The following is a 46,850-nucleotide window of genomic DNA, read 5'->3' as shown; positions in this document are numbered from 1 at the left end:
TTCGTACAAGTTTGTTTTTTCAATGGTCTCATGCCTGTCCCGAACTTGCTTCGGGAGAACCTCGCTATGTACCTGCCTCACCGGCAGGCAGGCATTCCCCTCCCGAAGCTGGTTCGGGACAGGTTGTGTGAGAATAATTATCATGCTCGGTTTCATTGTTATCTGTTACTAATCCGGTAAATGACAGAATGCTTCAATTGCGTTATGATTTTTTCAATCAGGCAAACGCCCAACAAAACTGCCTGGTATCAGGAAAGCCACTTCAATATTTCCCTGCCCCTGCTTTTAAAAGCAGCAGTTTCGTTATTGAAACCAGTTTCAATAACCAGCTTTAATTCGTTTTTAATTTCGGGATAATGTTTGGAAAGATTATATAAAGTAGTTAGCGAAAATGCTTTTATAGCAACAGGTGTTGAAGGCGATTCAATTAATTCAAAACAGTTATTCATTAATTTGCCATGCAGCGTTTCAGGTATTTCAATCTGCTGAAGAATGCGCACACTGTTTCTTATAACAGCATCATGCACATCTTTGCGCTGCAATACTTCAACGAGGTTTTGTACATAAGGCTGAATAAGCGCAGGGTTTTGTGTCGCTGCCCAGCTTACGCTCCATGCGGCGCGTTGCGCAAGCCTGTATTCCTCTGATAAAAAGCATTGCATCAATTCTTTAAAATATTCAGGTGAGGAGCATGCATAGGCTGTAATCTTTAAAGCCTGCTCTTTATTATGATTTTTTTCTTTTAATAATTCTTCGCGAATGTTCATCCCAATTCCAAGTTACTACTTCCCAGTTCCTTCTTCATCCTCCGCACTTCATCTTCATCAACAGAAATGTTATATAATGTTTCCTGCATGCCAGCATTCACAAACTCCATTTCGGAAGGCATATTTTTTCTTGCTGATGAATGTAATTCAACAGCGCCGGTATAATCTGCAAGCTGTTTAATGTTAGCGCTTCGTACACCGCTTCCGGGCATAATGATGATCCTGCCATCTGCTTGCTCAATTAATTTTTTAATAAGCGCTTTCCCGTTAAAAGCATTGGGTACCTGGCCGCTGGTAAGTATGCGCTGGCAGCCACAGTCAATAACCTCTTCCAGCGATTGCAGCGGGTCTTTTACCCTGTCGAATGCACGATGAAAAGTAACGTCAAGCGGGTAAGCCAATTCAACCAAACGTTTTGTTCTCTCCTTATCTATGCCTGCATCTTTATGCAGCATGCCAATTACAAGGCCTTCAAATCCCAGATCTTTGCATAGCAATACATCTTTCCGCATCACTTCAAACTCATCATCTGTATAAAAAAAATCGCCGCCTCTTGAACGGATAATAGGAAAAACAGGAATTGATATTTTTTCCCTTACCCTTTTTAAGGTTCCGTAAGACGGCGTGGTGCCGCCATCGTAAGGGTTCTCGCATAATTCAATTCTGTCAGCGCCAGCATTTTCGGCAAGCAAAGCTGATTGAATATTAAATACAGCGATCTCAAGTGTGAAGCCCACGGCCCCTGAACCCCCGTCCCCTGAAGGGGAGTAATAAGTGTATATAAAGTTTAGCTTCATAAAAAATACGCAATCTTTTTCTCTCTTTAGGGCTGGGGCAATAAATATTTTGAATCAATGAGCGCATTATGATCATCCGCGTAGCAAACGGCATAATTAAATCCTTTCTGAATGGCGTAACCGCCATAATTTCCCTGCTTGTTAATAGCGATAAATGCAACCTGTATGTTCTTCAGTTCCTCCGTGGTATGCCTTTTCATAATTCTTTCAGCAGCAAATTTGCAGGCGTCTTCCGGCGCCATGCCATGCCGCATAGCTTCCACAACGATATGCGTGCCGCAAACTTTCATTACTTCTTCGCCCAGGCCTGATGAAACGGCAGCGCCCACCTCATTATCCACAAATAAACCGGCGCCAATTATTGGCGAATCGCCCACCCTGCCATGCACCTTAAACGCCATGCCGCTGGTTGTGCAACTGCCGCTTACATTTCCCTGCGCATCTATAGCTATCATGCCGATGGTATCGTGATTAAAAGCGCCATTGCTTAAACGCATGGGCGGCGCTGCAAAGGCACTCTGCCCTCTTGTATGTTCTATATTGATCACAGGTTTATATTCAGATTTTTTAAGCCATTCTTCATACGCTTTTTTAGCATCATCACTAAGCTTGTCCGGTTCAAGCGCAAAACCCTGTTCTACCGCAAACTGTTGTGCGCCGCTGCCGGACAGCATTACGTGTGGCGTTTTTTCCATAACCCGCCGGGCAACAGAAATAGGATGTTTAATTCTTTCCAAAAAACAAACACTGCCGGCATTGCCCTGTTCATCCATAATAGAAGCATCCAGGGTTACATGGCCATCCCGGTCAGGATAAGCATTTAACCCCACACAGCAGTTATGCAATTCCGCCTCGGTTACCATAACGCCCGCTTCCACCGCATCCAACGCCCGGCCATTCTTTTTTAATATTTCCCAGGCTGCTTTATTGGCGCTGATGCCTGCATCCCAGGTAGATATCACCAACGGCTTTTTGCCATTAACATTTTTTACAAAAGCCATGCTTTTATTTGCCGCAAACAGTTTTGGGGCCATTGAAACGCTTAAACCCATTGCGCCCATTTGCAGCAGGCGCCTTCTCTTTATCATAACTTGTTTTTTGCGCGAAAGATACAAAGCGATCATATCTTAAAATAAATTCAAGCATGGAAATTGACATAAAAGAAGCAATAAAAAAATAATGCATTTATACTTTCGGTTAAAGCATTGCTTTTTAAACGAATATTTGTAAAACAACAATTACTATGCGTGTAATTATTATTGGCTGCGGCTTTGCCGGCTTAAAGCTTGCCCGCAACCTCGTAAATAAAGAAAACATAGAAGTATTGATAATTGATAAGAATAATTATCACCAGTTTCAGCCGCTTTTTTACCAGGTGGCAACGTCGGGACTTGATGCAAGCAATATATCTTTTCCCTTGCGTAAAATTTTTCAGAAAGCCAGAAATGTGCGCTTCCGGCTTACGTCATTGCTTGAAATAAAACAGGCTGAAAATAAAATAGTGACCACGATAGGCGCGTTTGATTATGATGTGCTGGTACTGGCTACAGGCGCCACAACCAATTTCTTTGGCAATGAAAAACTGCAGGAAAATGCACTGCCCATGAAGTCAACGGTGGAAGCATTGCAGTTGCGCAACCATATCATCAAAAACTTTGAAAACGCATTGCTTGCAACCAGCAAACAGGAACGCGAACTATACATGACCTTCGTTATTGTGGGCGGCGGCCCTACAGGCGTTGAGCTGAGCGGCGCCATTGCTGAAATGCGCAAGTATATTTTGCCGAAAGATTATCCCGAGCTTGATTTTTCGGAAATGAAGATCATACTGGTTGAAGGCAGTCCCAAAACACTGGCCGTGATGAGTGAACAAAGCAGCGAAAAAAGCCGGAAGTATTTAACAGGACTGGGCGTAACCGTAGAAACAAAAACCACGGTAAAAGAATATGATGGCACGACAGCCGTTTTATCAACGGGCGAAACCATACAAACCACAACCTTGTTATGGGCGGCCGGCATAAAAGGCAATGTTCCGGCGGGCATTGAGGCCTCACTTATTGTAAAAGGCAACCGCATACAGGTAGACCGCTATAATAAAGTGGAAGGCACAGAAAATATGTATGCCATTGGCGATATAGCCTGCATGGAAACGCCGCAATATCCGCATGGCCATCCGCAACTGGCAAACGTGGCTATTAACCAGGGAAAAAACCTTGCGGCTAATTTAATACACCAGGTTAATGGCAATAAACATTTGCAGGCGGAATTTGAATACCACGATAAAGGCACTATGGCTACAGTGGGCAGAAATCTTGCCGTGGTGGATATACCCATACCCAAACCCAAACTGCATTTTGGCGGATGGTTTGCCTGGCTTATATGGATGAGCCTTCACCTGATGCTGATATTAGGCGTAAAGAACAGGGTGCAGATATTTATAAACTGGCTGTATAAATACTTTACTTATGACCAGAACTTACGGCTGCTGATACGAACCGCTTTCAGGGAAGAAGACGAGGTTAAATAAGGCTGATTATACGAATTTTTAAATATCAATCTTCGCGTATTGGCATGCGTTTCTACCCTTTTTTGTTAAGTAACTCAGCAGCTCTTTTTAAACGTTCGGCATCCTTTTCACCCTTAGCCTTGATTTGTTCTGCAGAAAACGCGATAACTTTTTCCTTTATCTGCCCAAAAGCTTTTTCAGGAGACATATCAATCAGCATAACAGGTTCAACAGAATTTTCCCAACCATCAATGTCCAATATTTGAGAGAGAACAATTCTTTTATCGTTCATAGGGAATTTTTCTTTGTAGAAATCAAGCATCTGTCCAAATGAAAATTTTCCTGATAAAATGGCAATATCCACATAATCTTTTTTCTCTTTCCTGTGGCAGATCGCATCCAGCTTAAAGGCGGCTATATCTTCCAGGCTTGCTAAACGCACTCCGCCTTCCTGTTTTACAGGGCGAATAAATTTTACAGCCCAGTTATACAAGTCGAGCTTTCGCATATCGGCAGGGTTGCCGTGTAATGGCAAACTGCAACTGAAGCCATGCTTCTTTTCATCCAGTAATATTATCCCTGGGTTATATTGAAGAATAGCGTTTTTTACCTCGAAAATGTCAAAGGAACGATCTGTAAAAAAATCAAGGTCATCTGATTTCCGATGACCAATTTGAAGTGACAGTGAAGTGCCGCCAACCAGAACGAAATTTGATAATTCGTGTAACCGGCAAAGATCCTGAAGAACTTTATATAATGCGGGATCAATTGTGTTTAAGTATAACATACGCCTTAAAGCCTTCTAAAGGGAGACCTAATAAAGCATGTGCTAAAAAAAGTCCCTGACGGTTAAGATATTTATTGCTTTGTAAAATGTTTCCGGTTTCTTCTTTCCCGTATAAAACAATAGTGGAAAGAACGTCATCCAGTTTTCCCCTTTCAAATATCCTTGGCACAATAAACCTTTTATCCCTTGCAATATCCAGGGCTTCGGGATTTACATCCCAAAAGGCGTACCGGGGCAATGGTAATATATCTTCTGTTCTTTTCACGATTTTAAAATTACTGCAATTTCAGGAATAACACTTTTCCGGGCTGATTTAACAAAATAAAGTGTTGCCTCAACTGGCGGGTATGCCAGACACTAATCAAACGCTGCATGCTTTGCGGCAGATGCCGGGGATATTGCTTATAAATATGATAAACCATGCTTTATACAATTTTTTAGAATTCCTAATTAATTAGTTTTATTCCTAATTTATTAGTAGTGACATTGCATAATAATTTGAATTATGGTAAAACTGGCTAAACGCGAAGAGCAGATCATGCAGGCTTTTTGGGAATTGAACAAAGCTTTTATAAAAGAGATTATTCCGCGATTGCCTGACCCCAAACCACATTATAATAGTGTGGCAACCATTGTAAAAATTCTGGAAGATAAGGGATTTTTAGGCCATGAAATAATAGGAAACCTATATCAATACTATCCTGTCATCAGCAGGGAAGATTACCAGAAACATACAATGAAAGATATAGTTGTACAGTACTTTGGCGGTTCCTATCCGCGCATGCTTGCTTTTTTTGCCAAAGAGCAAAACTTAAGCGAAAAAGAACTGAAAGAAATTTTTAAAATGATAAAATCAAACAAATGATACCATATATCATTAATGTAGGATTGATCTTAACAGGATGCCTTGCTTTTTATAAATTTCTATTACAAAAGGAAACGTTTTATAACTTAAACCGGTATATGCTGATAGCTTGTTTAGTGATTTCATTTAGTTTGCCCTTGCTGCATCTGCCCAAGCAATTGTCCTTTAGAAAACCTGCCGTAGCTGCTATTAAAATAAACCAAACTCATGCTGCAAACAACATCCGGTTAAATGCGATGCCGATTGCAAATAATGCAGTGCAACAAGTTACTTCTGTTCAAAAAACAGTCAATAGATTTTCATGGAATCAGTTTATAGAATGGATGTTTTGGCTATACTGGTTTGGTGTAATTATTTTTGGTTTCAATTTTTTGATACAAATTATTGCTCTCTTTTACAGAGCGTATAGTAACTCTGTAGTAAGGGATGGAAAATATCGCATTGTGGAAGTTAAAGGTAATAACGCGCCATGCTCTTTTTTGAACAATATCTTTATAAACCCGGGACAATATGAATGGGATGTATATAGCCAGGTGCTACAGCATGAAAAAATTCATATACACCAACGGCACAGTTTGGATATTCTGCTTGCAGAATTGGTACTCATTTTTTAATGGTTTAATCCTTTTGCATGGCAGTATAGAAAAGAGATAGAAAACAATCTGGAATTTCTTACAGATAGCCAAATGATGATACAACACCACGTCGAAAAAGCAAATTACCAGTTAAGTCTTTTAAAAGTATCAGCACCGCATTTCCCGCTTCGCCTTACCACCAATTATAATCAATCATTATTAAAAAAACGCATTGTTATGATGAACGCCAAAAGATCCAGTGTGCATTCAACATGGAAATATTTTTTCCTTTTTCCTTTATTGATATTGTTCGCAAGTGTATTGAATGAACCTGTTGCCACCGCACGAAATACTGCGATTACCAAAACCGAAAAGCATGCCTCACCTACGGACAGCAATATACAACATGAAGGTTATTGGTTTGCCACTATTAAAGGAGATAAAGTCAATCTGCATTTTGCACAAGATGAAAATGATCATCAAAATGAAAGCAACTCAGAATTTTTATTAAGCGATTTCCCGAATCTTCCAAAAAACGCAAAAGGCGATTTTAAACTTACAAGAGAAGCCGGTACTATGAATTTTAATGGCAAGTTTGATAGCAACCAGGGTATGGGAAAATACCATTTTGCACCTGATGCAACATTTGCAAACTTTATGTTTACGCAAGGCATAAGTAAGATAAACGATGATGACCTTATGGCTTTCTTTTTTTGGAATATTACCAAAGAATATGTGAACATGCTGAAAGATGCAGGTTGTACAAACATTCAGAAAGATAACCTGATAGCGCTAAAAGTATTTGGAATTGATAAGCCGTTCATAACTTCTATAAAAGAAAATGGTGTGAAAGATATTCAAGCAAATAAGCTTATTACTTTAAAAGAGTTCGGTATAACAGGTGCTTACGTAAAAGAAATTAAAGATGCCGGGTATAAAGATATTTCTATGGATCAATTAATCACCTTTAAAGCGCAAGGCATTGATAAAACCTATCTTGCTAAATTGCCAAAATCAAATAAAAGCAACAGTCTATCAGCAGATAATGTGCTAAGCTTAAAAACAATGAATGTGGATGAAGCTTACGCCAATTCTTTTAAAGAGGTAGGGTTGGAAAATATAGAACTGCAAACACTGATTAATATGAAAATAATGGGTGTAACAGCCGAATATGTAAAACAATTTAAAGCGATTGGTTATAAAGATATTACCCCAGATGAATTTGCATCTATGAAAATGTGGGGTGTAACACCTGAAGATGCGAAACAATTTGCAGCAATCGGTTATAAGAATATTGCACCAGATCAGCTTCTATCTATGAAAAGACATGGTGTTAAACCGGAATTTGTTAAGTCGTTCAGAGAAATCGGTTACCCAAATATCGAGGTTAAAAAACTGGTTAAACTAAAAATACTTGGCGTACAGCCTGATTATATAAAGTCTTTGAAAGAAAAAAAGGATTATAAAGATATTTCACTGGATGATGCGATTTTTTTAAAAATGCAGAATGTAATTCCTTAATCTTTTACAGCTATTGATATAAAGATATTTCTGTTGGTGATGCTATTGCTTTGAAAATTCATGATGTAACATCTGACTGGATAAAAGAGATGCAAACAAAAGGTTTTAAGTATAACGACATAAATAAATACATTAATCTGAAAATACTCAAATAATATTGTCGGCTTTAAAGTTAAAATCAACATATACTAAATCACTTATCCCTGCCCTTTGTTGGGTGTTGCCTCCCAACAAAGGGTTCCATAAACGAAGCCATCATCATTCATAATCGAGGCTGTATTAAAGAAATTCATAGATCAGCCTTGTACAAACTTGTTGTTTTATATCAGGCTCATTATTTTTCAATAAAACTGGCCTTTATATTCTAAGTAATAATCCGCAACTGCCGATCTCTATATCTTTTACCTTATCAGCATTATTTTACTTTCATATACATTACTTGAAAGCAGAATTAGCCTATATCTGCAAGCGATTTTAAACGATTGGGGAATGTATGAGCAACCACGTTTTTTGGCCCGTATATCCTTTCCATTTAATTGACGCTAAATATTCAAAACATGCATGACAGTAAATTCCTTCTGCTTTTAACAATAATAAATAATTCCTTCTGCCTGTTAAAATTGGAACTCCTATTGTGTTATGCAGTTTTTTATAATAGTTTGCACCGTAAGCCAAAATTTTTTCATTGTCGAACAATCAATCTATTAACGAAAAAGATCTGCTCACAAGAATCGCGGAAGGCGATGAAAACGCCTTTAATGAATTTTATGTAAACACACTTCCTCATTTCACAGGATATGTTTTAAAATTATTAAAATCTGAAGATGCTGCAAAGGAAGTAATACAGGAGGCTTTAATAAGATTCTGGCTCAACCGTGATAAGCTGGAAAGTGTTGAGAATTTACGTGCGTGGTTTTTCAGGATCCTCTCAAATGAATGTTATCGGTACTTGCGCAATTACATGCTGCAAACAACTAATTATACAGAAATATCAAACACGCTCATTAAAAGCAAGAGTGAAAAAGACGGAGTGCGCCAAACAGAGGCAGACGTTTCCTTCCGGGAAATTCAGCAGGAGGTACAAAATATCATTGTAAAACTTTCCCCAAAGCAGCAATCCATTTACCGCATGAGCAGGGAACAAGGATTAACGCTGCCTGAAATAGCCAGCGATTTAGGGGTATCCAGAGATTACGTGAAAAAAACACTTATAACCGCGCTGCGTATTATCCGGCAGAAGCTTAATGAAAGAGGCTTTATTTTCCTATCGTTTTTTTTATAGATTTTTTTTTAAGCAATGACCCCTGTTCTCAAATTCAGAGGTCTTTAATGATAATATCAGGAATGAGTATAGAAAGATTAAAACATTTGTTGGATCAATATGTAAACAACCGGGCAACAAACCCGGAAAAGGAAGAGCTGCGTAAAATGATAAGTGAACCTGCCAATAAGCCTGTGTTTACAGAAGTGATAGCTGAAAATCTTCAATTTGAAAAAAATGAGGAAACAAATCTGGAATCTTTCACCCGGCTTGCCCAAAAAGCCGTTCAGGTTGATAAAGGTGACACTGATGTTGCAGCAATCCCGGTGCGTACTCTTTTTTCATGGCGTTTGAAATGGGTAGCCGCTGCTTCTGTTGTCTTGATAATTGGAACAATAAGCTATTTTTTCTTTGATGGCAGGGAAAGTAGCGTAGCAATAGTTGAGCCCAGGAAAGCCGGGGATATACTGCCTGGTCGCATGGGGGCTGTTTTAACATTGGCCAACGGAAAACAGATATTGTTAGACACAGCTAAAAAAGATTTTGTTATATCTCAGGGTGCATTGGAAACAAAGGTTGTTGGCAGCAGCCTTGTGTATGAAGGCAAGGGGGCGCAACAGGAATTTAATACAGTTTCTACGCCTAATGGAAGGCAATACCAGTTAAAACTTCCTGATGGCACAAGGGTTTGGCTTAATGCTGCCAGTTCTGTGCACTACCCGCTTGCTTTTTCAGGAAACGAAAGGAAGGTTGACATAACAGGCGAGGTATATTTTGAAGTGGAGAAAAATGCCGGAATGCCTTTTATAGTGAATGTAAATAACAAGGCAACTATTAAAGTTACGGGCACACACTTTAATGTAAATGCTTACGATAATGAACCGAACATAACTGCCACGCTTTTGGAAGGCAAAATAAAAATGACGGCTGGAAACCGTGAAAAAGCCTTAATACCTGGGCAGCAGGCCCTGTCAGGAGAAGGAACCGTGTTTGTAAAACCTGCTAATGAAGAAGAAGTGATGGCATGGAAAAACGGTTTTTTCAATTTTGAAAATGTATCTCTTGAAGAAGTTATGCGGCAATTGGAACGCTGGTATGACATAGAGGTAAAATATAGCGGTGCTATACCCGATATTGAACTGGAAGGAAAAATGACCCGAGATGTAACTTTAAATGGTTTATTGAATGTATTGAAAAAGCTGAATGTAAATGCTGTGCTTCAGGGAAGAACGCTTATTGTAACATCATAAATGCCTATTGCTTTAAGCAAAAAAAATTTATGCTATGGAATAAATAATCAACGAAATATTTATTAGGACGCTGAAGAAAAAAACCCGCTTTGGTTGGCTCCCGCTGCGGGTTATAATAATTCGGTTATCTTAAAAAAGGACATCAAACCATAATTTTTTAACAACCAAATCAATTGCAATTTATGCAAAAAATCTGCATTTGGCTTCCGGCTTGCTTTCAAAAAAGCCAAAGCCTTACTAAAATGTTGAGGGTAATGAAATTGACTGCTTTTTTACTCACCATTTTTTTTGTACAGGCGCATGCTGTAGGCAATACGCAGCGTGTAACCATCACTGGTAAGGACCTTAAATTAAAACAGGTATTTTCGGCAGTTGAGAAACAAACAGGCTACGTGTTTCTTTCAAACAGGAAAACAATGGAAGTTGCAAAGCTTGTAACCGTTAAGGCTAAAGCAATGCCGTTGGAAAAATTTCTGAAAGAAATTTTTGCAGACCAGCCGCTGGATTACATGATTGAGGGAAAGACAATTGTGCTTTCTCAAAAGAAACAAGTCGTTCTTTCAGAAAATAAAACCGGGGATAGTGTGGCTGCAAAAGCGCTGGCCCAGTCTTCTCCTCCAATAAAAATAATTGTACAGGATGCCGCAACTAATAGTCCCTTACAAGGCGCATCGGTAATGAACAGCCGCACAAAAGCGGGAGGTTCAACAGATAATAACGGGATAATCAGCTTAGATGGTGTTGAAGGGGATGTTATTGAAATTTCTTATACAGGGTATGAAAAACAAAAAATAACAATAAAAGGCAATTCCGGAGAAGCATTGGTTATAAAATTAATGCCCTCTAAAAACGAACTTGACGAAACTGTTGTGGTTGCTTATGGAACCCAGAAGAAGGTTAATTTAACAGGTGCGGTTTCAAGCGTAAGTTCAAAAGATCTTGAATGGAAGCCGGTTGGGCAAACATCTCTTGCCTTGCAGGGAGCGGTACCAGGTCTCACCATCACAACAACATCAGGCCAGCCCGGATTCGACCAGGGAACTATTAATATTCGTGGTATTGGTACATTAAACGATAATAGTCCATTGGTTTTAGTGGATGGTGTGAGGTATGATGAAGGTTTAAGCCTGAATGATATTGATGCAAATGATATTGCATCAATATCAGTTCTTAAAGATGCTGCATCTGCCTCAATATATGGTGTTCGGGCTGCCAATGGGGTGATCCTTATTACCACGAAAAGAGGCCAAAGCGGCAAAGCACAAGTTTCATACACAAACTACTTTGGATGGCAGTCGCCTGCACGCCTTGCAAAATATGTAGGGGCTCAGAAGTTTATGGAAATGGCTAACCTTATGTATGAAAATTCCGGCAGCGGCGCTATTTATACGCAAGATCAAATAGATGCTTATAGCGACCCTGACAGAGATGTAAACATTTATCCTGATAATTACTGGTTAAAAGATATATTAACCGGCAACGGTTTTCAGCAGCAGCACAGCCTTTCTGTAAATGGAGGTTCCGACAAGGTAAAATACAGGTTTTCTACCAACTACTTTGACCAGAATGGCCTTGTGCAAAATATGGATTTTAAAAGGCTTACATTGCGTTTAAACACCGATATAAATGTGAGCGGCAAGCTTAGCTTTAATGCAGATATATCCGGTCGTTTTTCAGGTACACAGGAACCGCAAGGCACTGCCATAGGTGTTGACCAGGGATGGTATCAGTTTGGCCAGAGTGCAGTTGTGAATCCGCTTACGGTAAATAAGTATACGGATGGAACATGGGGAATTGTGCGTGGTGGCAATAACCCGATACGCCTGCAAACGGAAGGTGGTCAAAATCGTTATAATGAAAATTTATTTGGCGCTAATTTCAGGGCGGATTTTAAGCCTGTAAACGGATTAACGATCAGCGGAATTGCTTCCGGAAATTATAATGCATCCTATCATGGCTACCATACTGTTGCACTAAGTTATTATACTGACTATCCCAACAACACACAAACCAATACGTTCGGACAAAACCAGGTTGAAAAAATTTATACTGGTTACTCATTTCAAAATTATCAGGGGTTAGTACAATACGAAAAAAACCTGGGTAAGAATTATATAAAACTATTGGGTGGTTTTTCTAACCTGATGGAAAATACGAATTATTTATCCGGTTACCGAACAAGCCTGCCAAACAGTACATTAAACGAAATTAATGCAGGTGCTGCCGACGGGCAGCAAGCTACAGGATATTCAAGCGCCTATTCTCTTGTTTCAGCTTTTGGGCGATTGAATTACAGTTATAACGATAAATATCTTTTAGAAGCAAACATCCGCCGCGATGGCTCTTCCCGCTTTCCTGACGGCAACAAGTGGGGCTGGTTTCCTTCTGTTTCTGCAGGATGGAAAATTTCATCAGAAGATTTCTTCCAGAACGTAAATTTTATACAGGAGTTGAAATTAAGAGGTTCGTGGGGTAAATTAGGTAATGATGCCATTGGTAATTATCCTTACCAGTCAAGCTATACTCTGAACAGTTATCCGTTTGGAGGTTCACTTAACACTACAACCGGTCTTTCCGCTATTCCCAGCACCGGTTTAACATGGGAAACAACGAAGATGATTGACGGCGGCTTAGACATTGCCATGTTTAAAAAGTTCAACTTAACCTTTGATTATTATACCAAAAGCACTGATGATATACTGCTGCAGTTAAGAATACCTGAATCGGTGGGCCTTTCTGCCACCTATCAAAATGCCGGCAAGGTTAAAAATACAGGATGGGAACTAAGTGTAAATTACAATGATAACATTGGTAAAGATTTCAGATACACTGTTGGTGTTAACCTGGCTGATGTTAAGAACAAAATTGTTGATTTAAAGGGAACAGACTATTTAACTACAAATGATAATAACATAACTACTGCATACAAAGTTGGCGAACCCATAGGTGCTTATTACGGATACATAGTGGATGGCATTTTTCAAACACAGGACGAGGTGGATAAACATGCTGTTATATCATCCAATGTAGGCCCCGGAGATTTAATATACAGGGATATTGATGGTGACGGCAGCTTTACCGATGCAGATAAAGTTTATCTCGGCAGCAATATCCCCCGCTATACTTATGGCATCAACCTAAGTGCTTCCTATAAAGGCTTTGATTTAGGTGCCTTTTTACAGGGCGTTGGTAAAGTAACTATTAATACACTGGTGATAGAAAAAGCACCTACAAGCACCGATGGGAATTTTAAAACTGAACATGAGGACAGCTGGACACCAGGCAACACAGATGCTGCTTTTCCAAGGTTAGTAACCAGCCAGCAAAATTATCAGCCTTCTACATTTTGGGTGCAAAGCGGTGCTTACCTGCGCTTAAAAAGCGCCCAGATTGGTTACACTTTGCCTGACGCTTGGATAGGAAAATCCTTCATCACAAAGGCAAGAATATATGCAAGCGGCCAAAACCTGCTTACATTCTCGAAGCTTCCGCATGATATTGACCCGGAAGCACCGAACGACAGCAGATATTATCCGCAGGTTAAAATATTCACATTCGGTTTAAATATTAATTTTTAAATCTCTCAAAATCATGAACAAATTTTTTTCATTTATTATAGTTGGGCTGTGCTTTATTGCAGTAAGCTGTAAAAAAGAGCTGGATAAGCAACCAACAACAACTTTATCAAATACCACCTACTGGCAAACTGAGCAGGATGCGGTAAGTGCAGTAAATAACATTTATAGGTATCTGGGAGATGTAGATTATGAATCTTTTATATCCTGCGCTACAGACGACAGCTATTCTTGGTCGAACTGGCCAAACGACGTGCAGTATGTAGGCAATGGAAGCGCCACATCATCCACCAGTTACTTTGAACATTTCTGGAGCCATTTTTATACCATGATAGCAGCAGCCAATGATGTTACAGATAATATTGATAAAGTAAGCGATATATCAGCAGACATGCTTGCAAGGCTTAAAGGAGAGGCAAGATTTTTAAGGGCTTATGCTTATCAGCAATTAACAGGTATGTATGGTGATGTGCCGTTAATTACACACATTCAATCTACGGAGGAATTTAATGTGGCGAGAACATCAAAAGATTCGGTAGTGCAATTTATTATTAGCGAACTGGATGATATAGCTGATGATTTGCCATCTACCTACAGCTCATCTGACGAAGGCAGAATTACCAAAGGTGCAGCACTGGCCTTGAAGGCAAGAGTAGAGTTATATAATGATTCATGGGCTGATGCGGCAACAGACGCAAAAGCTGTAATGGATATGGGCGTTTACAGTATAGATGATGACTATCTGAGCCTTTTTAATGGCACTAATAAAACCAGCCCGGAGATTATTCTCTCTGCGCAGTATATAAAAAGCACCTATCCATCAGCACTTGCTACATGGATAGGCGGTCCCACACTTGGCGGATGGTCGCAGATTGTTCCTTTACAAAAGCTGGTAGATGCTTATGAATGCACAGATGGTAAAACCATAGGCGAATCACCTTTGTATGATGCCGATAATCCTTTTGATAACAGAGATCCGCGCCTTAAATTAACGATAGTTATACCAGGAACAGAAGTAAACGGTGAAACAATAGATATAACACAATCAACATCAATTGACGCTCTTGGAAACAACAACGCTTCGTTCTCTGGGTATTATTATAAAAAATATGTTCCTGCAGACATTAGCGGCGACTGGTATAACAACTCGTATAACGATATTGTTTTATTGCGCTATGCTGAAGTGCTGCTAACCTATGCAGAGGCTAAAGTGGAAGCAGGGGAAATAGATCAGAGTGTTTATGATGCCATTAATAAAGTAAGGCAGCGGTCAGGTGTTGATATGCCAGCCGTTACACAGATAACTGCCGGCGACCAAAGCAGCTTAAGGTCTTTAATCAGAAGAGAACGGCACGTAGAGTTCGCTGTGGAAGATAACCGCTTTTTCGACATCAGGAGATGGAAGATAGCTGAAGACGTGATGCCGGGGCCAGCTTATGGCATCTTAAATAACTTCAACTCATCAAGAGCCGATTATAACAGCCATGTTTTGGTGGAACAGCGAAACTTTAATACCAACAGAGATTATTTGTTCGCAATTCCAGCCAATGAATTGAGTATAAATACTGCTTTGGTGCAAAACTCAAATTGGTGAGCTCAGGGTTATCATTTCTATCTGTGAGCAATGTAGCCGGTTCAAATCATCTCTTTACGATTTTCAATTATTATGAATAAATGGGTTAATGCATTGAATAAAATGCAGGAGCTGATCAATTATAATTTAAGCTGCAAATGGCCTTAGTTATTTTAAAGTTATCAATAAGTGTAAAAGAAATTATGAATTTTAAAGGCCTGGCAAAGCTGGCTATACTGTTCTGTAAACCTGGCACAGCAGGCCACCTTCAAAGCGAGCAATATAAGAGGCAATAACCATCTTAAATATGGTACAAAGTTCCTGATGGACAATGACCGCTATTCTTACTGGGCAACAGACGACAGTGTTACAAACCCGGAACTGCTGATAGGCCTCCGCCAGCCAAAAACCTTTAATGTAATCCGGTTGAGGGAGAATATAAAACTTGGTCAGCGCATTGATAGTGTTAGGATAGATACTTATAAAGAGGGTAAATGGCAGCAAATAGCTGCAGCAACAAGCGTTGGCGCCATGCGGCTTATTCGCCTTTCCAATAATATAACAGCAGGCAGGTTGAGGCTAAGGGTATTCGTGCCGGTATGTATAGCCCTGAGTGATTTTGGGTTATTCAAAGAACCTGTACACGTTACAGCTCCGCTTATCAGCAGGGATAAAAATGGTTACGTAAGCATCACAACAGAGGCGCCTGTTTCCGGCATTCATTATACGGTTGATAGAATGGAAGTTCACCCGACAGGATACAGATAATAAACTGTCGAAACACTACGTTTCATAACTTAAATTGTCAATACATTAGCAACACACGATATTTCATTACCAGATGAAAGCTCTGCAAAACTTGCCGAAATAATCATAAGCCATTTTAAATCAAATTATGTAGAAGGAAAATTGCCGGAGGTTGTTAAATTCGAGGAAGCCGCAGAAAAATAAAGGATACTGCCGAAGAAGGTGCTGCTGTGATACTTGGTTTATATATTCCTAATGGTAAAAATCTTCTTTATTTAAGCAGAACATTAAGACCTTTTGACAAGCTGAGACTTGTCTATTATCTGTTTGACGAGGGCAAGCAGTGAAGAATATTTGGATGCCTTTAAAAAGAATTTAAAACAAGGAGCTTACGGCAAATACAGCAATTCATTTGTGGAGGTAGAAAGCCTTTGTTGCAATAAAAAATCTAAAGAAACTTCCTGGTTACGAGAAAAGGATTTTCTTCTTGACTGATGAGGATGCGAAAAGAATTTTTTTGATGTTCGAAAAATTACATGATAAAAAATTATAGAGGTTCGGGTACAGGCCTCGCAGTTGCCCGTAAAATAATGCATGCCCATAACGGGTTTATGTCTGCAGAAAGCGAACCGGGCAAATGCGCAGGCTTTCATTGCTGCTTCCCTGTAAATAAAGCAGCTTATAATAGCAAAAAACAATTTGTAAGAAAAATAATTTAATAGATTTTACGCGGGTTCCTTTCGCCTGGCCATCAACACCACAAAGAAGCTATTGGTGTTGCAAACGCAGAATCAACGGAAGGTTTTGCCCGTGATCGGGGGAGACTATGCTGAACAGGGGAGGATTAATATGATCGCCATTTTTTATTTCCGCTCCCGGAAAAGGGAGAATGGCTGCTAACGAAAATTCACCTGATATGGAGCTGGCTTAAGAAACAGCTTATTACTGATTGAACAGCGTGCAGTTAATAATGCGTTTAGCATCGTAGTCAGGTTCATTTATGCACAACTAGTGTTCGAATCCGAACGGTTTCGTAACATCGTAATTATTTAAATCATTGTTATACAATAGCTTTTAACTATGGCATAACCATTGACCCATGTCTGTTCATAAGAAAGATTTACAAGCGTGCTTCATCAAAACAATCAACTTTTATGTTCAAAAACTATTTCAAAACCACCTGGCGGTATCTCTGGAAAGACCGCCTGTTTACGTTGCTTAATTTAACAGGGCTTGCCAGCGGTCTCGCTTGTGCGCTGCTTATTTATTTGTGGACAAGCGATGAACTGCAGGTTGATAAATTCAATCAAAAGGATGACCGGTTGTATCAGGTAATGCAAAATATTCCTGATGATGCGGCGGGTATGCAAACCATTGAGCACACACAGGGCATACTGGCTTCATCACTGCAGCAGGACATGCCGGAAGTGGCTTATGCCGCAAGCGTTGTGCCTGCATCCTGGTTCACATCAAAAGGCATTTTATCCGTGGGCGATACACACATACGTTCTGATGAAGAATATGTGAGCAAGGACTTTTTCAACGTGTTTTCTGTTACATTAATTAATGGAAACAAGAATGAGTTATTGCCCGATGCCAATGCGGTTGTTATATCTGATGCACTGGCTGATAAACTGTTTCACGGCAATAAAGACATCATCGGTAAAACGATTGACTGGACCAACGAAGGCGCCGGCACAGACCTGAGTGGCAACTTCCATATTACCGGCGTTTTTAAATCATTGCCTTCCACCTCTTCCATAAAAAGCGATTTACTGTTTAACTATGAGTTGTTTTTAAAAAGCCGTCCCAATCTTTTAAAGTGGGGCAATAGCGATCCCAATACGTATGTGCTGCTAAAGCCAGGCAATGATGTTTCAAAATTCAACGAAAAGCTGAAAAATTATATCGCTCAAAAGCTCAATATACCAAAAAACAGTAAAGATTATGCAGATGCAAACACCCTGTTCGCCCAGCGCTTTTCAGATCGCTACCTGCACGGCAGTTACGAGAACGGTCAGGCTGCCGGCGGCCGCATGATGTATGTAAAACTCTTTAGCCTGATCGCACTTTTTATAATGCTGATTGCCTGCGTGAATTTTATGAACCTTTCTACGGCAAGGGCATCGCGCAGGCTGAAGGAAGTGGGAGTACGAAAAGTAATTGGCGCAACAAAAAAGAGCCTTGTGCTGCAATACCTCGGCGAGTCGGTTATCATGGCGTTCTTATCGCTTTTGTTCGCCGTTGTGCTCATGCTTATCATTCTTCCGCAGTTCAATCTAATCACGGGCAAGCAACTATCTTTGCATGTTGATGCATCACAAATTCTGGCTGTTCTTTCAGTAACGTTATTAACCGGGTTTATTGCAGGCAGTTATCCCGCGTTATATCTTTCCGGCTTTAATCCCATCACGGTATTGGCAGGTAAGCTGCCTTCGTCATTCAGCGAATTGCTGGTCAGAAAAGGTTTGGTTGTTTTCCAGTTTGCCATCTCTGTTGTTTTTATCATCAGTGTAATAGTGATTTATAACCAGATGAACCTGGTGCATACAAAGAACCTTGGCTACAGCCGTGATAATATCATTACCTTTAAAAAAGAAGGACAGTTAAAAACAAACATGCAGCCTTTTTTGGCTGAGGTAAGAAAGATTCCCGGTGTAGTGAACGCTTCCAGTTCGTTTGGCGATTTGCTGGGAAAGCATGGCACCACTACGGAGGTATTATGGAAGACAAAAAAGCCAGATGAACAGGTTGAATTCAGCGGTATGTATGTGGGTGATAACTGGATTGAAACCGCCGGCCTGCACATTATTGACGGACGTTCATTTGATGCAAAATTCGGTGCCGACAGCACGAACGTCATCTTCAACGAAGCGGCTGTAAAAGCCATGGGCATGACCAATCCGGTTGGTCAGCCGGTGATACTGTTTGGCAAGCGCAAAACCATTATCGGTGTGGTGAAGGATTTTAATTTTGAATCGTTATACCAGGATATCAAGCCTTGTTTTATCACCACTTTCCAGGATGGCTCCAACATACTGGTGAAGATAAAAAGGAACAATGAAGCGGTAACAATTACTAAGCTGCAAGACCTGTACAGGCAATATAATCCCGGTGTTCCGTTTGATTACAGTTTTTTAGATGCTGATTACAATGCGCTCTATGCTTCCGAGCAAAGAGTAGCGGTCTTATCAAAATATTTTGCCGGGCTTGCCATCCTTATTTCCTGTTTAGGCTTGTTTGGCTTAGCCACCTTTACCGCCAAAAGAAAACAAAAGGAAATCGGCATCCGGAAAGTAATGGGCGCTTCGGCGGCGAACATAACCGGTATGCTATCTGTGGAGTTTTTAAAGCTGGTTGCGATAGCCATACTCGTTGCATTTCCGGTATCGTGGTGGATGATGCACAACTGGCTGCAGGGTTTTGCCTACCGTGTAAGCATTTCGCCTCTTGTATTTTTTATTGCCGGGCTTTCTGTGTTGATGATTACATTAATCACTATCAGCTTTCAAAGCCTTCGGGCTGCGATTGCGAATCCTGTAAAAAGTTTGAGAACGGAGTAATGAATTTGAAAATGAGGAAGATTTTTTTTGCTACAAGCTACAGTACATGAAGTGAGCTTCGTTGTGTTACCCGCCTGTACTTCCGGTTCTTTATTTACCTTCAATGAATCCGGGTTTTAGACTGGCTCAGTCTCTGAGACTGAGCCAGTCTTTAAACAATGCTACTATGAAAATGCAGTACGAGTGAATGACACAGGGAACGATGCCATAAACCCCCAAGCCCGTAACATAAAAACGCTGCATTAAATTAATCAGACATCAATAAATCAAACATCAGAAATAAGATTTTATGCTTAAAACAAACCTCAAAATTGCGTGGCGGAATCTTTTAAAAGATAAACAGTTTACGCTGCTGAATATATTGGGTTTATCCGCCGGACTTGCCTGTGCCTTACTTATCTTTTTATGGGTAAGCGATGAGCTGAGCTACGATAAAATATTTGCGAACGACAACCGCCTGTACAAGCTGTTTGAAGAGAGAAGCAACAGCAATGGCGATGTTGCTTACACGGAAGAGTCGTCGGGCAAATTAAGCGATGCTGTGAAAGCTTCTGTGCCGGGTGTTGAATATGCAGCGGCTGTAGCGCCACCCGGTTGGTTTGCTCAAAACACGCTTTCGGCAAACAATAAGAATATCAAAGCCAGCGGACAGTATGCAGAGAAAGATTATTTCAATATTTTTTCTTTTCCGCTGCTTGATGGCAAACGTAATGATGCGCTTGCCCGTAACAGTTCCATCGTGTTGAGTGATGAGCTTGCGATGAAGCTGTTCGGCACTACCCATAATCTTATTGGTAAAGCTGTAAGCTTTGACCACGATACCACCTTCTTTGTATCAGGCGTATTCAAAAAAATGCCGGCAAATTCTTCGCAGCAGTTTGATTTTGTGCTGTCGTTTGATTATTTCAGAACCATAAAAGACTGGGTTACTTACTGGCGTAATACAGGCCCGTTAAACTATATGATGCTGAAGCCCGGGGCCGATATAAATGCTTTCAATAAAAACGTAAGAAACATCATCAATAAAAATTCAAATGATACGGCAACAAAAGTGGTTGCCATGAAGTTCTCTGATGTTTACCTGCACAACAATTACAACGGCAATGTGCAAAGCGGCGAACGAATAGAATATGTAAAGCTTTTTTCGCTGCTGGCTGTATTTATCATAGTAATTGCCTGCATCAATTTCATGAACCTTTCCACAGCCAAAGCAGCACGAAGGTTTAAAGAAGTGGGCATAAAAAAAGTGGTGGGTGCAGAAAGAGGTCAACTGGTATTTCAGTTTCTTACCGAATCATTCTTGCTTGTTATTGCCGCCATGTTGTTTGCCATTTTTACTGCAGCGTTGCTGCTGCCGGCATTTAATCAAATAACAGGGAAAAATATCTCGCTGCATATTACCTGGCAAATGATCGCTGCTATTCTTTGCATTGCCATCATCACAGGCTTTATTGCAGGCAGTTACCCGGCACTGTATATTTCAAAGTTTAATCCTTTATCTATTTTAAAAGGAAAGCTCAATACCTCCGCAGCAGAGCTGTTATCAAGAAAAGGGCTGGTTGTTTTTCAATTCACGTTATCTACTGTTCTGATTGTTGTTGTATCCATCATTTACCAGCAAATACAATTCATTCAGAACGCCGATCCCGGTTATAATAAAAACAATGTGCTGCGCATATCGGCAGAAGGAAATCTTGCCAAAAAACAAAATGCCTTTATTGCGGAGCTAAAGCAGATTCCAGGCGTTGCGGATGCCAGCGCTACCAACCATCGCATGGTGGGCCACAGCTTTGCAACCGGTTTGGATTGGCCGGGCAGGCCCGCAGATGACAACACCTATTTTGAGGGCTTTGAAACCGCTTATGATTTTGTAGAAACGATGGGCATGCATATAAAAGAAGGCAGGAGCTTTTCCAAAAACTTCGGCACAGATTCATCCGCCATTATTTTGAATGAAGCCGCCGCAAATGCAATGCACTTACAAAACCCTGTGGGAAAAATGGTGGTATATGCAGGCAAAAATTTGCAGGTAATAGGCGTGGTAAAAGATTTTCATTTTGAGTCCATGCACGCCGAAATAAAGCCTTCGTTTATAAGACTGGCGCCGCAGCTTAACACCATTGTTGCCAGCATTAAAAGCATTAACCAGCAGGCAACCATTAATGCTATACAACGCTTGTATCAAAGCTATAATCCCGGCTTTCCATTCACCTTTAATTTTTTGGATGAAGCTTATCAGCAGCAATATGAAAGCGAAACAAGAGTATCTGCTTTATCAAAATACTTTGCTGGTCTTGCCATCATCATTTCCTGTTTGGGTTTGTTTGGACTGGCTGCTTTCACTGCCCAAAAAAGAAGAAAGGAAATCGGGATACGGAAAGTCATTGGCGCATCAACTGCAGGTATTACAGCTATGTTGTCGAAAGACTTTGTCATACTTGTAAGCATATCTTTATTGATTGCATTCCCGGTATCGTGGTTGCTGATGCATAACTGGCTGCAAAGCTTTGCATATCGCATCTGTATAACTCCGCTGGTGTTTTTAATTACAGGCCTGGCGGTGTTGCTGATTACCATTTTCACCGTCAGCTTTCAAAGCATTAAAGCAGCGCTGGCAAATCCGGCGAAGAGTTTAAGAACTGAGTGACCTCATCCCCGGCCTTTTCCGTCCCCGTACATACGGGTGTTATTCAATTTGTTGCCCCCGGTTCTTTGTTAAGCTAACGTGAGTTCGATATAATCCCGAAGGGTTTTAATATAAATAGCCGGCGGTGAATCGGTACCAGTTCATTGAACCCCATCGGGGTTCAAGTACAACCCTGCCTTATTTTCCCCCGAATAAAATTCGGGGCTATTAAAATTTAATCCCTTTCAGGATTTTCCTGCCTGCAAATTTCTTCACTAAATCTTATATCGAACTCACGTTAAGCTATTAAAAACGCCGAAACATAAATTGTAAAAGTGTACATTGAATTTAGTACACAATATAAAACCAGCTTTTTAAAGCATAGCCATCAGCAGGGTTTTGCAGGCGTATCATTACGGTATGTTTGCCGGGTTGCAAATTGTATTTCCAAAACAGCTCGTTCCTGCGTGTGGTAAAATCTGTTGGCAGCCAGGCGGTTTCTGTTTTATTGCCATCAATGTATAAGTCTGCAATAAATATATGTTCAGGCAAAGCATCACTATTCTTTAATGCCTCGCCTGCAAGGCAAAAACCTGTTCCTTCAAAACTGAAGCTTATTTCTTTATCTATAGTTTGTTCAAATGGTATTTTATCTTTTGGGTGAATGTTTGCAAAACCCTGCTCAAGTTTTACGGCTTTTGGTTGCTGCACCGCAATTACCACTTTATCGCCGCTTATGCTTCCGCCATTTGCAGCAATGTTTTGCAGTGCCTGTTTTACACCAATATTATATACCTTATTAAGGGAAATATCCGTGTATTTAAAATTGATGTCTTCCGCACCATGCAAGCCGTTTTTCCAGCAGGCAGGAATTTTGTTATAGCCCAGTATTGTACCAAGTATGCCGCCAACAGATGAAGGGTTGCAATCGGCATCCTGCCCGCAACGTGTTGCTATTTCCAGCGACTTTGTAAAGTCGCCGTTGCCATACAGCAAACCTGTTACAACGTAAGCCGAGTTTATTTTTGCATCAATATTAAATGGCTCAAAAACACCCCCCGGGCATGCAACATCTTCTGCCCATTTCACCTGCAATGCATACCAGGTACGCTTCCAGTCGTTGGGAAATTGTTTATGCCATTGTATAACATCGCTTATGCATTTGTAGTAGGTGCTTTGAGCAGGTATCGTTTTCAATGCTTCGGATATAATTGTATCCACATCATCATACACAAAGGCCAGTGTGTACATGGCGCCAATAAAAACACCGCCATACCATCCATCGCCATAGTTCATAATATGGCCGATTTTATCGCTTATGGCTGAAGCGGTGTTGGGCATAGCAGGGCTCATTAATCCTGCATAATCACTTTCAATCTGGTAGTCTATATCGTCTGCATGAACATTGTTTTCCCAATAACCTGACGCCGGCGCCTTAATGCCATTGAGAATATTATAACGCGCAGCCTGATTGGCATGCCATAGTTTATAACCGGCGTGCGCAAAGGCGTTGGCAAATGAATCAACCGGCGCATGCAGGCCATATTTTTCAAACACGTCAACAAAGGTCAGGTCCATATACAGGTCATCGTACAAACCTGCATTGTTCAGCATGTTTTCTTTTATAAAAGATATATCCCAGTGCAAAGGCTGGTAATCCTGTATAAACGTGCCGTTATACCTGAATTCATATAAGCCGCCAAATGTTACGCCAATGGTTTGCCCGGCCCAGCCACCTTTTATCTTATCCTGCAATTGCAGCATGCTTAAAGTAATGGTTTGCTGTGCCATAAGCATATACGCAGCAATGGAAAAAAACAGCAGCAAAAAATACTTCTTCATAAAAACAATTTATGGTTGGTTAACGGTATGTTTACATTTATAAACCTGCAAAGTATCGTTGTTCATTCCAAATAAAACATACAAGTTATTTTTTGCGCTGACGGCCTGCAGGCTTCTCACACTGCCCCGTATATTCAAGCCGCTTTTATATTGTGGGAGATAAGTAAAACTATTCCTGCCATCGCCCAGTAAAGTTATGCCATGGTTAGCGCGATAATTACCAAATTTTATGCGTGTAAAAGAATTGTCGCCTGCCAGTATAAGGTCAGTATTGCCATCATCATTTACATCTGTTGCAGCCATGGCATATACCGGCGCATATTGCACCTGTATGGGTAATTCTTTTTGTGCAAAGGCTTTGCCCGCTTCATTCTGCAGCAAAACGGTTTGCATGGTTTGCGCTTTCAGCACCTGCGCATCTTTTAATTCTTCATTTGAAAATATATCACTGATGGTGGCATCGGCATAACTGCTGTAACTGGTGAAACGTTTTTTTAAATAAGGCAACTGGTCAGTCAGATCATCCCGGAAAGCTGCAGGATACGATTTGCCCTGTATAAAATAACAAAGTATGGGGTCAATGCTGCCGTTGTTATCAAAATCCTTATACATCAGTGTCATCGGTTCATCCGCGCTGACTTTAAACTGCGTGTTCAAACCAACATTGCCAATTACCATATCAGTGTAGCCATCATTATTAAAATCTGCCGTTATTATTTTATTCCACCAGCCGTTTGAAGCAAAATGTATGTATTGCTCTGAAGCATCGGTAAGCTTTCCCTTTTGGTTGATGAAAATTTTTATGGGCATCCATTCGCCTGCAATTACAAGGTCTGGCTGTTTGTCGTTATTAATATCAATGAAAGCCGCATCTGTAACCATGCCGGCATGCTGCAATGAAGAAGCAACGCTGTTTGTTGCATTTATAAAAACGCCCTTGCCATTATTTAAAAGCACAGCGCTTTCCGGCGTTAAAGGATATTTGCCCGGCACAACCCTTCCGCCAACAAAAATATCTGTATCCCCGTCATTGTCTATATCTGCTGCAGCAACCGTTCCTTTGGAAGCATATAATGCCGGCAAGGCTTTTATTGATTTGGTAAAATTCCCTTTACCATCATTCAGATACAACCTGTCCTGCAGCAACCTGTCCTGTTCATTAAATTCATAACCGCCAGACGCTGCATAAAGGTCTTTATCACCGTCTCCATCTGCATCAAAAAATATAGCGGCGGCATCTTCATGCATAGAATCTGCTGCAATGCTTTTTTCTTCTTTATACATAAACTTCCCATCGTTTGTTTGAAGGAAAAGATTTGCTTCATAACCTTTTGCACCGCCAATAAAAATATCTTCAAGCCCATCGCCGTTTACATCTGCTTTCGCTATGCATGGCCCGCTGCGCGAGCGGTAATCCGGCAATAAGCTTTGTACGGCAAAATCATTAAAATCGTTTTCTGTATGCATGTAAGAAAGCAATGCCTCTTTTGTGAAGATAACTGGCGAAACGGGCTTTGCATATAAGCTGTCGGCAACCGCATTTTTATATTGTAAAGAAACTGTTTGGCCGGTCTTTATGGCTGCAAGTTTTTGGCGCCTGCCATCAGCCCAGGTTATATTAATTGAATCAATCACATCATGCCTTCCGGTGCCAAAATTCAAAACATAATCAACCGATGACTGGTAACCACGTACCGGCATTTGCTGCTGGCAATAAACATCTTTATTGCAATACAGTATAACGGTAGCGTCTATGCCATTTATGTTTGTATTGTTGCCCTGCAACTTTATTTTTAAGAAATGGTTGCCTGCGGCTAATTTGTTTGCATTGTTGCGGTAAATGGTTGCAGGCGCATTTATGTTGCTGGTAACAAGGTCCATATCGCCATCGCCATCAAGGTCGGCATAAGCGGCGCCGGTTGCAACATGCGCATCATTTATGCCCCAATCGTTTACCTTGTTAGAAAATGAATCGTTGCCTTCGTTGCGAAAAATATAATCGGGCACAGCAAGCGACGGCATCTTATCCAGTATCTGCTGCAATGATGCTGTTGGCTCGCCATTTCTTTGCTGCATCATAATACCGGCACGGTACATTATCATATCCATGTCAGTATAATCTTTTTGATAACCATTGGTAATGAAAACATCTTTCAACCCGTCATTATCAAAATCGCAAAACAAACCAGCCCAGCTCCAATCCGTATTGGATAAGCCTGCCAACCGGCCTATCTCGCTGAAGGTGCCGTCGCCATTATTTTTATGCAGCATATTTCGGCTATACTGGTAATAAAAACCGTTTTTAAAAAGATCCTGGAACTTATCCCAGTTCTCAGCGCCATTATGTGTTTTTTGGTTATGGTTGTCTTCTGGCTGCATGTCCAGCGTAAGCAGGTCGGTAAAACCATCGTTGTTATAATCAGCCGCATCAGAGCCCATGGAATATAACGATGTTGCATCAAGCCGGTTGCGGGCATCTTCTTTAAAACTGCCATGCTGGTTTATGAACAGGTAATCCGCTTCATTAAAATCATTATCAACATACACATCTTCCCAGCCATCATTATCATAATCTGCCACCATTACATTTAAACCAAATGAAAACACGTTTGATGTAATGCCTGCTTCCTTACTAACATCTTTATAATGCCCTGCATCATTCCTGTATAATCTGCAGGCAAATGCGCTATTATATGCTGAACGGAGCGCAGCATCATTATATCCATCGTACGCATATTCTTTTAAGGAATGATTGGCTATAAAAACATCAAGATCGCCATCTTTGTCATAATCAAAAAAGGAAGCCTGTGTTGAATAACCTTCATCAGCCAGGCCATATTGCCGGGCGCTTTCAGTAAATGTCAGGTCTTTGTTGTTGATGAATAAAAGGTTTCTTCTTTTTGCAGGATTTATATCGCCGGAACGGCAAACATAAATATCAAGCCAGCCATCATTGTTTATATCAACCATTGTTGCGCCGGTGCACCAGCCCTGCATGGAAGCAACATTGCTTTTGGCAGTTATATCTTCAAATGAAAGGCCGCCTTTGTTTATATACAGCCTGTTTGCAACCATATTGCCTGTAAAGAACAGGTCGGGCAATCCATCATTATTTATATCGCCAACAGCAACGCCGCCACCGTTGTAGAAATAAGTATAGTTTAAAACATTGGCTGCTTCATTTTCTGTAAGCAGGTTCTCAAAATCAACGCCGGTGCGGCTTTCAGAAAGTATGGTAAAAAGTTTTTCGTTATTGTTTGTACAGCCGGCAAACAAAAAGCAGCCGGTTAATAAAACAATAATATAAACACCATTGATTTTGAAAATCATGAATGATACTTTGTGCTAAAGCCGTATATAAATTTTCTTTTTGTCCATCCATAAACCTGCAAGCCAGCAAATAAAAGTGAAGCTTACTGCAAACAATAAACAGCCAAAAGGGCCCGGCGCTATTATCTGGAATATGTTTTCGCTCAGCCAGTCAGCCAGTACCACATCTTTTGAAACATACAGCATAAAAAATGCACCAAGCAGGTTTGACAATACATAAATGAACAACGGGTTTTTGCCAAAGACAGTAAAGAAATAAACACCTGCTTTCCATTGTTTACATTCTATCAGGTAAAATAATAAACCCATAACGATTATATCAATACCGCTTGTATAGCATACATAGGAACTTGTCCATAATTTTTTATTGAAGGGAAAAACCGTGTTCCAGCACAAGCCGGTAAATATAAGCACCAGGCCGGCCATCAACAGTTTGGCAATGCATTCATACGTTGCGCCTTTGCGCACAATAAATGCACTTGTAAGATAACCTGTCAATACATTTACAACAGCGGGAATAGTGCTCAATAAACCTTCCGGGTCAAACGCGATCCCCTGCTCTTTATATATATGTTGTTCGCCTATCAATAACAAGTCAAGTTTGCGCACGGCATTGCCTTCAATAGTTAATTGTGCGCCTTTGTCGCCAAACAAAAACAGCAATGCCCAATACAAAAACAGCAATGCTGCTGAAAGGACAACCACCTTTCTCTGCGATGCATATTTAACAACAACCGCAGCAATAAAATAACACAGGGCGATACGCTGCAATACAGCCATGATGCGGGTTTCAGCCAACGGTTTACACCATATTTTCCCTGCGCCGTTCCAGCCAATAAACGGGTACCAGGCAAGCAGGTAACCGATAATAAATATCAGCAACGTGCGCTTTATTATTGTATGCCAAACCGCTTTTGAAGGCATTGTTTCAAATTTCCTGCCGGCAAATACCATTGCGTTGCCAACAGCAAAAAGAAAGGAAGGAAACACCAAATCGGTAAGCGTGCAGCCATTCCATCCGGCATGCATCATTTGCGCGAATGGCGTAGCGCCGCCGCCCTGCGTATTAACGATTATCATTAAGCACACGGTTATTCCCCTGAATACATCCAGCGTAACAAAACGCTGTGTTCTATTTTCTGCCATTGTATTTATTCAATAATATAACGTGAGTTTGATATAAGCCCAAAGGGCTTTAGAATATGAATAGACGCCGGTTTCACCAGTGGTAAATTGGCATCATTTGGTTGAACCCCGCCGGCATTCAAGCGCAAACCTGCTTTATTTTCCCCCGAATGAAATTCGGGGCTATTAAAATTTAATCCCTTCGGGATTCTCTTACCTACAAATTTCTTCACTAAGTCTTATATTGAACTCACGTTAATATATCGCCACCCGCATTGATCATCCCAACCCTTCCCGAATTGCGGGACAAGTTCTCCAAAGAAGAAGGGCAGGAAGAGCCCGCCTGAATTATTTATAAGCATTTATAATACCCGGGAAGGTCAAAATCCTCTCCTTTGAAGAGGGTTTAGGGAAGGCTGCTCTTATTTCACATCCCACCAAACAGGCGTATTGTTTTTATCCGGCCCGTTCAGTAAAGGCAAGGCATTTTGCACAGCCTGGTTGTTCGATTCATATTCCAGGTCAATAAATGTAAACCGTTTAATCATTTCGCTGGCAGGCACATCCGGGTTGTCTGAATTTACCACCGGGTAAAGCACCGGGTAGCCTGTTCTTCGCACTTCTGCCCAGGCCTCAATACCATCAGGGAACAGCGCCAGCCATTTTTGTGTGGCGATCTGCTGTCGTTGCGTTTCTGTGTTATCAGAAAATTTCACCGGGATATCTGACACTGCCGGAGAGCTCAAATAATCACCCGGTGCAGCCGGCAAAGATGTGCTTTGAATATATTTCTCAATCGCTGCACTGCCCACGCCCCATTGCGCCAGGGAAAGCCTTATGCCCTGTTCATACAAATCTTTTGCTGTAGCACCCATATCCCAACCGTTCACTGCGCCTTCAGCCCTTAAGAAATACGCTTCGGCGGCATACATGACCGTTAGTTTATTGGTAGCGGAGAGGTCAGCGCTCCAATCAGGGCCGATATTGGAAAGGTTATCGCCTGCCCCGCCCGGGTCGGCTCCTGTTAGTTGCGAAACCGATAAACCGTTGCGGATGCCATGATACGCACTGTCATCGGGCGCCGGGCTGAAATACACCGGCAGGCGCGGATCGCTGAAGCCTTTTAAATAGCTCTCCATAGAAGCGCTCATGCGAAAGCCGCCCCAGGGCGACATTAAGTTCAGCCCGTTGGGCGATGCGGTGGATACATCCATCATGGCATTATCATCATTGGAGGTCATAACGCCGGCGGCTACCGCTTTTTCGGCTTCTTCTTTCGCTTTGGCTGCATCCACAAAAGAAATACGCAGGGCGAGGCGAAGCCTTAATGTATTGGCGAACTTGATCCATTTGGGTATGTCGCCGTGAAAGATCAGGTCGTTATCTCCATAAGGCTTTGTTGTCTGGTCAGCAGCCTGCAATGCCGCTACTGCCGTATCAAGCACTTTAAACATATCATAATAAATATCTTCCTGCGCATCGTACGGGATGTTGAATTGCCCGTTGCCGGCCTCGAGATAAGGCACAGGCCCATAAAAATCCGTAGTGGAATGAAAGATATACACCTTCCACACTTTGGCAACTGCATTGGCTGGCAGATCGGTATTTTCAGTGGCCTCAATTACCTGCTTTAAAGTGGGGTAAGCGCTGCTGTACATGGATAGCCACTGGTAAAATTCCCAGTCTTTACGCTGCACATACCTGTCTGGTGAAACACCGGGATCAATAGTGGCGTAATACTGGCTCCACAAATCAACAAACAAATTGCGGGCAAGCTGGTAAATGCCCGGGTCACCATAAATGCCCTGGTATTCTGCCTTGGCAAATGCATTGGGAATAGTTGACTGTGTAAGGCTGCTGAAAGTAGTTGGGTCTGTATTTATCTCATCAAACTTTTTGGTGCAGCCTGCTGAAAGCAGGCAAAGCATTATTAATGCTATGCAGCTTGTATATATATTTTGTGAAAGGATTTTGTTCATACTTCAATTTGATTAAGATTAAAAATTGAATTTCAGATACAGGCCAAAGCCGCGCGTACTGGGCAGCGAAGCGTATTCAATGCCCTGGTTGTTGCCTGTGCCCAAAGCGCTTTCCGGGTCAATGCCTTTTGCTTTGTTTTTAAAGAAGAACAGGTTGCGTCCTATCAGGGAAAGCTGTGCGCCTTTAATGAAAGTGTTTGCCAGTTTTGCTGATGCAAATATGTAACTGATACTTGCTTCGCGCAAACGGATGTTAGTGGCGCTGTAAGCAAAGAGCTCGCCGATATTATTTCCGGCCACCTGCATCCAGTAATCCTGCGCTGTGATGGCCTGCGTGTTCTTGCTGCCGTCTTCCGTTACAGAATTGGGGATTACAAAACCGGTTTCGCGGTTGGCTTCGGTGGCCTTTAATGTGCCTGCCGATGCCATTAATGCCTGCGTACCGGAAATGATGGTGCCGCCCTTTCTTTCATCAATTAAAAAATACAAAGACCAGTTTTTGTATTGAAATGTATTGGAAAAACCTGCCGTCCAGTCCGGGTTAAAATTGCCCGCATATTTAGTCTGGTCGGTTACCAGCAGGGGGCTGCCTGTTGCATCCACCACAATATTGCCATCATCATCCCGCTGAAGGCTGGAAGTGTAGAGCTCGCCATATTTGCGGCCTTCTTTCACCACAATAGAGCCCAGGGCCTGCGGTGAGCTAAGCGATACTTCGGGCTGCAGGGAATCGAGCCGGATCACTTTGTTTACATTGGAGCCAAAAACGAGCTGCATCTTCCAGCTGAAGCCTTTCAATTTTACCGGCTGGGCATTTATCAGCAATTCAATGCCCTGGTTCTGTATTTTGCCGGCATTGATAATGCGTGTGGAATAGCCCGATGCTGCAGGCACAGGCACCGTTAATATCTGGTTGATGGTATTGGTGTTGTAATAAGTGGCCTGAAAACCGAAGCGGTCATCAATAAAACCGGCATCTAACCCGGCCTCAAAAGAATGTGTTTCCTCCGGTTTAAGGCTGGCGTTGCGCAGCGTTCTGTCAATCAGCAAAAAACCTCCGTTGCCACCGGCTGTAAGTGTGTAAACGGGTTTTAGTTCATTAAACCCTGTACCATTTCCCACAAAGGCATAAGATGTTCTCAGCTTTAAGGCTGAAATGGCGGCAGGTAATTTAACCATCTCATTCAGCAATGCGCTCAAGCCCGCAGAGGGAAAGAAATAAGAGGCATTTTTTACAGGCAGGGTAGAATTCCAGTCGTTGCGGCCTGTTAAATCAAGAAATAAATAATCATTGTAAGCCAATTGCGCTGATACATACACCGATTGTTTTTCCGTGCGGGCAAGCGGTGAGTAAGGAATATAATTGTTTACACTGTTCGTTAATGAAACGGCATTGGAAGTGGCAAAAATATTCGGCGCATTAAGCCCCTGGTTATTCAGGGTTGTTCTTTCAAAATGATATTGTTCAATGCTGGCCCCGGCATTGGCCGTGAGGCTGAATTCATCAGTAAGATTTTTGGTGTACGACAACAATACATCATTATTAAACTGCCTGTTCGATTCTTTGTTGAGAACATAATTGCCCTGGCCGGGATAGTCGGTTAACCAGTATGTATCATCGTAATCTTTTTCTTCCCCAATGTCTGTATAATAATCAAGGCTTGTTCTTGCCTGTATGCTTAATTCCGGCGTTAACTGGTAGCGCAGGGCGGCCATGCCGATAAAGCGGTCGCGCTTGCGGGTGTATAAATTGCGGTAAGCGCTCCAGTATGGGTTTTGGAAAGCGGTGGTAGCGGCGCCCCAGTAATTCTGCGTTAAAGTGCCATCGTCATTAAATGTTTCAAAATCTTTGATGTCGCTGAGGCGCAGGCTTCTCGGCATGGCATACAATGTGGATGTAATACGGTTGCCGGCGCCTGTAAGCGGCCTGTTGTTCACATCTTCCGCTATATAATTGGCCTTAACATCGAGCGACAAGCCTGTTGCAATCTGCGTGGTTTGCCTTAACAGCACATTGTTTCTTTTGTAACTGTTATTCGGCAAAATGCCATTGCTTAACGTATTGGTATAAGAAAAATAAGTCTGCTCTTTTTCGGTGCCGGCAGAAATGGCAGCCGAATTAATAAACTCCGTTCCGGTACGAAAAAAATCTTTCACATTGTTTGGCTGCGGGGTAAGCGCTTGTGTTTTGCCTGTCCAGTCCGTTACATCCTGCCCGGTCATTGCAGGGCCCCAGCTATTGGCGCTGGCCGGCACAAAAACACCCGCATCGCCCTGGCCATATTTATTCTGAAAGTCTGGCAACACGAGGGGCGTTTCCATAGATGCGGAGCTGGATATTTGTACGCCAATGCCCTTGCCTATCCTACCTTTTTTGGTAGTGATGATGATAGCGCCGTTGGAAGCATCGGAACCATACAACGCTGCTGCCGAAGCGCCGGTTAAAACCGTCATGCTTTCAATATCATCAGGGTTAATGTTGGAAATGCCATCACCATCATCCCTTGCGCCAAACAAAGCCACATCGGCGGAGGCTTTGGCGGAGTTATCAATACGCACACCATCTACCACCACCAACGGCTGATTGGTGCGGCCAATGGAGCGGTTACCGCGGAAGATAATCCTGTTGGAGCCGCCCGGCCCGGAGTTGGTTTTATTAATGGTTAAACCGGCCACCTTACCATTCATGGCGCTGGTTATATTCACTTCGCGGGAGTTGCTCAGTTCTTCTCCTTTCAGGCTTTGGGTGGCATAGGTCAGCGATTTTTTCTGCCTTGTTATGCCCAGCGCGGTTACCACCACTTCGCCCAGTTCTTTTTCATCTGCATGCAATACCACGGCAATAGTGGTTTGGCCGTTCAACGGGTATTCCTGCGAAACATAACCCACATGAGAAATGAGCAGTGTTGCGTTTGGGCTGCTCACCGAAATGGAGAAGTCGCCATTGTCATCGGTGCGCGTGCCATTGCTGGTACCTTTTTCAATTACTGAAACATTTGAAACGGCGCTTAGCGAGCCATTTTTATTTTGAACCTTTATATTGCCCTTTACAGGATCAGCCTGCGGCTTTTGCTGCCTGGGGGTAATAACAATAAGGTTATTATCCAAAATGCGGTAAGTGAGGCCGGTATTGCTTAAAACAGAATCCATTACAATGCGCACATCTGCATCTTTCATGGTAAGCGTAACTGTAATACCGTGCGGCAATATATCATCATTATAAATAAAACGGTAAGAACTGCTTTTTTGAATGGAAAGCAAAGCCTGTTTAATGGGTGCATTCTTTAGCGAGACCGTTATTTTGGTCTGGGCAATGCCTTTTGCATGAACATGCAGGCAGGTTACAAGCATAAAGAAAGCAATTAATCTCATATACAGTAAAAACTTTGGGATTGCCTTGCGGGCAACGGATAAATTGCCCATAAGCACTTTTTTCATACATTTAAAAATTGAAAGTGAAAAAATGGGTACGTAAGTGCCTGATAATACTAACGTTACCCGTAATTAGCTTTGAAGGAGATGTTGCCGCATCTCCTTTTTTGCTGGTTTTATTTTGGCATGTATAGCATTTTAATAGTTAGAAAAACTTTTTGGTTTATTTATGAATCCATACTTCATTGTTTTTTATCTCGTAACCAAACGGCGATGACAGCTTCATAGCATCGAGCGTTTGCTGCAATGTTTCTTTGGTAATGGTGCCGGTAAAATGCGCCTCCTTCATGTTCTCATCCACATGCAGTGTAACGGAAAACCAGCTTTCCAGCTTGGGCGCCAGTTGTTCCAGCGATTCATTATCAAACGCCAGCGAACTGTTCATCCAAACTGTTTCGGGCAACACATCCTTTTCATCTGTATGCAGTTTTGTGATTATAAAAAGCGGCTGTTCCGTTTTATTTTCAGCCTGCTTAACCGGTTCTTTTTCTGCGGAAACAGATATTTTTTCATTGGGCCTGAGCAAAATTTTCCGTTCCGGGTCCTGCCGGGTTGTTATTTCCACCAGGCCACGCACCAGGGAGGTTTCCACATTCTTCTGGCCCGGAAAAGCCTTTACGTTAAAAGCCGTTCCTTTTACCGTAATATTAATGGAAGATGCATGAATAATAAAGGGGTGCGCCGCATCTTTGGTTACATCAAAAAAGGCCTCGCCGGTTAGGTTTACCTCACGGTATCTTTCGCCAAATACCCTGTCATTATAGCTTAATGCGCTGTTGCCATTCAGCCATACATTTGTTCCATCGGGCAAAACGAGGTGCTTTTTAGATGCCGGCTGTGTAGTAATGTTTTGGCTGAAAGCAACACTGTTTTCTTTTTTCGGGCCAAGTAAAAATACCCCGGCAATTACAGCAGTAACAACTGCGGCAGCGGCCAGCCATGTTGATATCCTTCCTGCATCAAATGGCTTTGCCACTGTTTTCCCGGTACTTCTTTCAATTTTGTTCCAAAGGTCTTCCGGTTTTATTTCATTCAAAGGTTGCAACGGCGCGTTCCAAATTTTTTCCACTATTTCGTTTTCGGTGTTTCCCGCTTCCCGGTGCAGCAAATCGTTCAGTTCGGCAAGCTCTTCATCCGTAGCTTCGCCGCTTTTGCGTTTTGCCAGTAACACCCATATTCTTTCTATGTTCATTAATTTCCAATTGGTTGAATAATAAACACAGAAAATGTTTTGATACCCCCAAAAGGATTTTATTTTTTCAGGAAAAAAGGTTTCAGTGCTGTTGTTTCCTGGCATATACCGGCATTAAAGCCTGTATGGTGGTATGCAGTTTTTTGAGCGCAATGCCCATTTGGTTTTCAATAGTTTTAATGCTGAGATTGAGTAACTCAGCCGTTTCTTTATAGGTTAGCCCATCATCTTTCACCAGTTTAAAAATAAGCCTGCACCTGGGGGGTAATTCATTAATGGCCCTGGTTATACTTTGCAAAAAATCTTTGGTAATCAAATGCTGAACAGTCTGCGGTTCTATGGTGTAAGCAGGCAGGCCCAGTACTTCTATCTCAACAAATTTCTGTTTTCGTTCTTTGCGTAAATAATTGAGGCTGATATTTTTTGCCATAATGTATAAATACCAAAGCAGGTTGTCAATGGCTGCAATTTTTTCGCGTTTTTTCCAGGTTTGAATAAAAACATCGGCCACAACTTCTTCGGCCAGTTCCCGGTTATGCACTATTGCGAACGCGAAGTGCAGCAGGCGCCCGCCAAACAAACCATACAATGCTTTCAGCGCAGCTTCATCACCTGCTGCAAGTTGCTGCTGTAATTGTATTGTATCTGTTTTGGTGTGCCGTTTCACGAGCCTAAATTACAAACAGCAATGCATATTGTGCTGATAAGAATTATGGGAGATTTCCTTTTAATAAGTATTTCTTTAATTCAGCTACGGTGAAACCGGCAGCCTGGCTTTCAGCCGTACATTACCTATAACGGCTGTTCAATTTTTGCTTTTATACTTACCTGCTTAAATAGTTCCGGATAATAAAAGCGAAGCCTGCCGGTTATAAAGCCGGCAGGCTTCGCTCAAAAATATTTTCAAATTCAGATGCTGAAAAGTGAAAAGATGCTGGCTTAAAACCTTCTCTTAAAATCGCCCCTGTCATTATCCCTGTCGCGGCTCCTGAAATTATCCCTGCCACCGCTACTTCTGAAATTATCCCTGCCGCCGCCACCGTCAGCACTTCTTTCTTCAGCCTTTTTTACAGAAAGTTTTTTGCCTTTAATGCCGGCGCCATCAAGCGCTTCAATAGTTTGTAATGCTTCAAGACTGTCGGGCATTTCAACAAAGCCAAAGCTCTTGCGCCTACCGGTATTGCGATCCATAACAAATCTTGCGGAGATCACCGTGCCATACAGTTCAAACATTTCTTTTAAATCAGTATCATCAAAATCATTGGGGAATCCCGTAACGAAGAGCTTCATGTAAATTATTGTTTCAGCAAATGTAATCTTTGGCTTGGCAAAACAGACATTTATGCGATAATTTAATCGTTTAAATTACATGATAGGAGAATTTTAACAATAAACGTTGTTTTATATCAGGCCGAAGAGGTTGGGAGATAGTGTTTTCATTTAGTGATACAAACCGCCATGAAATTTTTCAGGCCAAAATTATAAAAGGCAGGCATAAAGAATTTCATCAAAGGCTCCTCCTGGCAAAAACAATAATCATGTACAGGAGAAATTTATATTTTAAGTCGCATGTTTTTCTTTTCAAGAAAAGCTGTGATAAATATGACAATGAAAGCAATGGCAAAAGAGCGCAGCAAACCGCCAATGCCTTCGGCGAGGAATACAGGATATTTCAGATGAAATAAAACCATAAAGGCGTATAAGAAATAGGGTATAAGATAACAGGTTAAAGTGCTGGTGCCGGCAGGTTTTATAATATTAAACCAATCAGCTTTTCCCTTTATATCTATTAAATAAATCAATAAACTGAAAACAAGAATGCTTATGCCTGTACAAATGCCTACCCACGATGGCGTGCCGTGTATTTTTGATATGCCGCCAAATGGCCTTAATAAAAAGCCAAGCATTATCATGAACGTACCTGCAATAAGCATGGATATAAAAAACTGCTGCCTGCTGCTGTTACTGCTTTTCCTGTAAACAACAGAAACGATAATGCCGCTCATTATAAACGAAACCTCAGAACCGCCGTTGAGAAACCAGCAATACCTTAATATACCTGAAACGGGTTTTAATATTTCTGTTTGATTGAGGGTTGTATAAATAAGAAAGAAAACAAATGCAACCAGTAATATTTTCAATTTGCCATTGCCGGAAAGATAAATGAGTGAGCAGGTTAAATATGCCCATCCTATCAATCCTAAAATGCCCCACCAGTGCGGGCGCATCCAGATAGTGCCATTGTGTGAATCGCCCTTATACAGCGCTGCCATTACAATTAAAAGTATAATGCCCGCAACCTGTAAAATATATTGTTTGGTTTTGCCGGCGGGTGGCTTGTAATCAAGCCAGATCAGAAAAAATGCAAGCGTGATCAATATTTCCCATACTGATGCAGGTAGTAAAGCAGCATCCCTGTTATAGTTTTCAAGGTTTACATGAAAAAGGCCCATTATAATTAATGCGATTGAACGCAGAAAGATATGTAAGGCGATTGCGGGTTTGCTTTCGCCGGATTGCATTCGTTTATTTAAAGCAAAAGGAATGGAAAGCCCAACAATAAAAAGGAAAGATGGAAAAATGGTATCGGCAAAGCCCAGACCGTCGGCGTTTTCATTCACATGTTTTATCCATTCGGGAATATTTTTTACACCATCCACATCGTTTACAAAGATCATAAAGAACATGGTGATGGCCCTGAAAACGTCAATGGATTGCCGGCGGCGCGGCTGTTGTTGCATGACCTATAATGGTTTTGATAGCTTGCAATTAAAACAAAGTTTTGTCCCCTGGGAAATTTAGTTATGTGCAAGCCGGATTACACAAGTAACATCACCATACATTAACGAAATCAATATTGAATTTCTACCTTAACGGTGGTGGTATCTGTGGTTAATGCGGGCACAATATAACCGCCGCTGTCAAGTTGTGTTTTTGGGAACGCTTGCTGCAAGCCCGGCCAGTCTTGCTTTGAAACAAGTGTTTTATAAAGATAAACTGACTTTAGTTTAGGTAAGGTTTTCAATTGGTTTATGCCTTGTGCAGAAACCTTTGTGTTTACAAGATTTAAATAGCGAAGATTTTGGAGCGTGACGAGGCTTTTTAAACCTGCATCTGTAATATGCGTATTGTCTAAAAATAATTTGATGAGGTTATGGCATTGCATAATTGTTTTTAAGCCATCATCACTAATATTTGTATTGCTTAATTTTAAAGATACCAGTTGCTTACTGAGTTTTGTTATCAGTTGCAGATATTTATCATCAACAATTGTATCGTTAATAAAACTAACTGAAACATAATTGCTGTTTAAAGCAACCGGCAACACCAGGATATTTTTTTCTTTCAGTTGTTTGATAACATTTGCATCAGCCGGCTCAACAGATGAAGAAGGAAGGTCAGATGTTGGTTTTATTTCGGGGCTTACGTTTTGTAAAGCAGTTAATGCAGGCTTTATTTTATCGTCCTGCGGAAGCTGGCTCACTTTCTTATCAAGCGACGCACCGTTTGCTATCCACCAGTGTATTAATGCGAGCTGATTTTCTGTTGGCTGTGGTTTTTCTTTCGGCGGCATGTGGTCATCATTATCCGCAGGCAGCAACATTCTTTTTATAAGTTCACTGGCATCAGCATTCCCGGGCTCTATTACAACGCCGTCTTTTCCACCTTTCATTAATTTCAGGCTATCATCCATTCTTAATTTGCCCTTTTGTTTATAAGGGCCGTGACAGGAGTAGCATTTTGTTTGAAAGATGGGTTTGATAACATCTGCGTACACCTGCGCTTCCTGCACATTGGCAATAGGTTTTATTGCTGTTGTTTCAATGGCGTCATTATTAAAAATATTTTTAAGTGGCTTTGATAAATAATCATAACCATGTGTAAGCGAGCCGCCAAGATGGCCCGTTAATGCTATCAGAATTAAAAGGGCAACAGACAAAAATGTTTTATTTATTTTAAACTGATCATTCTTTTCCCTTGCATACAATACAAAAGCCGTGAGCGTGGTTGCAATACCCATCCAGGTATGCCAGTTTACCAGGTTTTTATCATAATCGTCGCTTATAGAAAGTAAATAACCGGTAATGCAGGAAAACAAGCCTGTAATTGCCCCGGTCAATAATATTACAGGTACAGCCTGTTGTAATGCTGCATATTTCTTTTTACGCGAAAGCCATTGCAGCAATAAGGCAATGAGTAAAATGCCAATAGGCAAATGAACGAGCAGTGGATGGAAATGGCCGAGGAATTCGATCATAAAGAAGAAGGCTACAAGCTGTTAGCTGCAAGCTACACGCTTTCAGACATTGAGTTTATTAATAAATCCTATCAACATTTTTTGTTCTTCAACAATATCAGATAAGATTTCATTTGAAAAATTATTATTACCAAATCCTGCAGCTTGTGAAATTAATAATTGAGTTTCTAATTCATACGTTGAACCAAGAGAAATTTCAAGAAACCTGTTATAGTCTTTTTCACTGCTTCGGCTGCTTCCTTCTGCAATATTTGAGGGGATTGAAACTGCCGCTCTTGTTATTTGTGAAGCAATTCCAAATTTCTGTTCATTTGGAAAAACAGCAGTTAGTTTAAAAGATTTTACGGCAATATCAAAACCTTTTTGCCATATTCTTAATTGTTTGAAATTTTTCATATTGATTGTGGTTTAGTTTCTTTCTTGCAGCGTGCAGCTAACAGCTTGTAGCTTATTACTCAAAGCTCGCAGCTAACTATACCTTTCTCTCAACGCCTTCATCATATAAACATTAATCGCCCACTGATCGGCCAGGGGTTGTTGTGTATAGGGAAGCGTGGGCAAATAATTCGGCGGGCCAAATTCTGTAAGTATGGTAAGCGTATCGCCCTGTTGCTTTTTCATTTCAGCAATCTTATCCCACCAGGCAAAATGCGCTTTAACGGCATCACTCCATTCCGGTGCACGGGGATCGTTTACCTGCGGGCCTTCCTGGTGGCCAATGCGTGCATGTACATGATCTACCCTTGGTAAAACAAGGGCAACGGTATCCTGCTGGTCTTCCAGCAAAGTTTCATGCACATTGCACCAGTGCGATATATCCAGTGTAAAACGCAGGCCTGGAATATTTTCAAGATAATGCCTCGCAACCGGCGCTGCATACATAAGCCTTGAACGATGCGTTTCATGGCAGATTTTTATGCCGGTTGACTGATGCAATGCTGTTGTGTGATCAATAAATGCTTTGCCCTGTTCAAACGAAAAATAATCCCTGCCCGAATGGCAATTTATATACAAAGGTTTTTGAATGGTGTTGCTGATGGCAGCATCAATCATACTGGTAAAACTTTGAAAATGCTGTTTGAAATCACTTTCATGGCCTGCGGCTAAAAAACCAACTTCGAGGTTATATTTTTTTAATGCAGTAAATAATTCATCCTGGTCTTTCTTTTCGGTTGGCCACCATATTTCAATGCCGTCATAACCTTCTTTTTTCACTTTGGCGCAATACGCATCTATGGTTCCGTTAAAGCCCCAGTTGGTAGCTAAGATTTTTAATTGAAAATTATTATTCATATTATTTATTGATTGCGGTGTTGCAAAGGCTTTCATCGCTGAAAGCCTTAAAGCTGTTGTAGCAGAGGTGGTAGTTTGAATGAATTTTCGACGCTTCATTTAATAAATTTCGTATTGGATTTATAAGCTTTCAAATAATTTTTCAAATGGTATTGATTTAATCTCTTGCTTTTCTATTTGCTTAATTTCATCCATACCTTTTTTAATATTTACAAGAATATCTTTAAAGCCGGTTTTTGCTTCTTAATATTTTTTGATTTAGTGATGCTATTGCTATGTTTATCCATCAAATATTTAATTGTATTAGTTTAATGTTATTACTTAAGATTGATTCCTGAAATATACAATAACCTACGCCTGCCGGACGGGCAGGAATGTTCAATGTTCAATCAATGTCGTTTAGTTAACCTTGTTTTGACCTCACCCTAAATCCCCTCCCGAATGGTCGGGACAAGTTCTCCAAAGGAGAGGGACTTTACAAACATTCCTTAACTAAACGGCATTGAATATTCAATAATCATTTTGCCGGCGTTTGCAATTGAATATTGAGTATTGTATTGTTGAATATTGATTATTTTTCTTAAATCAAATCCTGTATTAGCTCCATAATTTTCTTTACCTCTGTAAAGCTATTATGCAAGAATCTCATGAATCACTTTCCCTTTTGTATCCGTTAACCGGAAAGGCCTTCCCTGGAAATCGTACGTGAATTGTTCGTGATCAAAACCAAGCTGGTTAAGAATGGTTGCCTGTATATCAAACGTATCAACCTTGCCACTTACCGCGCTGTAACCAATTTCATCCGTTTCACCGTAACTGCCGCCTTTTTTTATACCGGCGCCGGCCATCCATATTGTAAATGCCTCGGTATGATGGTCTCTTCCTTTAAACGGGTTTTGCTTGCCCTCGCGGTTTTCCATCATAGGCGTCCTGCCAAATTCACCGCCCCAAACCACCAATGTTTCTTCAAGCAGGCCACGTTGTTTTAAATCAAGTATTAAAGCCGTAATACATTTATCAACCTGCCGGCATTTATTAATAAAGCCTACGTCTATGGCAAGGCTGGCATCTGTACCATGACTGTCCCAGCCCCAATCGAATAACTGCACAAAGCGAACGCCTTTTTCAACCAGTTTTCTTGCCAGCAACACATTATTGGCAAAACAAGCCTGGCCGGGTTTTGTGCCATACATATCGTGAATGTATGGCGGCTCATCGTTTATATTCATTACTTCCGGTACAGATATCTGCATTTTATACGCCATCTCGTATTGCGAAATGCGGGAAAGTATCTCCGGGTCTTTATACTGTTTATATTCTTCTGCATTCACCTGGCTAATGGCATCAATGCTTGCTTTGCGCAAATCACGGCCCATGCCATCGGGATCATTCAAAAACAATACCGGTGCGCCCTCACTGCGGCACTGCACACCCTGGTAAACGCTTGGCAGAAAACCACTGCCCCAAACGCTCTTACCGGCATCGGGGTTTCTGCCGCCACTTGTTAATACAACAAATCCAGGCAGTTTTTCATTTTCCGTGCCAAGCCCATACGTAACCCAACTGCCAATGCTTGGCCTGCCCAAACGCGGAGACCCTGTATGTACCAGCAACTGCGCCGGCGCATGATTAAACTGGTCTGTTGATACAGCTTTTAAAAAACTTACTTCATCCACAATAGATGCCAGGTGCGGCATGTTCTCGCTTACCCAGGCACCACTTTGCCCATGCTGTGCAAATTTTGCCTGCGGGCCTAACATTTTCGGCACACCGCGTATGAATGCAAACCTTTTTCCTTCCAGTAAAGATTGCGGGCAGAGCTGCCCGTCCATTTTCATCAGCTCTGGCTTATAATCAAACAGCTCAAGCTGTGAGGGTGCGCCTGCCATGTGCAGGTAGATTACGCTCTTTGCTTTGCCGGGGAAAGGCGGCAGTTTGGGCGCCAGCGGATGGGCCGGATCGAATGCAATTTGGGATGAAGCATTGCCTTTCCCGCAGCCAAACAATGCGGCCAACGCAAGGCCGCCCAAACCCATGGCGCTTTCTTTAATAAAGTGGCGGCGCGTGTGCATTTGCAGCACGGATCTTTCTGCTTCACGCAGCAGGCGTTGATTATGTAATTCTTTTTGAGTCACGTTGTAAGCTTTGAGCCTTGAGCTGCGAGCTATAAGCTGCAGGCTTCAAGCAGAAACTGTTTAAATGTGTTTTAATCATCTCCTGGCTTAAATCCAATCCTTATTCTTTTTTCTGCAGGTGGCGTTAATAATTGTTTTAATGCTTCGAATATAGTTGCTATATCCTGTTTGTTGGTGGTTACATCGTTTTCAAGTTTTTCCAGCGTCAATAAAATGTCTTTGTTTGTTAAAAGCATTTCCCGCATTTTGGTAAAGATGCGGATGATCTGAATATTTACCTGTATAGCAATGGCGCTGTTTAAAACACCTGATAGCATGGCCACGCCCTGTTCGGTGAATGCGAATGGCAATTTTCTTATACCACCCCAGCTTGATGTCGCAAATTGCGATATCAAGTTTTCAAACTCTTTCGAACTTAACTGAAACATAAAGTCTTTAGGAAAACGATCTTTATTTCGTTTAACCTGTTCATTTAACCTTCTTGTTTCCACCCCATACATTTCTGCCAGATCCCGGTCAAGCATTACCTTTTGCCCACGTATTAAATATATTTTATTTATTACTGCTTCGTCCGGCATCATTAAGTGCAATTTCATGGTTTCTTTAGCCATTTTTTTGAGTTTAGTTTGAAATCACAGAATGTGATTTCAAGCTCGTTTTATTTTGAGGTCGAAATTTGCGACCTTAGGTTTATTTAATTGGAAGTCACAAATTGTGACTTCCAATTTTCAAAGCTTTGAGTTACAGGCTGCAAGCTATAAGCCCGTAATTATGATTGTAAGCTTTGCTGCCCATTGCCCTGAAAGTACAAGGGAGTGACACAACAAGCGATGCCATGAATTACTGCTGCCGGCAACATAAAAATCATCAAAATCCATTAATCATCAAAATCCCGGTTCAGACATTAATTCTTCGTTACCACTTCATCTAAATTCAATATAGCATTTGCAACAACAATAAGCGCTGCGGTTGCCGCATGCTCGTGCTCATTCATGCCAGCCGTCATCTCTCGAATTTCATTCTTATTATTGCTGAATTGATCGAACGCTTTATTGTACAGGTTTAATAAAGCATTCAAACTTTTATCATTTATTGATTGATATGTTGCAAGCTGAAACCCTTTACTGATCTGTGTTTTAATATTGCTGCTACACTGCTGCATACGGTAAGCAAAATGGCGGGCAGCATCTATATAAGCCGGATCATTCAATGTAGTAAGCGCCTGCAAAGGCGTATTGGTGCGTATGCGCTGTGCGGTGCAAACTTCACGTGACACACCATCGAATGCCAGCATGGAAGGATAGGCTGAAGAACGTTTCCAGTAAGTATAAACAGCCCTGCGATACTGGTCTTCGCCCTGGCTTTGCACCCAGTCTGCACCATTCCACGGAGACAGCCAGATACCCTGGGGCTGGTAGGGCATTACGCCGGGGCCATACATTTTATCGCTCATTAATCCGCTGATGCAAAGTGCCTGATCCCTTAATTGTTCCGCTGATAAACGAATACGTGGCGCACGGGCATAAAATTTATTCTGCGGGTCTTTTTGTTCAAGTTCCGGCGTGATCCTGGAATCCTGTTTATACGTTGCGCTTGTTACAATCTTTTTGATCAGTGTTTTTATACTCCAGTGATCATCATGCATAAACTGGTAACTGAGATAATTCAGCAGTTCTGTATGTGTTGGCAGGCTGCCCTGCGTGCCAAGGTCTTCCAGCGTTTCTGCCAAGCCATTTCCAAACAATTGTTCCCAAATACGGTTTGCCATGGTGCGGGCGGTTAAAGGGTTTTGTTTTGATGTAATCCATAAGGCAAGCCCCAGGCGGTTTTGCGGTGCATTCTTTGGAAAGGCGTTTAAAGAAGCCGGTACACCAGGTGTTACTTTATCGCCTTTCGTTAGCCAGTTGCCCCGCTCAAAAATGTATGAGGCCCGGTGCATATCAGGCGGATTATCCATCATAACAGGCGTTGTTGGAACATCTGCCTTTAATAATTTCCAGTAATCATTTTTTATAGCCGCATAACCTTGTTTATCCTTGCCGGGAAGTTCCTGTGTAAAGTATAGCCAGTCAAGCAATGCGCCGGCATCAACGGGCTTTCTAAGATTATTGTTTGTGTATGTGAAAATAAGATTATGTACGCCGGCTGAAGGCCTGAGTGTTGTTTCTGTTATCTGCCAGCCGTTCGTTTGCGGAAGCGGAATAATGGCAATTGTTTCACCTTTTGCACTGTCAAGATGTATTTGCCAAATGCCGCCTGCCGCCCAACCCTGGTAGCGGAATATTAAGCGGTCTTTATTATTTAAGTCAACATTTTTTAAACGGCATGCTGCATGGTTGCGGAACGATGCCCATTTGGTATCATTCAATTCACTGTTGGTGAAGCTATCGCAGGTAAGCGAGTTATAAGCAGGCTGCCAGGTTTTTAAGAATGTATTTACTTCCTTAGATTTTTTTTCAGATACATTTTGCTTTATCCAGTTAACAACAGTTGAAAGTTCCTGTTGTAATGTGTCATTGTCATAAGTGCGCAATAATGGATAATCGGCTTCCGTGTCTTCATCGCGTGTATCATTAAAAAAAGCCATGAACTTATAATAATCTTCATGTTTAAAGGGGTCGTAAGGATGGCTGTGGCATTGCACGCAGGAAAACGTTGTGCCCATAACAGCGCCCCATGTTGTATTCACACGGTCGAGTACAGCAGCCGTCCTGAATTCCTCATTATCGGTACCGCCTTCATCATTGGTCATGGTATTGCGGTTAAATGCGGTTGCGATATAATCTGCATCCGTAGCGCCTTTTAAAAGATCGCCTGCAATTTGTTTTATGAGGAATGAGTCGTAAGGCATATCATTATTAAATGCATTTATCAGCCAATCGCGGTAGCGCCATATATTACGGCCTGCATCGCGTTCATATCCTTTGGTATCGGCATACCTTGCCAGGTCGAGCCACATACTGGCCCACTTCTCACCAAAATGTTTTGATGCCAGTAAAGAATCAACCAGTTCATTGTATGCATTGGCATCATTGCTTTGCAAAAATTTATTGGCAATATTATCTGATGGCTGCATGCCGATTATATTAAGGCTTACACGTCTTAATAAAGTTGCTTTATCTGCCTGCGGCGAAGGTTTAAGGTCAGGCTCTTTGAATTTATCTTCAATAAAATTATCCACTTCATTCTGCGCCCAGGCGCTTTTTGATTTGAATAAGCCAAAGAACTTCTTTGGCTGGGGCACATCAACCGGTTTTAAAAGCATATAAGCCCAATGATTGCCCCACTGTGCGCCCTGGTTAATCCATTTGCGTAAAATTTCTATTTCCTCTTTGGGAAGTGGTGCATGCTGGTAAGGCATTCTTTCTTCAGGGTCTTTTGATGTAAGGCGCCGTATCATTTCGCTTCCATCTGCATCGCCCGGAATGATGGCATATTTCCCGTCTTTGGTTTTAGCAAGCGCTTCATCACGGAACAATAAACTAAAACCACCTTTGGCTCTTACACCGCCGTGGCAACTGATGCAGCTTCTGTTAATGATAGGTTTTACCTGCGTGCTGAAATCAACTTTGCCGGATGATCCATGGATTATGAAACCGCCTGTTATAATAAGAACAACTATAACGGCTATAGCAATCAGCAATCGTTTATTTAGTGCTCTATGCATGTAAATAATGGAGGCATAAAGTTAAGGAAACTGCGAAGGGTTTTTAGATATTTGGCTTATTCAATGACTATCCGTAATTTGGAAATAGCTAATTATATTAGTATTTTTGTCTAAAATAATTAGCTATGAATATGTCAGAATTTTTCAGCAGGTATGCCGATGAAGATAGCTGCCGCCGTTTTTT

The 46,850-nt window shown here is 41.5% G+C and carries 32 protein-coding genes; 11 read left to right on the top strand and 21 right to left on the bottom strand.

The features are described 5' to 3' along the window. Positions 1-248: 248 nt before the first annotated feature. From QM629_RS19050 to QM629_RS19040, 3 genes are read right to left on the bottom strand one after another with little or no spacing between them, the layout of a single operon-like run. On the bottom strand, positions 249-767 hold the full coding sequence (locus QM629_RS19050) for a hypothetical protein (protein WP_415161496.1): 519 nt from the start codon (positions 765-767) through the stop codon (positions 249-251). Further along, positions 764-1,564: a copper homeostasis protein CutC gene (locus tag QM629_RS19045; protein WP_415161495.1), complete on the bottom strand. Its 801-nt coding sequence runs from the start codon at positions 1,562-1,564 to the stop codon at positions 764-766. The genes QM629_RS19050 and QM629_RS19045 overlap by 4 nt, the downstream gene beginning before the upstream one ends. 26 nt (positions 1,565-1,590) lie before the next feature. Continuing rightward, a complete protein-coding gene (locus tag QM629_RS19040; protein WP_415161494.1) occupies positions 1,591-2,652 on the bottom strand; it encodes a N(4)-(beta-N-acetylglucosaminyl)-L-asparaginase in 1,062 nt (353 codons plus the stop codon). Between the two features lie 155 nt (positions 2,653-2,807). On the opposite strand from QM629_RS19040, the gene QM629_RS19035 reads away from it, so the two are divergent. Continuing rightward, positions 2,808-4,091 carry an NAD(P)/FAD-dependent oxidoreductase gene (locus tag QM629_RS19035; RefSeq protein WP_415161493.1) on the top strand — a complete coding sequence of 428 codons (1,284 nt, stop codon included), beginning with the start codon at positions 2,808-2,810 and terminating at the stop codon, positions 4,089-4,091. 52 nt (positions 4,092-4,143) lie between these two features. Here QM629_RS19035 and QM629_RS19030 read toward each other — a convergent pair whose 3' ends face one another. Together QM629_RS19030 and QM629_RS19025 are read right to left on the bottom strand one after the other, a co-directional pair. After that, complete coding sequence (locus QM629_RS19030) at positions 4,144-4,857, bottom strand: nucleotidyl transferase AbiEii/AbiGii toxin family protein (protein WP_415161492.1); 714 nt, start codon at positions 4,855-4,857, stop codon at positions 4,144-4,146. Beyond that, positions 4,835-5,122, bottom strand: coding sequence for a DUF6922 domain-containing protein (locus tag QM629_RS19025; protein ID WP_415161491.1), 288 nt, complete (start codon positions 5,120-5,122; stop codon positions 4,835-4,837). The genes QM629_RS19030 and QM629_RS19025 overlap by 23 nt, the downstream gene beginning before the upstream one ends. Before the next feature lie 240 nt (positions 5,123-5,362). On the opposite strand from QM629_RS19025, the gene QM629_RS19020 reads away from it, so the two are divergent. The 10 genes from QM629_RS19020 to QM629_RS18975 all read left to right on the top strand — a co-directional run bounded on the left by QM629_RS19020 (position 5,363) and on the right by QM629_RS18975 (position 22,434). Continuing rightward, positions 5,363-5,722: a BlaI/MecI/CopY family transcriptional regulator gene (locus QM629_RS19020; protein ID WP_415161490.1), complete on the top strand. Its 360-nt coding sequence runs from the start codon at positions 5,363-5,365 to the stop codon at positions 5,720-5,722. Further along, complete coding sequence (locus QM629_RS19015) at positions 5,719-6,336, top strand: hypothetical protein (RefSeq protein WP_415161489.1); 618 nt, start codon at positions 5,719-5,721, stop codon at positions 6,334-6,336. The genes QM629_RS19020 and QM629_RS19015 overlap by 4 nt, the downstream gene beginning before the upstream one ends. A gap of 72 nt (positions 6,337-6,408) precedes the next feature. Beyond that, positions 6,409-7,818 carry a hypothetical protein gene (locus QM629_RS19010; protein ID WP_415161488.1) on the top strand — a complete coding sequence of 470 codons (1,410 nt, stop codon included), beginning with the start codon at positions 6,409-6,411 and terminating at the stop codon, positions 7,816-7,818. Between the two features lie 685 nt (positions 7,819-8,503). Further along, positions 8,504-9,100 (top strand): RNA polymerase sigma factor, encoded by a 597-nt coding sequence (locus tag QM629_RS19005; protein ID WP_415161487.1) that lies wholly within the window; start codon positions 8,504-8,506, stop codon positions 9,098-9,100. 62 nt (positions 9,101-9,162) lie between these two features. After that, entirely contained in the window at positions 9,163-10,329 is a 1,167-nt protein-coding gene (locus QM629_RS19000) for a FecR family protein (RefSeq protein WP_415161486.1), read from the top strand. Between the two features lie 254 nt (positions 10,330-10,583). Further along, entirely contained in the window at positions 10,584-13,907 is a 3,324-nt protein-coding gene (locus tag QM629_RS18995; RefSeq protein ID WP_415161484.1) for a SusC/RagA family TonB-linked outer membrane protein, read from the top strand. A 13-nt stretch (positions 13,908-13,920) separates the two neighbouring features. Continuing rightward, positions 13,921-15,498, top strand: a complete 1,578-nt coding sequence (locus QM629_RS18990; RefSeq protein WP_415161482.1) for a RagB/SusD family nutrient uptake outer membrane protein — start codon at positions 13,921-13,923, stop codon at positions 15,496-15,498. Positions 15,499-15,684: 186 nt separating this feature from the next. Further along, positions 15,685-16,245, top strand: a complete 561-nt coding sequence (locus tag QM629_RS18985) for a discoidin domain-containing protein (protein WP_415161497.1) — start codon at positions 15,685-15,687, stop codon at positions 16,243-16,245. A gap of 1,133 nt (positions 16,246-17,378) precedes the next feature. Next, positions 17,379-19,787: an ABC transporter permease gene (locus QM629_RS18980; RefSeq protein ID WP_415161481.1), complete on the top strand. Its 2,409-nt coding sequence runs from the start codon at positions 17,379-17,381 to the stop codon at positions 19,785-19,787. Positions 19,788-20,076: 289 nt separating this feature from the next. Next, positions 20,077-22,434 (top strand): ABC transporter permease, encoded by a 2,358-nt coding sequence (locus tag QM629_RS18975; protein WP_415161480.1) that lies wholly within the window; start codon positions 20,077-20,079, stop codon positions 22,432-22,434. Between the two features lie 327 nt (positions 22,435-22,761). Here QM629_RS18975 and QM629_RS18970 read toward each other — a convergent pair whose 3' ends face one another. The 16 genes from QM629_RS18970 to QM629_RS18895 form a co-directional block, all read right to left on the bottom strand. Beyond that, the gene (locus QM629_RS18970; protein WP_415161479.1) at positions 22,762-24,255 is read right to left on the bottom strand and encodes an ADP-ribosylglycohydrolase family protein; all 1,494 of its coding nucleotides are present in this window, start codon (positions 24,253-24,255) and stop codon (positions 22,762-22,764) included. Positions 24,256-24,264: 9 nt separating this feature from the next. Then, positions 24,265-27,585, bottom strand: coding sequence for a VCBS repeat-containing protein (locus QM629_RS18965; protein ID WP_415161478.1), 3,321 nt, complete (start codon positions 27,583-27,585; stop codon positions 24,265-24,267). A 15-nt stretch (positions 27,586-27,600) separates the two neighbouring features. Beyond that, positions 27,601-28,731, bottom strand: coding sequence for an acyltransferase family protein (locus tag QM629_RS18960; protein WP_415161477.1), 1,131 nt, complete (start codon positions 28,729-28,731; stop codon positions 27,601-27,603). A 5-nt stretch (positions 28,732-28,736) separates the two neighbouring features. After that, positions 28,737-28,943: a hypothetical protein gene (locus tag QM629_RS18955; protein ID WP_415161476.1), complete on the bottom strand. Its 207-nt coding sequence runs from the start codon at positions 28,941-28,943 to the stop codon at positions 28,737-28,739. Positions 28,944-29,132: 189 nt separating this feature from the next. Further along, a complete protein-coding gene (locus QM629_RS18950) occupies positions 29,133-30,689 on the bottom strand; it encodes a SusD/RagB family nutrient-binding outer membrane lipoprotein (RefSeq protein WP_415161475.1) in 1,557 nt (518 codons plus the stop codon). 18 nt (positions 30,690-30,707) lie between these two features. Beyond that, positions 30,708-34,127 carry a SusC/RagA family TonB-linked outer membrane protein gene (locus QM629_RS18945; protein WP_415161474.1) on the bottom strand — a complete coding sequence of 1,140 codons (3,420 nt, stop codon included), beginning with the start codon at positions 34,125-34,127 and terminating at the stop codon, positions 30,708-30,710. A gap of 157 nt (positions 34,128-34,284) precedes the next feature. Further along, on the bottom strand, positions 34,285-35,313 hold the full coding sequence (locus QM629_RS18940; protein WP_415161473.1) for a FecR family protein: 1,029 nt from the start codon (positions 35,311-35,313) through the stop codon (positions 34,285-34,287). An 82-nt stretch (positions 35,314-35,395) separates the two neighbouring features. Continuing rightward, positions 35,396-35,980 carry an RNA polymerase sigma-70 factor gene (locus QM629_RS18935; protein WP_415161472.1) on the bottom strand — a complete coding sequence of 195 codons (585 nt, stop codon included), beginning with the start codon at positions 35,978-35,980 and terminating at the stop codon, positions 35,396-35,398. A gap of 272 nt (positions 35,981-36,252) precedes the next feature. Beyond that, positions 36,253-36,603, bottom strand: coding sequence for an RNA recognition motif domain-containing protein (locus QM629_RS18930; protein ID WP_415161471.1), 351 nt, complete (start codon positions 36,601-36,603; stop codon positions 36,253-36,255). Between the two features lie 263 nt (positions 36,604-36,866). After that, a complete protein-coding gene (locus QM629_RS18925) occupies positions 36,867-38,054 on the bottom strand; it encodes a DUF5009 domain-containing protein (RefSeq protein ID WP_415161470.1) in 1,188 nt (395 codons plus the stop codon). Between the two features lie 110 nt (positions 38,055-38,164). Continuing rightward, positions 38,165-39,571, bottom strand: coding sequence for a c-type cytochrome domain-containing protein (locus QM629_RS18920; RefSeq protein ID WP_415161469.1), 1,407 nt, complete (start codon positions 39,569-39,571; stop codon positions 38,165-38,167). A 42-nt stretch (positions 39,572-39,613) separates the two neighbouring features. Next, complete coding sequence (locus tag QM629_RS18915; protein WP_415161468.1) at positions 39,614-39,967, bottom strand: four helix bundle protein; 354 nt, start codon at positions 39,965-39,967, stop codon at positions 39,614-39,616. Between the two features lie 72 nt (positions 39,968-40,039). Continuing rightward, positions 40,040-40,963: a sugar phosphate isomerase/epimerase family protein gene (locus QM629_RS18910; protein WP_415161467.1), complete on the bottom strand. Its 924-nt coding sequence runs from the start codon at positions 40,961-40,963 to the stop codon at positions 40,040-40,042. Positions 40,964-41,496: 533 nt separating this feature from the next. Continuing rightward, positions 41,497-42,999 carry a DUF1501 domain-containing protein gene (locus tag QM629_RS18905; RefSeq protein WP_415161466.1) on the bottom strand — a complete coding sequence of 501 codons (1,503 nt, stop codon included), beginning with the start codon at positions 42,997-42,999 and terminating at the stop codon, positions 41,497-41,499. Between the two features lie 71 nt (positions 43,000-43,070). After that, entirely contained in the window at positions 43,071-43,610 is a 540-nt protein-coding gene (locus tag QM629_RS18900; protein ID WP_415161465.1) for an ORF6N domain-containing protein, read from the bottom strand. A 293-nt stretch (positions 43,611-43,903) separates the two neighbouring features. Continuing rightward, a complete protein-coding gene (locus QM629_RS18895; protein ID WP_415161464.1) occupies positions 43,904-46,666 on the bottom strand; it encodes a DUF1553 domain-containing protein in 2,763 nt (920 codons plus the stop codon). Positions 46,667-46,850: the final 184 nt, after the last annotated feature.

This window comes from Parafilimonas sp. (genome assembly GCF_047606085.1).
Taxonomy (GTDB): Bacteria; Bacteroidota; Bacteroidia; order Chitinophagales; family Chitinophagaceae; genus Parafilimonas.
The sequence above is the reverse complement of the archived record's forward strand: the minus strand, read 5'-3'. Positions and strand labels throughout refer to the sequence as shown.

Excerpts from the sequence above, each read along its gene's own strand:
- QM629_RS19050 (WP_415161496.1), bottom strand. The coding sequence starts at position 767 with ATGAACATTCGCGAAGAATTATTAAAAGAAAAAAATCATAATAAAGAG.
- QM629_RS19045 (WP_415161495.1), bottom strand. The coding sequence starts at position 1,564 with ATGAAGCTAAACTTTATATACACTTATTACTCCCCTTCAGGGGACGGG.
- QM629_RS19040 (WP_415161494.1), bottom strand. The coding sequence starts at position 2,652 with ATGATAAAGAGAAGGCGCCTGCTGCAAATGGGCGCAATGGGTTTAAGC.
- QM629_RS19035 (WP_415161493.1), top strand. The coding sequence starts at position 2,808 with ATGCGTGTAATTATTATTGGCTGCGGCTTTGCCGGCTTAAAGCTTGCC.
- QM629_RS19030 (WP_415161492.1), bottom strand. The coding sequence starts at position 4,857 with ATGTTATACTTAAACACAATTGATCCCGCATTATATAAAGTTCTTCAG.
- QM629_RS19020 (WP_415161490.1), top strand. The coding sequence starts at position 5,363 with ATGGTAAAACTGGCTAAACGCGAAGAGCAGATCATGCAGGCTTTTTGG.
- QM629_RS19015 (WP_415161489.1), top strand. The coding sequence starts at position 5,719 with ATGATACCATATATCATTAATGTAGGATTGATCTTAACAGGATGCCTT.
- QM629_RS19010 (WP_415161488.1), top strand. The coding sequence starts at position 6,409 with ATGATGATACAACACCACGTCGAAAAAGCAAATTACCAGTTAAGTCTT.
- QM629_RS19000 (WP_415161486.1), top strand. The coding sequence starts at position 9,163 with ATGAGTATAGAAAGATTAAAACATTTGTTGGATCAATATGTAAACAAC.
- QM629_RS18995 (WP_415161484.1), top strand. The coding sequence starts at position 10,584 with ATGAAATTGACTGCTTTTTTACTCACCATTTTTTTTGTACAGGCGCAT.
- QM629_RS18990 (WP_415161482.1), top strand. The coding sequence starts at position 13,921 with ATGAACAAATTTTTTTCATTTATTATAGTTGGGCTGTGCTTTATTGCA.
- QM629_RS18980 (WP_415161481.1), top strand. The coding sequence starts at position 17,379 with ATGTTCAAAAACTATTTCAAAACCACCTGGCGGTATCTCTGGAAAGAC.
- QM629_RS18975 (WP_415161480.1), top strand. The coding sequence starts at position 20,077 with ATGCTTAAAACAAACCTCAAAATTGCGTGGCGGAATCTTTTAAAAGAT.
- QM629_RS18970 (WP_415161479.1), bottom strand. The coding sequence starts at position 24,255 with ATGAAGAAGTATTTTTTGCTGCTGTTTTTTTCCATTGCTGCGTATATG.
- QM629_RS18965 (WP_415161478.1), bottom strand. The coding sequence starts at position 27,585 with ATGATTTTCAAAATCAATGGTGTTTATATTATTGTTTTATTAACCGGC.
- QM629_RS18960 (WP_415161477.1), bottom strand. The coding sequence starts at position 28,731 with ATGGCAGAAAATAGAACACAGCGTTTTGTTACGCTGGATGTATTCAGG.
- QM629_RS18950 (WP_415161475.1), bottom strand. The coding sequence starts at position 30,689 with ATGAACAAAATCCTTTCACAAAATATATATACAAGCTGCATAGCATTA.
- QM629_RS18945 (WP_415161474.1), bottom strand. The coding sequence starts at position 34,127 with ATGAAAAAAGTGCTTATGGGCAATTTATCCGTTGCCCGCAAGGCAATC.
- QM629_RS18940 (WP_415161473.1), bottom strand. The coding sequence starts at position 35,313 with ATGAACATAGAAAGAATATGGGTGTTACTGGCAAAACGCAAAAGCGGC.
- QM629_RS18930 (WP_415161471.1), bottom strand. The coding sequence starts at position 36,603 with ATGAAGCTCTTCGTTACGGGATTCCCCAATGATTTTGATGATACTGAT.
- QM629_RS18925 (WP_415161470.1), bottom strand. The coding sequence starts at position 38,054 with ATGCAACAACAGCCGCGCCGCCGGCAATCCATTGACGTTTTCAGGGCC.
- QM629_RS18920 (WP_415161469.1), bottom strand. The coding sequence starts at position 39,571 with ATGATCGAATTCCTCGGCCATTTCCATCCACTGCTCGTTCATTTGCCT.
- QM629_RS18915 (WP_415161468.1), bottom strand. The coding sequence starts at position 39,967 with ATGAAAAATTTCAAACAATTAAGAATATGGCAAAAAGGTTTTGATATT.
- QM629_RS18910 (WP_415161467.1), bottom strand. The coding sequence starts at position 40,963 with ATGAAGCGTCGAAAATTCATTCAAACTACCACCTCTGCTACAACAGCT.
- QM629_RS18900 (WP_415161465.1), bottom strand. The coding sequence starts at position 43,610 with ATGGCTAAAGAAACCATGAAATTGCACTTAATGATGCCGGACGAAGCA.
- QM629_RS18895 (WP_415161464.1), bottom strand. The coding sequence starts at position 46,666 with ATGCATAGAGCACTAAATAAACGATTGCTGATTGCTATAGCCGTTATA.